This is a genomic window from Photobacterium sanctipauli (assembly GCF_003026495.1).
GTDB lineage: Bacteria > Pseudomonadota > Gammaproteobacteria > Enterobacterales > Vibrionaceae > Photobacterium > Photobacterium sanctipauli.
The window spans coordinates 288,358-346,028 of the sequence record NZ_PYMA01000002.1 but is presented as its reverse complement, the minus strand read 5'-3'; the positions used below and the strand labels follow the sequence as shown (position 1 = coordinate 346,028).

The following is a 57,671-nucleotide window of genomic DNA, read 5'->3' as shown; positions in this document are numbered from 1 at the left end:
TAGCCAGAACAACGTTACGGACTGAAGTTTCGCCGACAGACTTTGCACTGCCTATCATTTTAATTGGGTTAATCATGCTTATTCCTCTGCAAATCAAAGAAGTACCTTTTCTAGTAACTTAACCCTATCAAGTTAAATTAGATCATTCTTTCTAATTCACGGCAGGAATTGCAGCCCTTCTCACACTACGCATCATGCACCATATGGTGCCTGCTTTATTCTTATTACACATATCAATTGCTGATTGTGATAAATATCACCAATTCAATATAAATATAACATTTGTATAAAATCTAGAGTGAAGGCTCTAAGTTCTGGGTAAACAATGGGGGAATAACTATAAGAACTTACATGAATATAACCAGAACAAGGAATGCATAATGTCAGTATTAGAATTGGTTGAAGCCGACTTTCGTGCGCCTACACTGATCGCGTCTGTTGAAAACACTAAGCCACCAGCTACGGTAGTCGACTCTGCCGAACAACTCGTCGATCAGGTGATCAAAGCCGTTGGTAAGAATATTGTCCTAGGTGCCCCGCTAGCCATAGGCAAACCAATCAGCTTTGTGAATGCCATGTACCAGCGCGCCAAAGCCGATCCAACCATCAATCTTCGCATCGAAACCGGCATCACCCTAGAAAAGCCAGTTGGCAAGAGTAAAATCGAGCGCAACTTCCTAGAACCTTTTGTGGCAAGGGAGTTTGACGGCGTACCCGATATTGATTACATCCTCGATTTGCGTGCGGGTAAAGTACCTAGCAACATCACTATCAGTGAGTTCTTCTTTAAAGCAGGTAGCTTTATGAACTCACCGCAACAGCAAAACTACACCAGTACCAACTATACCCATGCGGTACGCGACTTACTTGATAAAGGCGTTAATGTTATTGCCCAACTTGTCGCTAAGCGTACTGTTAACGATGTCACGACATACAGCCTATGTAGTAATTCAGATCTCGCATTAGATTTAATCCCTGAAATGGATAAGTTGAAAGCCCAAGGCATGCCACTTGCTGTGGTTGGTGAGGTAAACACCAATATGCCATTTATGCGCAACCATGCCGAAGTGGCCAATACTGAATTCGACTTTATCCTTGATGGCAACAGTAAACCTGACCACAAAGACTACTCACTCTTTGCTGCCCCGCATGGCAGCATTTCAGCTGAGGATCACCTAATTGGTCTTTACGCTTGTAGCCTGCTAAAAGATGGCGGCACCCTCCAGGTGGGTATCGGTTCGCTAAGCAGCGCACTTACCTATAGCACCTTGGTACGCCACCAAAACAACCGCATGTACAACAGCATGCTTTCCGACCTCAACATCTATAACAAATTCCCTGTTTGCAAATCTGTTGGCGACAGTGGAAAGTTCGATGAAGGCCTGTACGGTTGCAGTGAGTTAATGGTTGATGGCTTCATGCACCTTTACAAGGCTGGGATCCTAAAGCGCGAAGTATTTGAAGACCTTACCATTCAAACCCTGATCAACAAGAAAGCCATCTCGACCGATGTTTCGTTGGCCACCATTCGTGCCCTGCTTGAACATGGCGCTATCAACGAAACCTTAACGACTGATGATGTTACCTACCTCAAGCGCTTTGGTATCTTCAAGCCTTACATCAAGCTGGTTGATGGCAACATCATTGCCCAACAAGAAACGGCCTCTGCAAACTTAAGCGCAACTGACACGCTAGAATGGCTTGAAAAGCATGCACTTGGCGAGAAGCTAATTGGCGGTGTCGTCATTCACGGTGCATTCTTTATTGGTCCGAAAGACTTTTACGACGATCTGAACAACCTCACCGACGATGATCATCGCAAGTTCTGCATGACCAGTGTTAACTACGTCAATGATCTTTATGATCACATGTTGGGTAACCAGCAAATCAAGCAAGCACAACGCAAGCATGCCCGTTTTGTTAACTCAGGCATGATGGTCACGCTTGATGGCTCTGTTATTTCAGATGCGTTGGAAAATGGTCAGGTCGTTAGTGGCGTGGGTGGTCAATACAACTTTGTTGCCCAATCACATCAGATGCGAGATTCACGTTCGATCATCAAGATCCGGGCAACGACTTTCCGTAATGGTAAGCTCAAGTCAAACATCTTGTTCAATTACGGCCACAACACTATCCCGCGCCAGCTGCGTGATATCGTGATCACCGAATACGGCATTGCAGATTTGCGCGGCAAGCCGGATCACGTGGTTTACACCGAGCTGATTAAGATTGCCGACTCACGCTTCCAGCAACAGCTACTGGCTGATGCCAAAGCCGCAGGCAAAGTCGCCAAGGATTACCAAATCCCGAAAGAGTACGCCAACAATACCCCTGAGGCTATCCAGCAGTTCTATAAGAAATACACCGACCAAGGCCTGTTCGGCCCATTCCCGTTCGGCTGTAGCTTCACTGACCAAGAGCTGAAGTTGGGTAAGGCCCTTAAAACCCTGAAAGCCAAAACGGCAACAACATCAGGAAAAATCAAAGCCATTGCCAATGCGTTGCAAGGTCCAAAACTTGACCACAATACTGAGATACTGCTCAAGCGCATTGGACTCAATAAGCCAGCAAGCTTTGAAGAAAAAATCACGCAAAAGCTACTGATTGCTGAACTAACTAAGTAATCACTGCGTTATAGGAAAAAGTACCCGCTAACTAGTGGGTACTTTTCTTTTTGTATAAGAAGCAAAAAAGAGGTGTTCAATGTCAAAAGCAGATAGGAAGCTCGCCCTATGCCCCTACGCAGCGGTTTGGGGATGCCACAAGTGCCCGGTAAAACGTGTATGCCCAGGAAAAACCACTATTGGCGACCAGCCAATAAAACCCAAAAAAGAAAACAAGGCGCCATAGCAACAATCACTCAACGACCTTCGTTTAAAATGAAAAAGGAGGCTCCCTACAAGCCTCCTTTCTCTGTCTCCTTACACCCAAACGGATTGGGCTTATGCTCAAGCTAACTCAAGCTGTATAACTACCCTTGCTTAGAACGGACCTAAATTAATGGCCTGGGCAACCAGCAAGAAAGCCACGGCAATAGCCAGCACGGCAGCAAGTAGCGGGAAGAAGAATTTCACCCACTTGACATAATCCACTTTCGCCATCACCAAAATTGCCATGAAGTAGCCCGAAGTCGGGAACAGAATATTCGTGACGCCATCGCCCCACTGCGTTGCAAGGATCACAATTTGCCTTGTTAAACCAATAAGATCTGCAAGTGGCAACAAGATTGGCAAGGTAAGTAATGTTTGACCGCTACCTGATGGAACTAGGAAGTTAAATACGGCCTGAGTGAGCAAAATACCAATCGACGTAATCGAATTCGGAAGAGAGCCCAGCATTTCAGATAGATTGTATACAATTGTATCTAGGATTTGACCATCGGTCAGTACCACAGATACCGCCCTGGCAACCCCTGTGATCAGCGCACCGACCAACATACCTTGAAAAGCGCTGTTAAAGTTATCGCAAATCTGATTACCGCGGTGACCAATAATGATCGAGGTAATAATCGCCATGGTCATAAACAGCCCTGACAACTCATAGAATCCGAGGCTGAACTTGAGCGTTGAAGCAATAATGCCAACAAACATCACCAAGGTTGCCAACCCCGCCACTTTCAAGCGTGTTGTCGGCTCTGGCTCATCGCTCGATGCATCATCACCTTGGCCTAGCAAAGTCAGCTTTAGCTTCACATCATTATCGTAGGTCACGCTTAACTGTGGATTCGCCTTCACTTTACGTGCATACATCACAACATAGCCAATCGATACCACCATCACCAATGACAGTACCATGACACGGAAACCAGCCCCCGAGAACATAGGGAGCTCTGCTAACATGTGGCCTAACCCCACGTTGGTTGGCGAAGTAATGCCAAATGCAAAGCCAAATGTGCAGCTAATCAATACTGTCGCCACCGCTGTCATTGAGTCATACCCCAGCCTCAACATAAGCGGCGTCACTATAGGCAAGTAGGCAATGCCCAATTCCGGCGTACCAATGAACGAGCAGATAGCAGCGAACACTATCATTAGAATAGGTACCATGAGGTATGTGGCTGAGCCCAACTGCTTGATCAGTACATTAACCCCATAATTGATGACACCGGTTCGCTGTAGGACACCAATCGAACCACCAACCAACAGCGTAAGGAATACCACGACAGAGGCTTCACTCAACCCTCTCGGTACTGCAGTCACGACATCCATAATCCCAACGGGTGTCGCCTCAACAAGTTGATAGGAACCCGCAACCACTGTTTCGCGGCCGTTCTCCAAGGTTACCCGATCAAACTTACCTGTCGGAATCGCATAGGTTAAGACAGAAACAATCAAGATCATCACTGTTAATATTATATATATATCAGGCATTTCCCATTTTTTGGGCTGCTCTGAAGAAGGAAGGGCTCCATTCCCTCCCCCCTTGATGACATCATCCTTGTTGCCATTCGATTGTGCTTCCATCTTAACCCTCACTTACTAAAGAACCAATGTAAACAAAACAACAATTAGTTGTTAATAGATTTAACATTTAGCTAAGATAGTATCCAATTGAAGGCATAAGAAGTATACAATTTAGTTAATGTGAGTAGCTTCACATGAAATTTTATGTACATTGAGAGTGCAATTATGCACCTAAATGGAATATATATTTAATATCAATGAGATAATAGAAGAATTGTCTATAAGCGTTAAACAAATGAGAATCGAGTAAGCCTGTGGCACACCGTGACTTTTCATGTCTATGCTTTAAATAAAACAGTGTGGTTGTCTGTATAAGCTGGGGAGGTAGGTATGGAAATGATGAAAGCGATCCTGTTCGGTCTCATTCTCTCTTTGTCTGTTGGTCCTATAGCCATTCTCGTTTTAAACAATGGCATGCATCATGGCTATATGGCGGCAGTACGCAGTGCTGTAGGCGCAGCCGCTGCCGACTACTTCTATGCCTTAATCAGCTTTATTGTTGGCACCCTAATCATTAACAATATGGCGAACTATCAGTACCAAATTATCTTGATGTCTTCTTGGGTACTGATCATCATGGGCTTTTACGTCATGTACAACGCGTTAAAGAACACCAAGTTACTCGCCAATGTGTACCGCAAGAAGAAAAAACTCGGCTTCCGCTCTACGTTCTATATCACGCTGGCCAATCCTATCGCTATCATTGCCCTATCTGCTTTTATCGGTCATTCAGCAGAACAACTCGATCTATTCTTTGCCCTTCAGTTAGCTGGCGCCATCTTCATCGGCAGTTTGATCATCCAATGTATCTTAGCTGTATCAGGCTGCGCGATGAAAAACGAATACGACGCCATTACTTTCCCATTCTACCTACAACTACTCGGCGGTTTGGCTATCTGCTTGTTTGGCACGTATAACTTTGTTGAGATAGCAAACTAGCCCAAGGCTCCGCCATAGCTTTCTCTAATGCTGTTTTCTCTATTATTGATTCCTCTATAATAGCTTTGCCCACAATGGGCGGGAAACCAGCAGAGAGACAAACATCAACGCAGGTACGTACTTCTGCTTTTTCCAGAGAAAACGGGTTTGCGCTTGCAAGAATTTCGCGCCGAGAAATGCGGATGCCAACTGCTCAGACTCTGCTGCATTGGTTTCACGTAAGTTTGCCAGTTCACTGCCAGCTAAAAATGTGCGCGTTTCTTCTTTTTCCACCCAGCTTCGTGCGATTCGCTGCGCTTCATCCATTAAGCTATCTGCCGGGGCGACAGCTTGGACAAGCCCGGCTTGCAGCGCCTCCTTGGCATCGGGTTTCCACCCTTCTTGCCCGAGCATACGGCGGGCATTTTCTTCACCGATAAGACGAGGAAAATGAATACTCGAACACCCTTCGGGCGTAATGCCCAATGCTGCAAACGGCGTAGAGAACGTGGCACTTTCAGAGGCGATAACATAGTTAGCAAGCGTCGCGGAGGTCACGCTCGCCCCTATCGCGGGTCCATTCACCGCGATCAACAACGGCTTGGAACAGTTTAGAAATGTATCGAATAGTGCTTGGTTGTTCTTGGTAATTAACGCCTTGAGCTTCTTTGGTGCCATTATTTTCAAGGTGCCACCCAGGTTTACACCGGCTGAATAGTACTTTCCCGTCCCGGTAAAGATGACCGCCTTTACATCATCACGCTCATTGGCCGCCGCGAAGGCTGCTTGAATGGCCAACATCATCTCCATCGTCCAGCCATTTAATTTTTCAGGCCGGTTCATGGTGACAGTCAACACCCCTGCCTCCAATTGGGTATTAAGATAAGAAGCTGAGGTTGCGCCAAGGTTCAACGTATTCATCAATGTTCCCTCCTTGAACAAGTTACCTATTCAACTGTACACCTAGGTCGCCTCAAGATACAGTTTTGCTACCTTTATATTAAGTCGACAAATAAAAGGTTAATGCGATGCAAGGTCATAAGGGGATCCATTGGCCAGATTATTATCACCCGAGGCATGCTCAGCTCCATGTCAGCAATGAACTACTCATCGAGGTTGATGCTCCGCCTGTCTGGTCATTACTGGTTCATGCGCCATACTGGCCAAGCTGGAGCAACAGCAAGACTTCGGTACAAATATTAAACGGCGATGGTGTCGAGCTCACCAAAGGCTCGCTCTTTCGCTGGAAAACAACCGGAATGAATTTTACTTGTACCGTTGTGGAGTATGTCCCCAACCATCGGATAGCATGGCGGGGAAAGTGTGGTGAGGTAGATATGTACCATGCTTGGCTCATCGAGCCTAACGACAAAGGCTGTCGGGTCATCACTGAATCTACTCAGCGTGGCGGCCTAACTTGGCTGACTCGCTACTTTAATACCAGCCGCATTGCTTCATATCACCATAAATGGCTGAAGCAGATCCAACAGCAAACCTGCGATACTTAGCTTATCTCCCCATTAAATGATGAAAAATGGCTGAGGAATGGAATAATAAATGCAAAAAAGCCCGATACTTGCGTATCGGGCTTTCTTATATGGAGGCGCGTCCCGGAGTCGAACCGAGGTCCACGGATTTGCAATCCGCTGCATAGCCACTCTGCCAACGCGCCAAATTTTGTTCTCATCAAACTGAGATGGTGCCCCGGGCCGGACTTGAACCGGCACAGCGCGAACGCCGAGGGATTTTAAATCCCTTGTGTCTACCAATTCCACCACCAGGGCACGCAAATACGTTGCGATGCCGTTCAACTGAAACAGTTAACACCATCTTGATACCGCTTATTAGCCATATCATTTTGTATGGAGGCGCGTCCCGGAGTCGAACCGAGGTCCACGGATTTGCAATCCGCTGCATAGCCACTCTGCCAACGCGCCTTAATTGTTGTTCCGCTTGGGCTGCCCCGCTGCGGTACGTGGTGTAATTTACTGATTTTTATAAGTGAGTCAATAAAAAATACCGGATATATTATTGAGTGGTGATTTAACATCACAATCACTCAAAATACACCCGGTATATGTTCATAACTCAAGCGAAGGTTAGTCTAAGAGAAATTCCATACCATCTTTAGCAACGACTACATCGCCTTGGTATTCTTTATTCACCATATCAATCCAAGTTTGATCCGTAATATCTGGATCATCAGCTGGGATAAGGTGAGTCAATACTAACTTTGTTGGTTGTGCCTTCTGCGCAATTTTGCCAACATCTCGCGCAGACGTGTGGTGAATAAGGATTGCCTTGGCAATATCTTCGCCACCAGAGCCGTTAATTCGGTTAACGAGATTCGCTACGCCCTGCGGATAAACAACTTCGTGTAGTAGGATATCTGCATTCTTAGCAAAATCCCCCAATGGTGGGTAATAAGACACATCACCAGATGAGACAATCATCTTTCCGCCCACTTCGAATTTCAATGCGAATGCTTCGCCCATTTCAAACGGGCTATGAGGAACCGCGATAGAGCTAACTTTTAGTGTACCGTTATCGAACACCTCCCCTTCTTTCATCTCATTGATCTCAATAAGCTTGTACAGATCAGGACGGTTTTCGAAATCAATACGTTGGTCTATATCGATTTGGTAGGTTTTCAACGCCGATTCATGCATTTGCTCGATGCCTTTAGGGCCATAGACTTTGATCGGTGTTTTTAATCCAGTAGACCAAGCATTTACCAGTAAGGCTGGGTAATCCAGCGTATGATCACTGTGTAGGTGAGTAAGGAAAATACCCTTTATCTTTTTCAGAGGGATACCAGCTTCAAGCAAGCGTAAACTGGCACCATAACCCGCATCGATGAGGTATGCATCATCGCCAACCATTAAAACATTAGAATGCGCTAAGCGCTTACTGGTTAGCAGTGAAGGCCCGCCTTTCGTGCCCAATGTAATTAATTTCAATTCAGGCGACTTTTCTGCTGGTGCAGCCTGAGTGGCGGCAGCCATCCCAAATGCAAGACACAATGAAACCAATACTTTCTTCACGTTACACCTCTCTTTTAGTTAATATATTAATTAATAATTATATAACCAAAATTTAACAACGGAAGAGGCAGCCCTTAAAACAACTTAATACATTAATCAAATTCCATTAAGTGCTATTTAAACTCAGGATACTGGCAATAAAAACAAAAAAGTGCTGACAACAGTCTCTGTCGCCAGCACTTTTACCACTCATCTAATGCTTACTTTACCGACCACTGCGACAGTGACCGCTTAAAATCTTCGTAGCCAAATTCGTTCAATTTTTGGATTTCACCGCTACTGCGTTCGCAATAGATTGATGGCATTTTCAGGCCGTTGAACCAGTTCAGCTTCACCATGGTATAACCGGCGCTATCCATAATATGCAGCTTCTGACCAATCTCTAGAGGCTGATCAAAGTTAGCGACACAGAACTGATCGCCTGCTAAGCACGAGCATGAACCGATGACATACTCGTGTACCCCATTCTCTTTCGCTTCAAAAACAGAGGCTGGCTCATCGTAAATCAGGGTATCTAACCGGTGCGCTTCCGTTGCCGAGTCAACAATCGCCGTTTTCATACCGTTCTCAACGATATCAACCACAGTTACCACCAAATCGGTGGTCTTGGTGATGATCGCTTCACCCGGCTCGAGGTATAACTGCACACCATGTTTTTCTGAGAAAGCTTTCAGCGCCTGTGCCAGCTTCTTAATATCGTAGCCAGGCCAAGTAAAGAACACGCCACCACCAAGGCTAACCCACTCAAGCTTATCGAGGTATGCGCCGAACTGCTCAGAAATCGAGTCAAGCAGACCGATAAAGGCATCCACATCTTTGTTCTCGCAGTTCATGTGGAACATGACGCCATCAAGATTTTCGAATACTTCTGGCTTAATGTGATCAGCCTGTACGCCCAGGCGAGAGAATTGACGGGCAGGGTTCGCCAAATCTTGGCCTGCGTAGCTCACACCTGGGTTCAGGCGCAGCCCCAGTGACACTTTGCCTTCCACGATGTGGCGGTGGGCAGCCAGCTGGCTCTGAGAGTTGAAGATCATTTTGTCGCAGATGTCAGCAACTTCACGTACGTCGTCTTCGCTGTAACCCACGCTATAAGCATGTGTTTCGCCACCGAAGGTTTCGTAGCCCAGCTTGACTTCAAACGGGCCGCTACTGGTTGTGCCATCAAGGTATGGTTGAATGATGTCAAACACGCCCCAGGTTGAAAAGCACTTCAATGCCAGCACCAGCTTAACACCAGACAGCTCTTTTAGTTGCTTGGCTTTTTCCAAGTTGGCAATCAGCTTATCTTCATTGATCATGAAGTAAGGTGTTTTCAATTCTTCTTTCTTAAATGTCATTGTTCTATTCCGCATTCAGGTTGGTCTGCCCGATAGTTGCTTGGGGTATTTCTCTGCTTGGTAACTCAATTCGCTCAAACAAGACAATGCAGAGAAATACCCCAAGCAACAACTGCTCCCTTCTGATATTACTATCCAAATAAGGCTCTGAGCGCCGGTGTTTCTCTTCAGGGTTAGGAGGAAGCACGGAGTTTATAGCCATAAATGAGCACTTCCGACACCGCCATGAAGAGAAACAACCAGCTCAGGGCCTTACTTCAGGATTTTGATGTCAGGCTGACCTACTTCTAGTTCCTGAACATGCCAATCAAGACCAATTGACGGCATCGTTTCTAGGAACGGATCTGGGTCTAGCTGTTCCATGTTGAACACACCTTTATCAGCCCACTCGCCACGGAAGAACTGAAGTGCTGCGGTGATCGCTGGCACACCAGTGGTGTAAGAGATCGCTTGGTGCTCTACGTCTTGGTAAGCCACTTCGTGGTCGGCATTGTTATAGATGAATACGCTGCGCTCTTTGCCGTCTTTCTTACCCTGCACCCAAGTACCGATACAAGTTTTACCTGTGTAGCCCGGTGCTAGAGACGTTGGGTCTGGCAGAAGTGCTTTTAGAACATGCAGAGGCTGAACCACGGTGCCGTCATGCAGTGTAAGCGGGTCTGGGCTTAATAGGCCGATATCACGCATGCAGTTAAAGTAGTTCAGGTATTTGTCACCGAAGCCCATCCAAAACTCGATACGCTTAGCCGGGATGAACTCTTTCATCGAACGAACTTCATCGTGCGCCATCGAGTAAACTTTATGCTTACCTACTAGTGGGAAGTCGAACTCAAGCATACGCGAGTGACACGGTACTTGTTTCCACTCTTCATTTTCCCAGTAGAAAGAATCACCTTGGATTTCCAGCATGTTGGTTTCTGGGTCGAAGTTGGTTGCGAACTTCTTGCCGTGGTCACCGGCGTTAACGTCCATCACGTCAATGGTGTCAATTTCATCGAACAAGTGCTTCACAGCGTATGCCGCAAACACAGAAACTACGCCTGGATCGAAACCAGCGCCAAGGATACCTGTGATACCCGCTTCTTCGAACTTCTCGCGGTAGCCCCACTGCCAGTCGTATGCTTGCGGTACTTGCTGACCTTCAGAACATAGATCAACTGCAACAGAGGTATCGAGGTAAGACACTTTCGCTTGGTAACACGCTTCCATGATGGTCATGTTTACCCACGGAGGACCGGCGTTGATCACAAGATCCGGTTGAACTTCTTTGATCAGTGCGACTAGTGCATCCACGTCATCAGCATTGACTGCGCGAGCTTCTAGCTTCTTTGTTGGATCTTTTAAATTGTTTTTGTTTTTGATCGACTCAATGATCTTCTCGCATTTAGCCACAGTGCGTGAAGCAATAGTGATATCACCGAGAACGTCGTTATTCTGAGCTGCCTTATGTGCAACTACCCAGCCAACACCACCAGCACCAATCTGTAGAATTGCCATTTCTTTCTTATTCCATAATTAAATGAGTGAGTGTTCCGGCACAGCCAACTTCGCTAACTGTGCCGTACCTGTTTATTAACCCAGCTTGCTTTCAGCTTGCGCTGCAACCAGGTTGATTTCTGTTAGTAATGATTCAAAGTCAGACATTGTCAGACACGGGTTCAAAATAGTGAACTTGAGGGCAACCTTGCCATCAACCACGGTTTCACCCAGTACTGCCTTGCCTTGAGTCAGTGCATCAATGCGTAATTGTTTGTTAATTCCATCTAGCTTCGACTCTTCATTGCTACCGACAAAACGGAACAGCACGGTTGATAGAGCCGGATCGGCCAGCAGTTCAAACTCTGCTGACTGGTTGATTAAATCCGCTACCTGCTGGGTTTGATTCAACAAATGGTCATACATTGCACCCAGCACCTGAGGGCCAACACACTGCATCGTCATCAACACCTTTAGGGCATCGAAACGCTTGGTGGTCGCTATCGACTTATCCACCAAGTTTGGTAGCAGGTCGTCTTCACGGTTTAGGTAATCAGCATGGTGAAGCAGGTACTTGAAGTTCTCTTTATCTTTGATCAGTACCGCACCACAGCTAATCGGCTGATAGAACAGCTTATGGAAGTCAACACTGACAGAATCTGCTCGCTCTATACCATGCAGGCGCGTTTTATGACGACTCAAGATCAGCGCGCCGCCGTATGCCCCATCGACGTGAAGCCACAAGTTATGCTGCTGGGCAACATCGGCCATACCGGTAAGATCATCAATCGCACCATGATCAGTGGTACCCGCCGTCCCGACCATCGCAAACGGCAACAGACCGTCGTTTTTCAATGATTCAATGGTATTGACGAGGGAGGCCAGCTTGATCGTGCCGTCTTGATTGGTATCAACAGTCACAACCGCGTTTTCACCAAGCCCCATCAATGATGCTGACTTTTGAACGGTAAAGTGCGATTTCTTCGAGCACAGAATACGAAGCTTGCCGGCATAATCTGGCAAGCCCTGTTTCTGGATGTTATGGCCAGAAATGGTATCAGCAGCCCAATCACGAGCGAGTAATAAACCCATCAAGTTCGACTGAGTTCCACCGCTGGTAAACACGCCGTCAGCCTGTTTGCCTAGTTGGTATAACTCACATAGCCAATCAACCACCTTTTGCTCGACAAACGTTGCCGCACTGGCTTGGTCCCAGGAATCCATTGATTGGTTTAGCGCAGCAATAAAGGCTTCTGCCGCAACAGCTGGCAGCAGCGGCGGAGTATGAAGATGCGCGATGCAATGTGGATGCTGAACCATGATTGAGTTCTTGGCGATTAACTCGCCGGTTTGCTCAATCACCAGATCCAGCGGCATCTGCTGGTTATCAAGATCAATATTGTTGATCATGGATTTCAGTAATTGAGGATCCATGCCTGAATATGGCGAATCGGTATTCTCAAAGACTTTCTTCAGCACCTGCGTTGTCTGATTCAGTGCAGATTCGAATTGTTCCGCACCACCCTTGCCTGTATGGATAAAGTGATTACGCCAATCTGCAGCTTCTGCAATAACAGGTTCTTTCACCTTGGCAGGACCCGCTGTTGCAATAATCGCCTTGCTCATCGCATCAAGGGCAAAATCAATTTGCTCATAGCTAATGATCAATGGCGGAAGGAAACGAAGTACCGAGCCTTGGCGACCACCTTTTTCAATGATCAAACCACGCTCGAGTGCCGCTCGCTGAATCGCAACCGTCAATTCAGGGTCGGCTTCAGGCTCGCCAAATTTGTTTTTAGCGCCATCAGGTCGACATATTTCAATCCCCAGCATCAACCCTTTACCGCGCACTTCCGCAATACAATCAGTGTATTGGGCAATACGCTCTAAGCCTTCGCGTAAGTATTGGCCTGCTTGTTGAGCATGTTCAACCAAGTTATCTCGTTGAATAATCTCAAGCGCTTTGGCACCCGTCGCCATGGCGAGTTGGTTGCCACGGAAAGTGCCGGTATGTTCGCCTGGCTTCCAGGTATCAATCGACTTGTCGAAGATCAGCACCGACATCGGCAAACCGCCACCAACGGCCTTAGACAGGCACAAGATATCAGGCGTAATACCCGACTCTTCAAAGGCAAAGTTAGATCCCGTCTTACCAATACCGCACTGGATCTCATCAAAGATCAGTAAAATGCCATGCTCTTGGGTAATGCGGCGTAATTCACGCAGCCAGAATGCAGGGGCTGGTATCACGCCACCTTCGCCTTGCACCGGCTCGACAATGATAGCAGCCGGTTTTTGCACACCGCTTTCATCATCGTTTAGCATGCGCTCGATATAGCGGATGCTTTGCTTCGCGCCCTCTTCACCATGAAGGCCAAACGGGCAACGCAGGCTATAAGGGAATGGGAGGAAATGAACATCAGCCATCAGACCTTGACGACGAGCCTTGGTACCAAGGTTGCCCATCATCGCCATCGTGCCATTGGTCATACCATGATATGCACCGTGGAAAGCCGCCATGGTATTTCGGCCAGTGGTCTGCTTGGCAAGCTTGATCGCCGCCTCTACCGCATCGGCACCCGATGGGCCACAGAACTGAATTCGGGCATTTTTAGCAAACTCACCCGGCAAGAAGTTCATGAGTTCTTTAATGAACTTATCTTTTACTGGCGTTGTAATATCCAAGGTTTGGTATGGCAGGCCTGATTGTAGCTGCTCCACAATTGCTTGGTTAATTTCAGGGTGGTTATAACCCATCGCCAACGTACCGGCGCCGGCTAAGCAGTCCAAAAATAATTGGCCTCGGGTATCTTCAACTAAAGCACCAGATGCTTTAGCTATGGCCAAAGGCAAACGACGAGGGTAAGAACGCACTTCTGATTCATAGTGCTCTTGGCTTAGCAGTAATTCGTCAGGTGTTAGATCATAGACTTCATGAACAACTGGGACATCAGACGCCAGTTTCAAGTCATCAAGCTCAAATACATTACTCATGATTTTTCCATCTATCACATTACATGCACTTGTCGCTCATGTTAGTACCGCCTTGCTTATGCCCAATAACTCGCTATCGAGACGCAAGAAACTACCACTGCTCACCATGGCACTAAAGCCAAACGTTTACGTCAGTGTATTGATAAGGTACTTAACGGTTGAGTGCATATAGCTGTAAGAAAAGCTAATTAGCTCGCAATAGCCGTATTGAGATATACGACATACAAATCAACAAACAATAGCCAAGTATCCATACCTGTGTGTTTCAGGCGCATTGATACTGTTTATGCTCAGTTCATTGGGTAACCGTCGGTGTGATCGGAAAGATCAAGGCTCAGTAATAATACTGCAATTGGGTAGGACGAAGCTGATTGTGGTGGAGTGTGTCATTAGTTTCACGTTGGGTTCCCTCAACATGCCCCTGCTAACTTCGCAGGACAGCGCATTAATTCCCTTCTACTAAAAGGTGTACAACTTATACTTTTTAGTACCTACGGTGTATTGTGCGGCAATCAGCCTGAATACTACACAATACCTGTGCCCCAGATCTTAGCGTCTGAGATTGGAAAGAAAACTAACACATTGAGAATGTGCATGCCAAGCACTATTTACAAAAGTTACAACTATATTTGTAACCAAACCATCACAGTTAATAAGTGTGATAATTGGACTTATCGACCAGCTAAAGTACAAATCTGAGGAATAATATGAAGGGGCTCAAGATTTAACCAAGTTTATTATGCTACTGTAACACTTGTTCATACATCGTGAGATTTAAGTTATGACTCTATTACACACCAATAAAGTGCAACACTGTTACAGCGCTGGCACTCAGCCCTGAGTTAAGACAATTGCTTGCAGTCTGTTAAGCAGTAAGCCAGCCTACTCCAGCCATAAACACACCCTTCTCTCCATTCCCGATCCCGGTCGTCACTCCTGATTACGATCTTTTTCACCTCTACATTTCAAGGGATTAATATGGAAATTATTCTAGGAATTGCCGCACTTCTGGGTGCGCTTTGTCTGTTCTCGTTATTTAGTTTTAAAGCCCCCAATGGTACGGCTGCCATGAGTGGCCTTGCCGATGCTGCCATTGCCACCTTCTTGGTTGAAGCTATTCATAAATACGTTATGGGTAACCTCCTCGGTATCTCTTACCTGGCCGAGTTCGGTAATATGGTGGGAGGCATGGGTGGGATAGCCGCCGCTACCTTAGTTATGCTTCGTATGGGCACCCAGCCTGTATTTGCCATTGTTACCGGTCTGGCCATGGCGAATCTGGGCATACTTGAAGGTTTCATCGTGGGCTATAGCTTCTCGTTTGCCGTGCCACTATTTAAGAAATACCTACCTGAAGGGGTCGATGTCATTGCCGGGGTACTCGTAATTGCACCCATTGCCCGCTTGGCTGGTATCTTTATCAGTCCGGGGCTTGAGTTGCTCATGGGGACGCTCGCGAACATGATCACCGAAGCTACCTTGCTGTCACCACTTGCAATGGGCTTCCTGCTCGGTGGCCTCATCAAAATGGTCTGTACTTCACCGCTTAGCTCTATGGCGCTTACCGCAATGCTTGGATTAACAGGGCTGCCAATGGGTATCGCTGCGGTGGCGTGCGTAGGTGGATCATTTACCAACGGCTACATCTTCCATGCGCTTAAACTTGGCAAATCAAGCAATACCGTGAGTGTCATGTTAGAGCCACTCACCCAAGCACATATTGTTACTCGTAATCCGGTGCCAATATTCATGTCGAACTTTATAGGCGGGGCCTTCGCTGGCACGATTGCCGCCTACTTCGGCATCATTAACGACGCACCAGGCAGTGCTGCGCCAATTCCAGGCTTGCTCGCTTCCATCGCCTTCAACGACCCGCAAACATTATTCATGGCAGTTTGTGCCGCTGCGATTGCTGGTTTACTTGGCGGGGTTATTGGTAACCGTATTTATAACAGCTTGCTGGCTGAAAAAGTGCCATTGCAACGATTTTCCAATGGTTAATCGCTAACGACTATCAGCAGCAACTTAACCCTCAAGCACTTTCATTTGCTTGAGGGTTATACTAGACACCAGTGTCAGAAAAATTTACACCCTTCACTGTTTCAGCAACAACGCCAACATTAAGCCTTTGTTCATTAATAATAAAAAATCATGGCATACGTCCTGCTTGGTGTTCATACACTCACAGCATTTACTGATGGAAAGCATGACGATGACAATTAAACACGCTTTTGCCTGTTTTATTTTTTCCAGTCTATTGAGTAGTCAGACGTTAGCAGGTCCAATTATCCAGGGTAGCGGCGATAACTATGTCGCTTGGGAAGCTGAAATAGGCACAATCACTGATCCCGATGGCGACCAACGTACCTTTGAGATCCAAAACGATGCTTCAGCAAGTGGCGGACAAGCCATTGTTGCCCCGAGAAGCGGTGACCAATCCATAGACGATGGCCATGCCACTTATTCGATCCTGTTCAATCAAGCTGGCACTTATGAGCTATTTGTACTGATGCGCGGTTCAGGCGGCTGCTGTAACTCACTCTACATCCCGCCCTCTGGTGATTTTGGTTTGGATCTCGTGACCAATAACCGTATATCGCCAAACACTTCTTCCGGCCCTTACGATTGGGTAGATACCCGAGGTGAGGGTAATTACACGGTAGATATCAGCGATGTCGGCACTGTGCTTGAGTTCACCGTTGGGGCGCGAGAGAGGCTAACATTTGTCGACAGGTTCGTGCTATGGAACAGGCAAGATGGTAATAATCCTTTTCCCAGTGATCTCAACGATTTGAATAGCCTAAGAAACTCAACGATTCCAGCACCAGGCAGCCTTGCCATTATGATCATTGCCCTAGCGGGACTGTATAGGGTAAGAACAAAGCGTGTAATATGATGAATTCAAAATAAAAAAAGCCCGATACTTTCGTATCGGGCTTTCTTATATGGAGGCGCGTCCCGGAGTCGAACCGAGGTCCACGGATTTGCAATCCGCTGCATAGCCACTCTGCCAACGCGCCTTAATTTGGAGCGACACACGAGGTTCGAACTCGTGACCTCAACCTTGGCAAGGTTGCGCTCTACCAGCTGAGCTAGTGTCGCTTAATTCTTTTCTCAATGTTTGAGATGGTGCCCCGGGCCGGACTTGAACCGGCACAGCGCGAACGCCGAGGGATTTTAAATCCCTTGTGTCTACCAATTCCACCACCAGGGCACGCAAATACGTTGCGATGCCGTTTAACTGAAACAGTTGACACCATCTTGATACCGCTAATTAGCCATATCTTTTTGTTTGGAGCGACACACGAGGTTCGAACTCGTGACCTCAACCTTGGCAAGGTTGCGCTCTACCAGCTGAGCTAGTGTCGCTTATTTGTATTCTCAAAAAGAGAATGGAGGCGCGTCCCGGAGTCGAACCGAGGTCCACGGATTTGCAATCCGCTGCATAGCCACTCTGCCAACGCGCCTTAACCTTTCCGGGGAGTTCCCCGTTTGGTATGGCAGCCATTTTACACATCCGTTTCAGGCTGTCACGCATAAAATGCAGAAAACCAAGCCGTTCGCTTCATTTTCAACCAACCGCGACAATTCTCGATCTAACCGCTCAAAAGCCCAACAAGGAAGCAGCCTCAAAACAATAAGACACTTCTCTAAATCCTGCACCTTGCAGTAACTTGGGTATAGGTATTACCTAAATACCAAAAAAGTGGCACTTGGCCACTTTTCGTTATCTTTAAACCTGAATGCTGTGATTACATATGTTCAGGATTTAGCAAATCATCTTTTGCTGCTCGTAGGTAAATGTACATCGACCAGTAAGTCAGCACAGTTGCAACATACAAAGAAGCGTAACCCAACCATGTCACCCAAGGAACCGGATGCCACAATAGCAAAATAAGTGCGACGACTTGAGAGGCAGTCTTAACCTTACCCACCCATGACACAGCCACATTCGAGCGTTTACCCAGCTCGGCCATCCACTCTCGCAAGGCAGAAATGATGATCTCACGGCCAATCATCGTAATAGCGGGAATCGTTACCCAAACAGAATGGTAATGCTCTACCACCAGCACCAAGGCCGTTGCCACCATGACTTTATCAGCAACAGGGTCGATGAAAGCACCAAAGCGGGTTGTTTGATTTAGCTTTCTTGCAAGGTAGCCATCAAACCAGTCTGTTATCCCTGCGATCAAGAAAATCAACGCTGTGGCAAATGCTGACCAGCTATATGGCAGATAAAACGTGACAACGAAAACAGGGATCAGCAACAGTCGGATGAAGCTCAAGATATTCGGAATTGTTAAACGCATAATTGTTAGTTCTTATCGTGAAATTAAGTTGCCGCACTGCTAGCCATGTTGCAATGCGTCATAAATTTTTTCTGCCAAGGCCTTGCTGATACCTGGAACCTTGGCGATTTCTTCTCTACTCGCTTTTTTAAGTTCTTGTAACCCACCCATATACTTGAGTAATGCCTGACGACGTTTAGGGCCGATCCCCTCTACATCCTCTAAAGCACTTCGCCTTCTCACCTTCGCACGCTGGGCGCGGTGACCACTAATCGCATGGTTGTGGCTTTCATCCCGGATATGCTGAATCAAATGCAGTGCCGGAGAATCTGAAGGCATCGAAAATTCTTCACCGGTGGTTAGAAGTAGGGTCTCCAACCCCGGTTTACGTGTTGTTCCTTTTGCAACACCCACTAACAGTGAGCGCTTTGGCCATTCTGACATCAATGGGTTAACTACATCATACGCTCTTGACAGCTGACCTCTACCCCCATCGATAAAAATAATGTCAGGAATTCTATCTGGATCAATTTGACCAGCGTATCTTTTCTCAAGCGCTTGCGCCATAGCTGCATAGTCATCGCCACCAGTGATGCCTGAAATGTTATACCGGCGATACTCCTGCTTAAGCGGCCCCTCTCGGTTGAAGACCACACAAGAAGCGACGGTTTTCTCACCCATGGTGTGGCTGATATCGAAACATTCCATTCTTTCAAGGGTATTGAGATTGAGGGCTTCACGCAACGAAAAGAAGCGTTGATGGATAGTCATACGGTGGTTAAGCTTACTGACCAGCGCGGTTGACGCATTGGTTTGCGCCAAGCGCTGAAACTTCTCTTTATCGCCGCGGCTGTGTACCTTCAGCGAGATCTTACGATCGGCAATTTCGGAAAGGGTATCTGAAATGACCTTTTTTTCTTCCCCCAAATCTAAACCAAGCAAAATTTCAGCAGGGATAACCCGCCCTTCTGCTTGATTCAAGTAGAACTGGGTAACAAAGCTGGACAAAACTTCGGTCACACTGGCGTCTGACGGCATGCGAGGGAAGTAGCTACGGCTGCCTAAAATCTTACCCTGGCGAATATAAAGGGCATGGATACATGCCATACCGTTATCGTGGGCTATACCGACGACATCAAGATCGTCATTGCTGTCATTACTGACAAACTGCTGCTCTTGGACTCGGCGCAATGCCTGAATCTGATCACGGTACTGAGCCGCCTTTTCAAACTCAAGCTGCTGGCTAGCCTGCTCCATTTTCTCTACCAGTGAACCAATGACCTGTTTGTCTTTGCCTTTAAGGAAAAGGCGAACAAAATTCACTTGCTCTTGGTAATCGTCATCACTCACCAAACCCTTAACGCATGGGCCGAGGCATCGACCAATCTGGTACATCAAGCACGGCCGGCTTCTATTGGCGTAAACGGAGTCTTCACACTGGCGGACTGGGAAGATTTTTTGCAGCAGGTGCAAGCTTTCACGGACAGCGCCACCATCAGGGTATGGACCAAAGTACTCACCTTTGCGCTTTTTGGCGCCTCGGTGAATGGTCAACCTCGGGTGAGCAGAGCCGCTCAAGAAAATATACGGGTAAGACTTATCGTCACGCAAAAGCACATTGTATTTTGGCAAATACAACTTGATGTAGTTGTGCTCAAGGATCAGGGCTTCTGTTTCAGTGTGAGTTACCGTGACGTCAACCTTGGCAATATTCTTAACCAAAGCACGTGTCTTCTCACCTGACACATTCGTTCGGAAGTAGCTGGATAGGCGCTTTTTTAGATCTTTCGCTTTACCAACATAAATGACCTCACCAGCGACGTCATACATTCGGTATACGCCAGGCTGGTGAGTAACGGTTTTCAAAAAGCTTTTTGCGTCAAACGTTTCCGACACTACAAGGTCTCTGTGTCTAGCATTCCATGACGAATAGCAAGGTGAGTCAGCTCGACATCACCATTAATATCCAGCTTACTGAAAAGACGGTAACGATAGCTGTTCACCGTTTTCGGACTCAGGTTTAACTGCTCGGAAATGTCAGTCACCTTCTGGCCCTTGGTGATCATCATCATGATTTGCAGCTCACGCTCAGAAAGTTCTTTAAATGGGTTTTCTGAGTCTGGGGCAAACTGGCTGAGCGCCATTTGCTGTGCAATTTCAGGCGAGATGTAGCGTTGACCACTATTTACCATTCTGATGGCATTCACCATTTCGTCAGGCCCGGCCCCTTTGGTCAGGTAGCCCGCAGCACCCGCTTGCATCACCTTGGTAGGGAATGGGTTCTCGGTGTGAATCGTCAGAACAATAATTTTTACATCAGGACTAAAGCGTAAAATTTTTCGAGTGGCTTCAAGGCCACCGATACCAGGCATATTCATGTCCATAAGAATGATGTCAGCATGTTCGCTACGACACCACTTTACGGCTTCTTCACCACTGTCGGCTTCCCCTACCACTTTAATACCACGGACATCTTCAAGAAGACGTCGGATCCCTGTGCGAACCAGTTCGTGATCATCTACAAGGAATACATTAATCAAGCTGTATCTCCAATATGATTTGGCTCTGCACCCAGCCGGAATGGCGGGATAGCTGTTACTGATAGTACCCAATTCTACCCTAAGTTGTAATAAGAACCCATGCAGTTTCTGTGTTTCAGCGCAAGTTTTCACTTCAAGTTAGAGCTTGACAAAAAGGGCACGATACATATTTTACAGGCTTCAAAATAAAACGAAGCGACCAGCAGTATTTACTATATAAACAAAAAAATAAAGAAGAAAATTCAACATATCCAGATGGTTATGATTCACACAGCAAAATCACCGTTACAGATTAAACAGGCATGACACATCAGCTATGTAAATCAAACATCAAGGCTAAAATTGAACAAATATTATACCAATGTTCAGTCTATGCTGGCATGGCCAACTTAGCATACAAAATTGCTCAATACTGTCTCACTATAAAGGCATAACCTTAATCGACGTCTTCCCTCCCTCTTAGTTTGACCTATAGAAGCAACAAATAATTCGACACTGAAAAGTAACAATTTTCATTATTTGAACGCTTGCTGTAAGATTGCCGCCGCTTTTAAAAGTATAAAGGTTATGTCATGAATCTCTCTGCCAAAACAGTGGTACTTATTGCTATCGGTGCTGCTTTGTATGGCATCGGTGGTTTACCCATGTTTGGTATCCCTGTTTTTGCTAATACTACCCTGAAACCAGCAATGGCTGTACTTGCCTTGTTTGGGGTACTTTTTGGCCCGTTTGTCGGCTTTATGGTTGGCTTTATTGGCCACTGGGTGACCGACTTATTTGCCGGGTGGGGTGTTTGGATCACCTGGGTACTTGGCTCCGGCATTGTTGGGCTGCTTATTGGACTTTACCCTAAAATCACCAAAGAACGTATTGAGAAAGGCCTGTTCTCTAAATGGGACTTTACCCTCTTTGTCCTCCTTGCCTTTATCGGCAATGTTGTCGGCTATGGTTGCTCAGCCTTTCTTGACGCTGTGCTTTATGCCGAACCGTTTACCAAAGTGCTTGCGCAGCTGACCATCATTGCTGCGGGTAACACCTTGCTTATCGCCATCGTCGGCCATTTCATCCTAACGTCTGTCGCCAAACGCAAACAACAAAGCTACAACCTAAAAGAGGCTGATTAACGCATGACAATTAAGTTTTCAGATTTCTCGTTCAAATACTGGGCGTTGGAAAAACCTACCCTTAAAAACATCAATTTAACGATCGAGAAAGGTGAAAAGGTTGTCATTATTGGACCAAGCGGCAGCGGTAAATCGACCCTTGGCCAATGCTTAAACGGACTTATCCCATTTTCTGTCAAGGGTGATATTAGCGGTACCCTGACGCTCAACGGGAATGACACCCAAAAAATGGATCTTCACCAATGTACCAACCAAGTAGGTACTGTGCTTCAAGACACCGACGGGCAGTTTGTCGGTCTGAGTATCGGTGAAGATATTGCATTTGCCCTGGAGAACCAAATGGTTGCCCCAGGCCCTATGCACGACGTCGTCAAACACACTGCGGCGATGCTAGCACTTGAAGATATGCTTCACTTGTCCCCTTTCGACCTCAGCGGCGGCCAAAAACAGCGCGTATCGCTTGCCGGTGTCATGGTCGACGATGTCGATATCCTCTTATTCGACGAGCCACTCGCTAGCCTTGATCCTAAAACGGGTAAATCCACCATTGAGATCATCGACAAGCTCCATAAAGAGACGGAAAAGACCGTCGTGATTATCGAGCACCGCCTTGAGGATGTCCTTCATCGCCCCGTCGATCGCATCATTCTTATGGAGCGTGGCGAAATTGTTGCCAATATGACACCGGATGAACTATTGGCCAGCCCGCTATTGGCCAAGCACGGTATCCGTGAACCACTTTACCTATCGGCATTGAAGGCTGCAGGCTGTGAGATCAACCAATCTGACAAGCCAGCGTATTTATCGCAATTCTGCCTAGATAAGTTCAAACCGCAACTTATGTCGTGGTTCCATCAAAGTGACATCACCCTACCTAGTTACGACTCGGCGCCGCTGCTCGAAGTAAAAAACCTAAGCTACTCCTATGATGGTCAGCGCAACACCCTCGAAGATGTCTCTTTTACTGTGCATAAAGGCGAGTTTGTCTCGATTCTTGGCAAGAATGGATCAGGAAAATCCACTATCACCCGCTTGATCATGGGCGTATTGGAGCCAGACCAAGGCCAAATCCTGTTTGACGGCAAAAACATGGCCGACACCACCATTTTCGAACGTAGCCAACAGATTGGTATCGTGCTGCAAAACCCGAATCACATGATTTCCCATCATATGATTTTTGATGAAGTTGCCTCAGGCTTACGTAACCGAGGTGTGCCAGAAGCAGAGGTAGAAGAGAAAGTGCATGCTACCCTCAAACTCTGTGGCTTAAGCCGTTACCGCCACTGGCCAATTGATGCCTTAAGCTACGGCCAGAAAAAGCGAGTAACCATCGCGACCATTTTGGTGCTTGAACCAGAGCTGCTGATCCTTGATGAACCGACGGCGGGCCAAGACTACCATCACTACACCGTCATGATGGATTTCATTCGCGAGCTTAACGAAAAGCTTGGCATTACCATAGTGATCATCTCACACGACATGCACCTTGTGCTGGAGTACACCTCGCGCGCGGTGGTCATAGCGGACAGCAAGTTGCTTGCCGACAGTAGCGTCAATAATATTTTCAGCCAACCGGCGCTGCTTGAAGAAGCCAATCTAACCGTCACCAGCCTATACACGCTTGCAGAAGCGTTGGGTATCGAGCGCATTGATAACTTTATCCGTTGCTTCATTCAACATGAGGCACAAGTAAAATAATGAAAACAAACAAGATTAAATTCGGTATTAGCTACATTAATACCGGCTCACCACTTCATGCTCTCAATGGCATCACCAAGTTTTTGCTTTTTTCTGCTTGGGTAACCATGGTCTTGGTCACTTTTGATATCCGGGTGATCAGCCTGTTGATCCTCGTTGGACTTGGCTTGCTCCGCTTGTCACGGGTACCTTTTGCAGCCTACAAGACCTTGATGATGGGAACCGCCACGGTACTGATGCTCAATGCGCTATTCATGTTCCTGATCGCCCCGCAGCAAGGTACAGAGTATATGGGCTCACAAACGGTCTTATTGTCACTGGGTGAGCGATACTCAATTACCAGCGAAACATTATTCTACTTAGTCACCGTAACACTGAAATATTTCAGTATGTTCCCGATAGCCTTGGTATTTGTGTTCACCACGCATCCCACGGAGTTCTCGGCAAGCCTGAACAAGCTAGGTATGCCCTACCGAATTGCCTATGCGGTTAGTTTGACCTTGCGCTACTTACCGGAGGTCACCAAGGACTTCATCAATATAATGCATGCACAGCAGGCGCGTGGCGTCGATATTTCAAAAAAGGCTCCCGTACTAACCCGGATAAAAAACGTAGCCAAAATTCTTGGGCCGCTGATTTTTTCAAGCCTAGATCGCGCCGATGTCATTTCTAATGCCATGACACTCCGCGGCTTTGGCCGCAATAACAAGCGCACCTGGTACAGCCTAAAACCGATGACAAAAACGGACTACGCGGTACTGGTTCTTGTCACCTTGGTACTTGTCGCCGGTCTTATCAATCGCTACCAGTCCGAACAGCTCTTCTGGTACCCGTTTTAATCGGTGAAACGCGCTTTTCACCATTTGCATCGCACACTAACCTTAAATTATGAACCATTTCTGGTGACTCCCCGTATGCTAGGAGGGTGATAAATAGCCCTCCCTGACTAATAAACGCGGTAAGTGATATGCAAAATAATTCAACGAAGGTACCGAAGGGGCGATTGTCAAGGATGAGTAGGCTTGGTCTGCTAGCTTCGCGTATTGCCGGGGGAATGGTCAGCGAAGGGGTAAAACAATTGGCACAAGGTAACCGCCCGAAAGCCAGTGAACTGCTATTGACCCCTTCGAATGCCAAACGGGTCGCCGACCAGCTGGCCCAGTTACGCGGCGCGGCAATGAAGGTTGGACAACTCTTGTCCATGGATGCGGGTGACCTACTCCCCCCCGAGTTAGCAGAGTTGCTTTCTCGGCTTCGTGCAGAAGCGAATGCCATGCCTATCAGCCAGTTGAACACGACATTGCAAAACGAATGGGAAATTGATTGGCAGGACCGTTTTCAAACCTTCTCCTTTTACCCCATCGCTGCGGCATCAATCGGGCAAGTCCACAAGGCGACAACCCTCGAAGGTCAACCTGTTGCGCTTAAGATTCAGTATCCAGGCATCAAAGACAGCATCGATAGCGATGTTGATAACGTTGCGACGCTGCTTAATCTATCTGGTTTGTTGCCAAAAGAGGTCGACTATTCAGAATTATTAAGCGAGGCCAAAACACAACTTCATTGTGAGGCTGACTATCTGCTAGAGGCCGAGCTGCTTGAACAGTACAAATCCTTACTAGCCGATGACAAGCGCTTTCTGATCCCATCGGTTCATGCATCACTGACTACAGCCAATATCCTTGCGATGGACTTTGTTGAAGGTGAACCCATTGAATCACTGCTTCATCAACCACAATCGGTGCGTGATAGTGTAATGGCATTAGCCTTCGAGCTACTGTTCAAGGAAATGTTCGAGTTCAGGCTGGTTCAGACTGACCCGAACTTTGCCAACTTTTTGTTCCAGCTAGATACTGGCCGCCTTGTGTTACTGGATTTTGGCGCTACTCGCCGCTATCCAGAGCATGTTTCGACCGGTTACCAGCAACTACTCAGCCATGCAATCAATACTGATACCGATGGTATGACACAGGCTTTAAAGCAAATCGGCTTTTTCGCTCAACCCATTACAGCCTCTCAACAAGCAGCCGTAGTTGAGCTCTGCCTTGAAGCCTGTGAACCCATCCGAATGAATAAGACTTTTGATTTTGGTGAAAGCGATCTCGCATTGAGGATCAGGGATGCAGGTACGCAATTAAGCATGAAAGAAAACTATTGGCATACACCACCGGCCGATGCCATTTTCTTTCACCGTAAACTCGGCGGATTATATTTACTTGCGGCACGATTAAAATCCAAAGTGAATGTGAACAAGCTATTTCATCACTATATTTTAAAAGAGATGCACGATTATTAATTATCTGTAACCCGATAAATTAACAAATACATGCATTCTATTTGGCTGGCTGGTATCGCATAAACAATCAAGCATAATCGAATATTATGCCAAGCATAAAATCACCTAATCCAAAAATTTAATCCAACGCTATTGAATTACCATTTGTTTATTCAGCCGAAAAAGTTAATTAAATAAATGTTAATTCCGCGTTGATAATTTAGGCTTGAAGCACCAAATTTTTGTGCACAAGTGCTGGTTTCTGACACAAATTTACCCCAGTTTACATTCCATTATGAACATGCGGACCTAACTCAACTTTTTTTTACTCCTAAAGGGGTAAATTACCCATCGTTGAGTGAGGAGTTTAGTATGGATATGAAAACCGCTCAGATCCCCTCTGAGTTAACAGAAGACCAACTATTGATTGCTTCATGGGAGCCAGCAGTGGATGCGATAGCCTCCCTGTTTGGTAGCAGCTGTGAGGTCGTGCTCCATTCATTCAACAACTTACAATCGTCTGTCACCAAGATTGCCAATGGTCACGTCACCGGAAGACAGGCTGGTGCCCCAGTTACAGACTTTGCACTGCAAAAGCTTACCGCCAAATGCGGCACTAAGTGGAGCACCTATTTCACCCGCACCAAAGACGGACAGATGATGAAGTCGGCATCGACCACCATTTGTAACCGTGCTGGCAACCCGATTGGCATGTTGTGCGTAAACTTCAGCTTGAACGCTCCTATCGCCAGCTTGCTGGAAGCCTTTACCTTGCCCGCCGCAACGCAAGAAAGTAAAGAGCCAATACATAGCGAAACATTTGCCACTTCGGTAGATGATCTCATTAGCCAGATCATCGCTCAAGTTAACAATGATCCAACATTGGCCAGCAACTTAAGAAACAAAGAAATTATTTGCCAACTGTATGACCGCGGGATCTTTGAGTTAAAAGAATCACCCGCACTTGTCGCAGATAAATTAGGTATATCCAAACACACGGTATATTTGCATATAAGAAATCATAAGCAAGAGATATAAACCAAGCACAATTTTATTAATAAATTCTAACTGTATTAATTATTGAAATTAGTACATGGCACAGTTGTGCCTGATAGGACGTCAGTAACAAATAATTGCAATAGCTCTATTGCAGAAAAATGAGTAGTTATGCCTTGGCATAACTTGAAGTTTTGTATGTTTCACTTTTAAAGGAATGAAAAAATGACCTTCAGCGTTATCGTCAACTTGGGGATTTTCCTCGCGTTAATTCTCTTTTTATATCGCTTACAAACTAAATATGTCACCTTTACCAAGCGTGTTTTTGCCGGTTTGGGGCTTGGTATCATTTTTGGTGGTGCCCTACAGATCTTTTACGGTGCAGGCTCAGATGTCATAAAAACCAGTATCGAATATTTTGACATTGTTGGTGTCGGCTACGTCAAGTTGCTCCAGATGATCATCATTCCTTTGGTAATGGTATCGATCATCTCAGCCATTTTGCGTCTAAACGGCGGTACCTCGCTGGGTAAGATCAGTGGCATGACAATTGGTGTATTGATTGTCACGACCATGATTTCAGCGGTAGTGGGTATTGCAATGGCAAACCTATTTGGGCTGACGGCAGAAGGTCTAACCTCTGGCGCGGCTGAGGTCGCTCGTGGCGAAATGCTTGAAAACCGTCTTGGCTCGGTTGAAGCCATGTCGTTTGCCAAGCTGATGATTGAGTTCCTGCCTGCCAACCCATTCCTAGATATGACAGGTGCCCGCCGCACATCAACCATTGCTGTGGTCATTTTCTCGGTATTCATTGGCATTGCCGCAACGGGTATTGCTCGCAAAAAGCCTGAAGCATTTGCCTCATTCGAAAACTTCATTGGCGTAGCACAAGCCATTGTCATGCGCATGGTGACGCTAGTACTTCGCCTAACTCCTTTCGGCGTACTAGCCCTGATGACCAAAGTGATTTCAGGCTCTAACTACGCAGATATCGTTAACCTAGCCAACTTTGTGATTGCTTCTTACGGCGCACTCTTCATCATGTTCGGTATCCACCTTGCAATCGTGGCAATGGTTGGCCTGAACCCTATGCGTCACTTGAAGAAAGTCATCCCTGTGCTGCTATTTGCCTTTACTTCACGTACCAGTGCGGGCTCAATCCCAATGAATGTGCAAACTCAGGAGAAACACCTGGGTATTCCGAGTGGTATCGCTAACTTTGCTGCGTCATTTGGTTCAACCATTGGCCAAAACGGCTGTGCGGGTATCTACCCTGCCATGCTAGCGGTCATGATTGCGCCAACCGTGGGTGTCAACCCAATGGACTTCGGTTTCCTTATCACCCTAGTGGCTATCATCACCGTTAGCTCATTCGGTGTTGCGGGTATCGGTGGCGGTGCTACCTTTGCTGCACTGATTGTCCTATCGGCCATGGACTTCCCGGTTGCACTGGCTGGCCTGCTAATTTCTATCGAGCCGCTAATCGACATGGGCCGTACCGCACTGAACGTATCAGGTTCTATTACGGCGGGTACAGTAACCAGTAAGCTAATGGGCCAAACCGATATGGAGGTCTTCAACAGCGATGAAGAAGTCAACCTTGACGGTGAAGATGCAACAGCATAAAACAACAAACCAGCTCACTGCGGTTTGAGTAGTACAAAGGGGAGCTTCGGCTTCCCTTTCCCCCAGCACAACGGCTTACCCGTTGTGCAATTGGGCTAAAACAATAGAGAAAGAACAATGAAAATAGTCATTATTGGTGGTGAAGCGGCAGGCATGAGTGCCGCAGCTAAAGCTCGACGTATTAACCGCGATGCCGAAATCACCGTATTTGAAGCCTCGGAAGTGATTTCCTTCGGTGCTTGCGGCCTGCCCTATTACGTGGGTGATGAATTCCAAGACCACAACTACATGGCTGAGTTTACCCCCGCGCAGTTTGCTGAGCGTGGTATCGAAGTAAAAACAGGCCACCGCGTAAATAAGGTTGATGCAAACAACAAACAGCTAGAAGTTCAGCATGGTGATGATACATTGATCGTGTCATACGATCGCTTAATGATCGCCACCGGTGCCAGTGAAGTTCTGCCTCCGGTTAAAGGCCTGGAAAAACAAGGCGTCCACAGCCTGCGCCGCATGGATGATGGTATCAACCTAAAAACGGCCATCAGCCAACCAAGCTGCCAGCATGTGACGGTAATTGGCTCTGGCTTTATCGGCCTCGAAGTGGTTGAAGCCATGGTTCATCAAGGCAAGCAAGTTCGCCTAATTGAACGTGCTGAGCGCTTGATCCCTGATGCTTTCGACAGTGAAATCAGTGAGCACTTTCTTTCTGAGCTGCAGGCAGCTGGTGTAGACGTGCATCTTGGTGAGTCGCTAGAAGAAGTCATCGGCGATGATGCCGTTACTGCGATCAAAACCGATAATGCCGTTTATCCAACGGATCTTGTTGTCGTGTGCACCGGTGTGAAACCAAACACCGCCTTCCTGCAAGAAACTGGGATCGAAACATTGGCAAATGGTGCCATTTGTGTCGATCAGCAAGGGCGTACCTCACTGCCTGATGTCTGGTCGGCAGGTGACTGCGCCTCTATTTGGCATAGCGTACTCAACAAAAATGTTTATATCCCACTCGCCACGGGCGCCAACAAACTTGGCCGTTTGGTCGGTGAAAATATTGCGGGTAAGTCACTGACCTTCCCTGGTTCATTGGGTACGAGTTGCGTCAAAGTGCTTTCTCTTGAAGCCGGTCGTACGGGCATTTCCGAGCCCGAAGCGATTGCTGCAGGTATCAACTACAAAGCCATTACCATCAAAGACAAGTGCCATACCAACTACTGTGAAGGGCAATCCGACATTCACATGAAGCTGGTCTACCATGCTGAAAGCAAGGTGATTCTAGGTGCGCAAATGATCGGTAAGAAAGGCGCAGTACACCGTATTGACGCCATGGCTGTCGCCATCACTGCCGGGCTGACAACCCAACAACTGGGCATGCTTGATTTTGCCTATGCGCCGCCATTCGCCCGTACTTGGGATGTCATGAATGTTGCGGGAAATGTGGCTAAATAATCCTTGTAGATTTCCTATTGCCCTGATTTAAGATAGGTTAAATCGCTTAAAAAAGACCAGCCTCGCTGGTCTTTTCCTATTTCACCCTATGCCTCTGAGGACTGGCTCATCAACCTCGGCTCAACTTTGGGTTTGCGAGTTACTAGGTAAACTGCCATCGCGGCTAGCATAAAACCAAGCTCCCCCAACTCATCAAAGGTTTCACCGAAAATCAGCCATGCTTGGAAGGCGGTCATTGGCGGTACTAGGTAGAAAGTCGATGCAACTTTAGACGACTCACCATGCTTCACCATATAAAGCAGCAACAATATTGCGACCACAGATAGCACCAGTACCAGCCAAACCAGGGCAAAAATAAACTCTCCAGACCAAGTGATCACCATGGTTTCGGTTGTCAATGCAACAGGTAAAAACAGCAGGGCCGCTGCACTGTACTGCCACACCGCACTACCCACCATGTCGATACCTTGGCAGAATCGTTTCTGGTATAGCGTACCCAGCGTGATCCCTAATAGTGCTGCAATGGTAAATATGTAGGCGGCCTGTTTGCTGCCATCTTGATGCCATTCCATATTCCCTTGCAACACCAGCATAATGCCGATTAACCCAATTCCAAGTCCAACCCATTGAGACACTCGCATCCTCTCCCCCATGGAGGCAAACATAATGACTGCGGTCAAAATTGGCTGCAGCCCGACCAGCAATGAACACAGCCCGGCGGGCATACCTAAGCCAATGGCAACATACGTGCCACCGAGGTAAAAACCATGGATCAATAGTCCTGCCACCATGCAATGAAATAAGGCTTTGCCTTTGGGTAGGGAGGCTTTAAGTATCATGACTAACAACAAGAAGACACCGATATTGGCAGCCATACGCACCAACAAGAACGTCGCCGGTTCAGCGTAAGGTAAGCCGAGGCGGGCTCCGATAAAACCAGAGCTCCAAAGCACAACAAAAAGAAATGGGATCAAACGGGTAAGCATGGCGGCTACCTCTTTTCATTTTAAGGGATAGCTATTACTTTATAGGGGTACAAAATAGTTTATAGGGACAGTTTTTCTTATTTGATAGGGTACAGATAGTGTCTAAACAACAACCAGCCAAATACTTGCAAGTTGCCGCTTTAATTGAAGAGCGCATAGAAAAGAGAAGCTACCAAGCAGGTGACAAGCTTCCCTCTATCCGTGAACTAAGTACAACGCTCTCGTTAAGCAAAAACACCATTATCCGTGCCTACCAACAACTTGAGGGCAGCGGCAAGATCACCGCTGCCTCTCGTTCAGGGTTTGTGGTTTCTACACCCCACGCCCCAGTCAAACCTAGGCTCAACACCCCAAAATATGTCGACTTAATGGGCTTGAGTAAGACAATCATGAACCTGCCAACCGACAAGAATGTGGTATCGTTTGGCTCCGCCCACCCGGACACTGAGTTTCCCGCCATCCGCTCACTGTATGCCGAAATTGGCCGTCATAGCCGTTACCAGCACCATATCCCCAGCCATTACCAACTACCGCCAGGTAATGAACACCTACTAAAGCAGCTGGTCGCAGTAAACCGAGAACTCGGCATCACAACGTCCGTGGATGAACTATTGATCACCAACGGCGCCCAGCAAGCGATTAGCCTAAGCCTGCAAGCAATCACCCGGCCGGGTGATATCGTGTTGGTGGAGTCCCCGAGTTACTTCGGCAACTTGCTACTGCTGGAATCGCTTGGCCTCAAGGTCGTTGAAGTGCCAGCCTCAAGTCATGATGGCATGGATTTACATGCACTCCAGCAAGTCCTTACCCGCTGGCAAGTGAAAGCAATTATCACCAATCCGAGCTTCAATAACCCGACGGGCTATCTGATGCCGACCCAAAAGCGGCTTGAATTTCTTGCCTTAACCACCGGGATCCCGATCATTGAAGACGATGTATTCGGCGGCCTCGCCTATCAGAGCCGCCCCCTCCCCTTAAGGGCGCTGGATAGCGAAAACCGGGTGATTTACTGTAACTCCCTATCTAAAACGTTGGATTCAAGGTTGCGCATTGGTTGGGTGATCGCAGGTAAATATCAAGATACCATCGAGAAGCGATTAATGACTGACAATATGGGCAGCCCCAACCTAATGCATTCCGCGGTTGGTGAATTTTTATCGACAGGGAAATACCGCCAACATCTGGGCAAGATCAGGCGCAGTTACGCAAAGAAACAGAAGCTGTTCCACCAACGGCTCAGCCATGAATTGGATCAATATTCTCACCTACAGGGACATTACCACCTCTCCCTACCGCAAGGTGGCTTTCTTTGCTGGCTAACCTTGCCTGAAGGGATAGATGGACTCACCTTGTTTCATCAAGCCCTAGAAAAGGGCATCAGTATCTTACCCGGCGAAATGTTCAGTACCCACCAGCATCATCGCCACTGTCTGCGGCTGAGCTTTGCAACCTATGAAGATACTCCAAAATGGCAAGCGGCTTTAGCCGGCTTGGCCAGCATCATCGCCGAACAATAAGCGTTGTTTTTCGATTTAGAGCAACGAGATCTTCAAAACAAACCTTGCCTATCCGCTTATAAATTCTCGCTGGAACTGCATCTTGAAGTCACTTGGGTATACACTAATACAATCGATTAGCGCTGATACCTGACAAGCTTTATCATGAGGAAAGGACTTCACAATGATACTTCGCCTATTTCGACCACTCGCCATATTGTTTCTCGCCACCCTGTTTCTCGCCACCTTGCCCCTGCAGGCGAATGCCAAAACGGTATATCAAGGAACAAGCCAGGGCATGGCATTCCAAGTTGAACAACTCAGCTCCCTAACAGGCACACCATGGGGAATGACGTTTATCGCCGACAGCACCCTATTTCTCACCTTCCGTGATGGCCGGGCTAGCACCTTAAATACTGAAAACAATCAAACCCAAACAATATCGGGCCTGCCCCCAGTCTTTGCCAACGGGCAAGGCGGCTTATTGGATGTGAACTATCATCCTTCTGGCTGGCTCTATTTCACCTATAGCAAGCCTGTCGGAAAGCAAGCTGCCACGACCTTGGCTAGAGCCAAACTGGAAGGAAACCAGCTGGTTAACTGGCAGGACCTTCTCGTAACCAAATCCACCAGTGATACGGCTCGCCATTTCGGTAGTCGCATTGCTTTTAAAGATAACTATGTCTTTTTCTCAATCGGTGACCGAGGCCATCGCCCGAATGGGCAAGATCTGACCACCCATGCAGGCAGCATTATTCGTCTCACATTGGATGGCCAAGTGCCAACGGATAACCCCTTTGTAAAACAACCCAATGCCCTACCTGAAATCTGGAGCTACGGACACCGTAATCCGCAGGGGATTATATACGACCGCCAAGCTGATAGGCTCTGGTCTAACGAACACGGCCCTCGCGGCGGTGATGAAATCAACCTGATCAAAAAAGGTAGCAATTACGGTTGGCCTGTGACCTCCCATGGTAAAGAATACTGGGGGCCAATTGCTGTCGGCGAGGCAGAAGAAAAAGACGGGATCACGTCTCCTAAAAAGGTCTATACACCCTCTATCGCACCGGGGAGTTTACTTCTCTACACTGGCAGTGCCCTCCCGGCATGGAAAGGCCACTTATTCAGCGGTGCACTGAAACTACGCCACCTGAACCGTGTCGCCGTCGCAGAGAACGGTCATCTTGTCGATGAAGAAAGGCTGCTTGAAGAGCTCGATGAACGTATTCGGGCCTTGGTTCAGGGGGGCGATGGCTTACTGTATTTCTCTACCGATAGCGGCCATATATACCGAATCCAACCTCGCTAACCCAATAGGCAATGCTTCGCCTAAGTGATCACCCCGAGCATACTCATTCGCTGCGAGCCAGCAATACATGCATATTATGCATAATATGAGTGAGTATTGCTCATTTGAGTCATAAGAAGCAATCCTCTATTATCCCCGCTCTTTTATCGTCAGGAGATGAGAAATGTTCTCACAATCTCTTACTGCCCAGCTCCTTCGAATGGGGGTATTGCTGGCGATTACGCTTGTTGCCGTGCACCACTGCCAGCCGTTGCTTGACGCATTGGCACAGCAAGCAATGAGTGGCGGCTGCCACCAACAAAACACCATAGAACCTAACTATTCTGGACTATAACCATGAGTATCTTTCGCTTCCCACTACTTGTTTGGATGGGGATTGGAACATTAATTATCAGCCTAGGGATCAGGCAGTCTTTCGGCATTTTCATGATGCCAATTTCTACTCACTTCGATACGGGTCGTGAGTTTTTCAGCCTTGCCATTGCCTTGCAGAACCTTCTTTTTGGCTTGTTCCAACCTTTCGTTGGCATGGCAGCGGATCGCTGGGGCGCGCGCAAAGTGATTTGGACGGGGGCGGTAGCGTACGGCCTGGGGCTATACCTCACCTCGATTGCACTTGAGCCTAGCTGGTTATATTTAACATTGGGTGGTTTGGTTGGGTTAGGGCTTAGCGCCACCAGTTACGTCATCGTATTGGGGGCCGTTGCACGTGTTGTTCCGGCCGAGCACACCGCTAAAGCCTTTGGCTTGACAACGGCAGCTGGCTCATTCGGTATGTTTGCCGTGATCCCCGGCGCCCAATACATGCTAAGTGACTTTGACTGGCAAACAGCGATGCAGGTGTTTGCTATGCTGTGCGGCCTGATCTTGGCCTTCTCATGCTTTATGAAAGTAAACCCGACCGGGAATAAAGCGGCTGACACGGACGACAACCAAACGCTACGCGAGGCGCTTAAAGAAGCATTCAACCACCGTGGCTACTGGTTAATTCACCTCGGCTTTTTCGTTTGTGGCTTCCATGTCATGTTTATTGCCACCCACCTGCCAAGCTACCTTGCTGACAAAGGGCTTCCGGCGGCAACGGCGGCAATGGCTTTGGCGTATGTCGGGATCTTCAATATCTTCGGCAGTTACTTTTGGGGAGTCATGGGTGATAAGTTCAACAAGCGCTACGTGATGTCGGCGCTCTACTTTACCCGTACCTTAGTGATTGCCGCTTTCGTTCTGTTCCCAATCACCACTGAAACAGCGGCATTGTTTGGTGGGGCAATCGGCTTCTGCTGGCTGGGGACAGTACCGCTGACCTCCGGCTTGGTTCGCCAAATCTTCGGTGCCCGTTATATGTCGACCCTTTACGGATTGGTTTTCCTTACTCACCAAGTTGGCAGCTTTATCGGTGCTTGGTTTGGCGGTCGTATCTATGACTACTACGGTAGCTATGATCCTATCTGGTGGGCCACGGTAGTGATGGCGTTCCTTGCAGCATTAATCCACATTCCTATTGATGACCGCCCAGTAGTTCGCCAGCTCGCGACTGCGTAAAACATGCCATTATAGAAAATAACCCCTACCACTTGCATGGTAGGGGTTAGGATCAAAACGCCTTAAGACACGAAATCACGTGTATTACGGCTGCAATGCCTTTAATGCTTCAACATCGGTGCCTTGCTGATAATCAACACCGTTAAGCGCGAAGCCGTTTAGCTCCAGGAACTCTTGCTTATAGCCTTGGTAATCACCGATTTCTGTGAAGTTCTCGGATGTTACCTGCTCCATCAACTTGGCAACCTCAGCTTGGATATCCGCGCGTAGTTCCCAATCATCAACGCGAATTAGGCGGTTAGAGTCAACAACCGTCTGCTCTGCGCCATACAAGTGCTCGGAAAACATGCGTTGCATCTGCTCTATGCATCCTTCATGCAAACCATGCTGTTTCATCACCTTGAACAGACAAAGAATATACGGCGAGAACGCCGGGATAAACACACTTGCTTTTGTGACTAGCGCTTTACAAACAGACACATGGGCCGTACCGCCAATGCTTGCTAGTTGCTCATTCAGTACATCACTGGTGGCATGCAAGTGCTTCTTGGCGATACCTAATGTACCGTGGTGGTAAATTGGGTATGTCACTTCTGGGCCAATGTAAGAATAAGCAACCGTTTTGGCCCCTTTGGCCATCACATCTTGATCTAGCAAGAATTGGATCCACTCCTGCCAGTCCTCCCCCCCCATAACCTTCTCTGTTGCTTCGATATCCGCTTGAGAAGCAGGCTCTAAAACTGACTCTTCCAGACAGTCTTTTTCAATATTCACTGTTTGGCCTGCAAAGGGTTCTCCCACTGTTTTTAAGCAAGAGCGCCACATTTCACCCGTTTCAGGGTTGGGGCGTACACCCGTTGCTAGGCTGTATACCACCAGATCAACCTGACCGCCGAATTCATCACGAATGTAATCCACAACCTGCTGACGCACAGCCGGGGAGAATGCATCGCCAACAAAGTTTTTAGCAATGCGGCCTTCTTTTTCTGCAGCTTCACGGAAATAGATGTTGTTGTACCAACCCGCAGTACCCACTCCCTTGTCACTTGGCCCACGCTCAAAAGACACACCAATGGTGTCGGCAGCTGAGCCGCCAAACGTCAAGGCAATACGTGAAGCAAGGCCAAAACCCGATGAAGCACCAAGAATAAGTACTTTCTTAGCACCGCCAACAATCGAGTTTTTTGATTTGGCAAAGTCGATCTGGTTTTGCACCGCTTTTTTACAGCCTTCTGGGTGAGCCGTGCGTGCAACTACACCCTTAATTACTGGTTCGATAAGCATTTTATTTTTCCGTAGGAGAGATGTAAAAACACCGAGCGACTGGGCGCTCGGTGTTTTTATTTATTCACAACAGTGAGTAATAACGCGACCTACTTACAGGTGCTCACCACGGCGTAATGAATCAATACGCTTGTCTAGTGGTGGGTGCGTCATGAACAACTCAGAAAGTGATTTCTTGCCGTTGATGCCAAACGCCATCATTGAACCTTCTAGCTGAGGCTCATGGCTCATTTTCAGGCGCTCAAGGGCCGCAATCATCTTCTCTTTACCCACTAGATGGGCAGAGCCCGCATCCGCTTTGAATTCACGGTGACGGCTGTACCACATGGTCAAGATGCTCGCCAAGAAGCCAAACAATACTTCCATGATCGACGAAACAATGAAGTAAGTCATGTAACTACCGCCTTCACCCTCTTCGTCATTGCTGTTGATACCACTGATAGCACCAGCAACCAAGCGAGAAACAAAGATAACGAAGGTGTTTACCACACCCTGCATCAATGTCATGGTGACCATGTCACCATTGGCGATGTGGCTCACCTCATGAGCTAGTACCGCTTCGGCTTCATCACGGGTCATGCTGTGCAGCAAACCCGTTGAAACCGCAACCAAAGAGTCATCACGCTTTGCACCAGTTGCAAATGCATTGATGTCTGCAGAATCATAAATGGCAACTGTTGGCATACCGATACCAGACTGCTGTGCCTGGCGAGATACCGTTTCCATTAGCCAGTGCTCTGTTTCATTGCGAGGGTGCTCAATGACCATGCCGCCAACAGAACGCAATGCCATCGATTTCGACATGAACAGCGAAATCAACGAACCACCGAAACCAAATAGCGCAGCCATTACCAGCAAGCCAGACAAGCTACCCGGTTGTAGGCCTGTAAACGCATAGATCACGTTCAAGACAACACTGAAAACTAACAGTACAGCTAAGTTAGTTGCCAAAAATAAGGCAATACGCTTCATATTTTTCCCATTCTCCAAATAAAGGCGCTTTCATAATAGATGATCGCTGCTAAACCTAGGCTTACAGCTATCTTTGTTATTTATAGTATGGTCGTTGAAACGAATTACAAGGGGAAGTACAAAATTGTTACGTTTGGTAATTTGCCGCACGGAAATAATTACTTATTAAATGTCATTAACTTAGCGCAACATCTGAAACGTCCCCGGATCCATACTCTTCACGCTATTTCACCCCGAACCAATGTGACTAGGTGCATATAAAAATAGATTTAGACTTTAGTCTTATTGAATCTGTGACTCAGTTCTACTATTGTCTCTACTATTCAAGGCATGATTGAAATTACATCGTCGAATTTTCAAGGAGGAATGATGGCTGACAATGAGAATTACCAGGTAGCGATCGACATTTTACGCTGTCATCTGGGTATGTCTGTAGAAGAAGCTCGAAAGGAGCTTGGCATAGAGAACGGCGCTAAACCACTGACCGAAACTCAGGAAGCGTTGATTGGCCTAACCAACGAAAGCTAATCGTAAAGTTCGTGACTGTTGACCTATTTTTGAAAACCTCCCTTTGCGGAGGTTTTTTATTGCCCGTCATTTGTGACAAACATCACACTTCAGGTTGCATTCAGGATAGAGCATTTACACTAAACAATACCATTAGCTCTATCAATAATTCACTGGCAATGTATCAGTGATGAAAACATTACAGGTATCAAAACATGCAGTCTGCGATCCCCCATGACGATAGCAAAACGCTATCCATTCATACTTTTCAACCATTATTCTCTAACATTTCACTGTTCTTCGTATTGGCATTACTGCTGACACTATCAGCATTTACGATTCATTTTGAAGCAAACTACCCAGGTTTCTTCTTTAATGCATCGTCTATTGAACTGCTTCAAGAAAGTTATTTACTTATCTCAGCGACTGTTTTCTATCTCATTGGCGCAAGAGATCAGTCTCAACGCCCCTTCGCTTTTTTAGTGGCAGCTTTCTTCTCTGTTATGCTCATTCGAGAATTGGACGAGGTCTTAGATTATATTGCACATGGATTCTGGAAATACCCTGCTTGGGCCGTTGCCGTTGTGGCTATTTGCTATGCCACTAGTAACCTCAACAAGACGCTAACATCATTGAATGCTTACTTTCAGCATCGTAGCTTCGGCATTATGTTAATGTCGGTGGCGTCATTGCTTGTATTCTCGCGCATTTTTGGAATGAACGTCTTATGGAGTAGTCTTATGCCAGGCGGCAACCATGGCATGGTAAAAACCTTTGTTGAAGAAGGAAGCGAATTGCTTAGCTATAGTTGCTTAGTATTTGCTTCCCTGTGGTACGCACTGCCACAGCTTAAGAAAAAGGCCTAATTTGAATAAAAAAAACCTGCCTCGCGGCAGGTTTTTCAATTCAAACAAGAATGCTTATAGGCCCAAAGGCGATAGGTCGATATATTTCGACAAATCACGCTTTTTAACCCCAGGCATGTACGGGATTTCACCCAATTTTTTACCTGGAAGGTTCTCTTCCATCATTCGGATGATTTCAGCGTAATTCTCTGTGCCCGGATTAATGCGGTTAGCTACCCAGCCCACCACTTCCAGACCGTCATTCTGAATCGCCTCTGCGGTTAGCAAAGCATGGCTCATACAGCCTAGCTTTACGCCAACAACCAAAATCACTGGCAACTTCTCACGCTTAACCCAAGTCGATAGAAAATCAGTGCGGGTTACTGGCACTCGCCAACCACCGGCACCTTCAACCAAAACAACATCAGACTTAGATTTCAAGTGGTCAAGGCCTTGTGAAATCACATCAAAATCGATCACTCGATTTTCCTGCGCAGCGGCAATATGCGGCGATACCGCGGCTTCAAAAGCGTATGGGTTCACTTCGTCGTAGGAAAGCTCTACAACAGAAGCGTCCTGAATGTATAGCGCATCAGAATTGCGCATCCCCTCTTTCGTCGGTGCACTTCCTGATGCAACCGGCTTATAACCCGCCATCTTAATATTCGCGCTGGCTGCTGCATGAAGAATGGCGCGAGAGGCTACAGTTTTACCCACTTCGGTATCTGTACCTGTTACAAAGAAAGCGTTAGTCATTAATAATTACTCCAAAACAGACTTGGTAAGTTGCTGGCAGTTGTTGGTTCTCATCTCGATACTCATCATAGGCGCTCTCTAATGCCAGAATCGTTTGACGACCGGCCAAGCCTGCTTTGCGCCCCTGCTGCAGATGTGTCGCCCCTATCCCTTTCAGATCCTTCATGAGTTCAACTGCCGAGCTGTAAAACATGGTGATCGGCAAGAAGTCTAGGTCAATGTTGGTACACCCCGCTTGCGCCAGCGCAAGTTTTATGGCCTTTTGCGAAAGAAACTCGTTCACATGTTGATATTGATCAACCTGGCGCCAAGCATTAACCAGCTCAATGAGCGAACCCTCTACTAAAGTGGTAAACAATATATAGCCACCCGGCTTAACAACCCGCTTAAGCTCTCTCAGTGGCACAGACAAGTCGTCACACCACTGCAATGCTAGGCTGCTGAAGGCAATATCAAAACTGTTGTCCTCGATCGGCAGCAGTTCGGCATCGGCTTCGAGGTAAGTGACAGCCTCACCGCACCGAGTAAATGCTTGCGCCAACATTTCAGCAGACAGATCAGCGGCTGTGACGTGATACCCACGCTGCAATAGTTGCTCACTGAAATAACCGGTGCCACAACCAAGGTCGAGACAGCTCGCCCCAGCAGGCATAACCGCAGGCAACTTCTCCAGTAACAGGTGCCCAGCCTGACGCTGAAAAGCCGCGGCCTTGTCGTAATGCTTTGCCGCTCGGCCAAACGCCTCAGCGATTGCCTGTTTGTCATTAAAACCAACATGGCCATGATTGGTTTCATGCTGTAACGCTGTATTCAGTTTACTCGCCATGGAATACCTCATTGATTGCCATAGACAACTGTTTTATATCATCCGGTTGATGGGCTGCTGTTAAAGTAATACGCAACCTCGCACTATTTACAGGAACAGTAGGCGGTCTAATCGCGCTCACCCATATTCCTCTTTGCCTTAATGCATGCGAAATCCGTAACGCCTCATCGCTTTTACCCACCATCAGTGGTTTTATCGGAGACGGGGTATCGTCAAACCCGATACCGTAATCCAACCCCTCTACTAATGTTTGGCTTAGCTCACCCAACCGCTCGCGGCGCCAGCCATCGCTCTGGATCATACGGCAGGCCGTACTCAGCGCATGGGCCTGAGCTGGCGGCATTGCCGTCGAGTAAACATAATGCCGGGCAAATTGCACTAGGTATTCAGCAGTATCTTGGCTGCACAACACTGCTGCCCCTTGCAAGCCAAACGCCTTGCCGAAAGTGACAACCAAAATATCTGGCTGGACACCCGCCAATTCGCAGCTTCCTTTGCCATCATGACCAAGTACGCCGCAACCATGGGCATCATCCACCAGCAAAACACTTTCGGCCTGGTGGCATGCAGCACTGATTTCAGCGAGCGGCGATAAATCGCCATCCATACTGAAGACCCCTTCAGTCGCAACAAAGTTTACCGAGCCGCTATCACTATTTTTATTGAGTAAGCGAGAAAGTGATGAGACATCGTTATGCGCAAAGCGGCGCATGTTCGCTTCAGACAGCATGCCCGCCTCAATGAGGGAGGCATGGTTTAGCTTGTCCTGAAACAAGCTATCGCCACACTGAAGCAATGCAAACAAAACAGCTTGATTGGCGCTAAAGCCACTACTGAACAATAGCGCTCTATCAAAACCCAACCATTCAGCGAGCTGCGCCTCTACATTTGCATGTGGCCTGTGGTAACCCGTCACTAATGGCGAAGCACCACTACCCGCCCCGTAAAGCGACAGTCCTTCTTGCCATGCCTGAATCAATTCAGGGGATTGTGCCAATCCGAGATAGTCATTACTCGAAAAATTCAAGTAGGCGCCATCTTCAGATCGCACCCTTTCACTTTCATGATCTGACTGGCGCTCAAGGCATGTACGCTGTCGGTAAAGCCCTTGCTGATCTCTTTCAGCAAGGGCGTTTGATATACGCTGGTTAAACCGATGCATCGTAAAACAGGTCATCCTTGCTCGGGCGAGCGGCGACACGCTGTGCTACTTGGCCCAATAACTCTTGCGCTTGTATCTCATCGGGTTTGGCACTTTGCTCTTGGCTGTTAATACCCAGTTTGGCAAACAACTGCATATCTTTATCTTCACCGGGATTTGGCGTAGTCAGAAGCTTGCAACCGTAGAACACGGAGTTTGCGCCAGCCATAAAGCATAGCGCCTGCATCTGCTCGTTCATGTCTTCACGGCCCGCAGAGAGTCGAACCGCCGACGCTGGCATAATAATGCGGGCAACAGCAATAATACGGATGAAGTCGAATGGGTCGACATCATCAACGGATTCTAACGGGGTGCCTTTCACCTTCACCAACATATTGATTGGCACACTTTCCGGGTGAGTCGGTAGGTTCGCCAGCTCCACCAGCAAACCGGCACGGTCTCGCGAACTTTCACCCATACCGATGATCCCACCTGAGCAAATTTTCATGCCAGCTTCGCGAACATGGCTTAAGGTATCCAAACGATCTTGGTATGTACGGGTGGTAATAATGTTGCCGTAGAACTCAGGCGAAGTATCCAGGTTGTGGTTGTAGTAATCCAACCCTGCTTCGGCCAATTCATTTGCCTGATCGCCGGTGATCATCCCTAGCGTCATACAGGTTTCTAACCCCATGCCTTTCACACCGCGAACCATATCGAGCAGGTATGGCATGTCACGTTCTTTCGGGTTTTTCCATGCGGCTCCCATACAAAAGCGGGTCGCACCCGAGCTTTTCGCTTTTTCTGCGGCATCCAGTACACGCTCAACTTCAAGTAAGCGCTCGCGATCAACATCCGTGCGGTAATGGGCACTCTGCGGGCAATACTTACAATCTTCCGGGCATGCACCGGTTTTAATCGATAACAGGGTACTCACCTGTACCTTGTTAGGTTCATGGTACTGGCGGTGCACTTGCTGTGCTTCAAACACCAAGTCCATAAACGGCTTGTCAAACAAGGCTTGAACTTCCTCGACTGTCCAGTCGTGACGTACTTCCACGTGTAATAACCTCTTATTTTTTTCAGCTCTAACGGCAAAATGTGCTTCTTGATACTTGGCTAGTCTACTGGGACTCAGTACACTGTCAACTATCAAAAAGGACTAAGGTTTACATCTGTGCAAAATTCAACCAATAAGATTGACTTGGTATTTGACCAACAACATGTTTGGCATCCTTATACTTCTACCCTTAACCCGCTACCGTGTTATCCCGTTGAAAGTGCTCAGGGTGTTTACCTAAAACTAGAGGACGGGCGCGAGATCATCGATGGTATGTCTTCTTGGTGGTCGACCATCCATGGCTATAACCATCCAGCACTGAATGAAGCGGCAAAATCCCAACTCGACAAGATGTCGCATGTGATGTTTGGAGGGATCACCCATGAGCCCGCCGTTGAACTGTGTCGCAAACTTGTCGACATTACCCCTGAGCCTTTGCAACATGTTTTCCTTGCTGACTCAGGCTCGGTTGCCGTTGAAGTCTCGTTGAAAATGGCGTTGCAATACTGGCATGCCAAAGGTGAGCGTCGGCCGAAGTTTCTAACAGTGAAGCATGGCTACCATGGTGATACCTTCGCGGCGATGTCAGTTACCGATCCGAATAACTCGATGCACAGCCTATATAAGGGCTTTTTGCCCGAGCACATCTTTGCCCAATCACCCAACTGCGGTTTTTTCGATGAGTGGGACGAATCGGACATTGAAGATTTCAAACACAAGTTGGCGTGCCACCACCAAGAGGTTGCCGCGGTTATCCTCGAACCTATAGTGCAAGGAGCGGGCGGGATGCGGATCTACCACCCAACGTTCCTTTCTCGGGTTCGCGAACTGTGTGACGAATACGGGATCTTGCTAATTGCCGATGAAATTGCGACCGGATTTGGCCGAACAGGAAAAATGTTTGCCTGTGAACATGCCGGCATCAACCCCGATATTATGTGCGTTGGTAAAGCGCTCACCGGGGGCTATATGACCCTCTCGGCCACGTTGACCACCAAACATGTCGCAAATACGGTATGCAGTGGGGAAGCCGGCTGCTTTATGCATGGCCCTACTTTTATGGGGAACCCTTTGGCCTGCGCCGTGGCCAATGCCAGCCTTGATATTTTAATGCAGGGACACTGGCTTGAGCAGGTTAAAAGCATTGAGAATCAACTATCTGAAACCTTACCTGAGATAGCAAAACTTGGGGGTGTGAAGGATGTTCGTTGGCTGGGTGCCATTGGTGTTGTTGAGCTTCATGAACCGGTTGATATGGCCTCGATCCAAAAAGCTTTTGTTGACAGTGGCGTCTGGATTCGCCCTTTTGGAACACTTGTCTACATAATGCCTCCATTTATCATTAAGCCACAAGAACTTAGCCAATTGACTTCGGCGATCAAACTAACACTTGAGTAGTATCGAAAAGCAGACAGCTTCTAATTATTGTCTGCTTATACTTTTCCTGAACGTTATAACAAACCCAACCTAAGGTTGGCACGTATATAGACATATCTAAATAACGTCAGAAAGGCTAATACTATGCAATTACCCCTATTTCCGTTACAGCTCTACTTACTACCCGGCGGGATAAGTAAGCTAAGAATATTCGAGCCCCGCTACACCCGGCTAGTCAAACTGGCCATGGCCTCAAGCGAGGGCTTCGGACTTTGTATGAAAGATGGTGAGTCGCTCTGCCATTTCGGTACACGGGCTATCATCACTGACTTCGAAAAACTCCCCGATGGTTTGTTGGGCATTACCGTAAAGGGTGTCGAAAAGTTTCTGATCAACAAGCATTGGAAAGAAGAGGATGGCTTGCGCTTCGGCGACATCACGCCGATGACCAATTGGTCGCCCACCGAAATAAAGTTCGTGGATCGGGATATATCCTCCAGCTTGAGGGCGCTGTTCGAAGAGTACCCCGAGCATGCGGCAAACTACCCGATGCCTGATTACAATGATATGACTTGGGTATGCCAAAGGTGGTTAGAACTGCTTCCATTGGAAACTAATCAAAAACAGTGGTTCATGAGTCGAAATGATCACCGAGCAGCACTGTCTTTTCTACACAACGTCATTGATGAACAATTAAAAAAAGACCAATAGCCACTTTAACCAACCATTCCGATCATGTCTGCGGATGTTGTTTTTAACAAAGACATGTTTCGTACCCTGAAGCTTAGGCCGTATTTCTTAGGAATAAGCCACCATTCTCACGTTGTATTCACTACATTTATCTTATTCAAAGACGCATTTTCGTAAGTAAATGCAACTGCTGCAAAACATAACGCGCTAAAAAACAAGAGCTGCAGCAAACACACTTTGTCTTTAGGAATTTCAAGTAGGGAAGTTTACGTATTGATTCGGGGCCGTAACAATGAAGAAGCTTATTTTGATTATAGGACTCAACTGCTTACCTCTCATTTTACTGACCGCAATGTTCCTCTATAACGGTGCCCTTATCGCAGGCGACCAGCACACCCTACTCCAACTGTTTTCCACTGAAAACCTCTGTCATACGCTATCAGGCAAACAGTAAATTGAAAAACAATCACCCTATCGTCTAATCTCAAAATAGTACCGCTTGTTAAGATAAGGACATCAAAGTGGAATTATTGCTTGGCCCTCTGGGCTATATTGCGTCATCGGTAGGTTTTATTGTTCTTTTCCTGCTCCTACTTACAACCTATAAAAAGAAAAGCTTACAAAAGCAATTACTACTCATCGTGTGTTTGGTTGGCGTTTCTTGGGCCATCACCACCACCATTCAATTAGTGAATCAAACATCCGTACTGCCATCGCTAATTACCGAAACTCTATTTTACCTAAGCCTTTCATTTTTATTAATTAGTACACTTTCAGCAACCCGATCTTTTTCATCGCTACTAACAGCAAAACCGCATAGCTACATCATTTATCTCACGGCAATCATTGCCGTTGGTGAAATCTCACGCCTTGCCATCCCTTTTTTGCATCAAAAGGTTTTCTTCTTTTTGCACCTCATTCAAGCCATTGCCTGCCTATGGCTGGTCGAGCAACTTTACCGTCGCAGTAACCGAGTCGAGCTAAAAGCCATCAAACCCCTATGTATCGGCGTTGGCCTTATTAGTGGCTATAACTTTGCTCTGTATGCCGATGCCCTGCTCACCAACGCCATCACCCCTGCTTTTTGGCAAGGTCGGGGTTGGGTGATTACCGCCGCAATCCCGCTCATCGTCATCACGACGAGAAGATTAAGGAACTGGGAGAGCCGAGTTTATGTTTCCCGCGACATCATCTACCACAGCACCTTGATTCTGGTTGCGGGAAGCTACCTCTTATTGATGTCATTGGCGGGTTACTACATCAAAGCCATTGGTAATGATTGGGCGGAAACGGCACAAACCCTGTTTTTTGCCCTTGGTGGGTTAGTGCTAGCCAGCTTATTCCTGTCCGATGTGTTTAGACAAAAGGTGAAAGTGTTCATTGCGAAGCACTTCTTTGCCAACAAATATGAGTACCGTGAAGAATGGATGCATTTTTGCTCAGAAATAGAAGATCAAACCCGAACCCCCTACGATAACGCGTTGTCAGCAATGATGAGACCGTTTGGCTGTGAATACGGTATTTTGGCAATTCAAAAGAACGGGCAATTATTACCGGAAACGAGCCTTCATTGCCCTATTGATCACCCCGAAGCCTCCCCGTTACTACAAGCATTAGGCAAAAATACAATCGAGCACCAATGGATTGTCGACCTACCCCAATTATGCCATGGCCATGAAAAGCCACCATTTAATGTCGACATTGCACCACTATGCACCCATCAGGCATTTACCCTCTTAGTACCGTTGATATCCTCTTCAGGCACCCAAGGGGTATTTCTACTGTCAAAGCCGACATCCACTGATTTACTCAACTGGGAAGACAGAGACTTAATGAATGCCATTAGCGTTCAGCTATCCGTTTACCTAACCATGTATGAGACCAACCAGAAGTTAGCCGAAAGCCAGCAATTTGATACCTTCAACCGAATGTCGGCATTTTTGGTTCATGATCTTAAAAATGTCGTCGCCCAGTTACAGTTACTCAGCCGTAATGCTGAGAAGCACCGAGACAACCCCGAATTCATCGATGATGCGTTCGACACCGTCGATTCTGCTGTGTCCCGGTTAAACAAAGTGTTGACCCAGCTGAGTAAAAAACGAATAGAAGCCGATACGCAAACCACCTTTGAGATTGCGCAGGTGATTGAGGAAATTTGCCAAAGCCGCTCGGTACAGGCACCAAAGCCGGAATTCCATAATTTTTCTCGCCACCCGCTTAACCTGGTGGCAGTCAAGGAGCGTTTTCAGAACAGCTTGAACCACCTGATTCAAAATGCGCAGGAAGCGACCAAAGATGAAGGTAGTGTCGTAGTCTCATTAGTCGACACCCCGAAAAGCATTCAAATTATGATTAAAGATACCGGGCAAGGCATGTCGGCATCCTTTATCAAACACCGTTTATTCAAGCCTTTCGATACCACCAAAGGCAATGCGGGTATGGGGGTTGGCGCCTATGATGCCAAAGTCATGGCTGAGCAGCTGGGTGGCTTCATCAACGTGGAGTCGACTCCTAACGAAGGTAGTTGTTTTACGGTACAAATTCCCAAACAAACCACATTAGCGCAAAAAAGTTTCACTATACTTAAGTAACTACTACAAAAAGGGAATAGCCTATGGAAACCTTGCTCGTCATTGAAGATGATCCCGGCATTCAAAAGCAACTTAAGTGGTGTCTTTCCGATTACGAGGTGGTACTGGCTAGTAATCGCAAAGAAGCCATTACGGCATTACGCCGATATGAGCCCAAGGTCATCACGTTAGATCTAGGGTTACCTCCTGATGAGGCAAATGCCACCGAAGGGCTCCAGACCCTACAAGAGATTATGGAGCTAAGCCCTTATTGCAAAGTCATTGTGATCACCGGTAATGACGACAAAGAAAATGCCTTAAAAGCCATTGAGTTGGGGGCACATGACTTTTACCAAAAGCCAATCGATGACGATATATTATCGGTTATTGTTGAGCGGGCTTTTATTATCGCCAACCTTGAATCTGAAAATATCCGGCTTCGCCAAGCCTCTCTTGATGATAATGGCTTTATTGGCAATAGCCCGCAAGTTCAGCATGTCTGCCGTATGGTCGAGCGCATTGCCAGCAGCGAAATATCAACCTTGATCTTAGGTGAAAGCGGCACAGGTAAAGAAGTGCTTGCCAGGGCAATCCACAATAAAAGCCCAAGAAAAGACCAACCTTTTGTGGCAATTAACTGTGCGTCCATTCCTGAACAACTGCTAGAGAGTGAACTATTCGGCTTTGAGAAAGGTGCTTTTACCGGTGCCCATAAAACCACTGTCGGCAAAATAGAACACGCTAACGGCGGTACCCTTTTCCTCGATGAAATTGGTGATATGCCCTACCCATTACAGGCTAAGATCCTACGCTTCTTGCAAGAAAAAGTGATTGAGCGTGTTGGCGGGCGGCAAGAAATCCCGGTCGATGTGAAAATAGTTTGCGCAACTCACCAAAACCTTGAAGCCATGATGTTGGAAAAAACCTTCCGTGAAGATCTCTATTACCGCATAAGTGAAATCACCATCGCTAACCCGCCCCTTCGCGAGCGTGGACAAGACATTGTTCTCCTGGCTAAGTATTTTTTGCATATTGCCAACCAGCAAACACAACGAAAAATCTCAGGTTTCAGTGAAGAAGCCATTTCGGCTATGTTACAACATCATTGGCCCGGCAACATTCGTGAACTACAAAACAAGATTAAATCTGCTGCCATCATGGCGGATGGAAAAACCATTACCGAGTTTGACCTCGCACTGACCAAGACGAGTGATAGCCAGGAACAAAAGGTTGCCATCAACCTGCGCCATGTCCGGGAAGAAGCGGAGAAGCAAGCCATTACTCAGGCGCTTTCCATCAGCAACAATAATATTTCCCAATCTGCGAATTTACTCGGGGTTACGCGGCCTACCCTCTACAGCCTCATCGAGAAATATGCACTGGCTGTTGAAGCCAAATAGCAGCCCCCCATTCCAGCATAAATATTATGCGCAAAACAAAAGAGAAGCCATCACGGTGGCTTCTCTTTTATCTTCTATGGCGAAGCTAGTCTGTCACGACTAACTCTCAGATTCTGTCGAACCTGCCGTCATCAACTGTTTCACCCAGTACTTACTCCCTAGAGAGCCAACATCTTCATCAAGGATTTTCTCTTGCTCATCATCGGGTAGTACATTCACTTGGCGTTTTTTCTTAATAATCAACTTATCCAAGTATCTAATGGTGGCCACCTTACGCTCAATGACCGAATCCAACACTTCAGTCACAGATTGCAAGGTTTTATGAAGTTTCTCAACTTCATGATCCGATAGTTGGGTCACCACCGTTTCAACTCTACTTGGTTCGTGGGCTTGTGCTGGCTGGGAATGAGAGGATTGAGAAAGCGAACCTGAAAATTCCGTCCCCATCTCTTCTAATACTTGCTCAATGTGCTCGGGTTTAAGTTCAGACAAATCTTCTAGATAAGCAAACAATAAGACACGATCCATCAAGATATTGATCTTTCGAGGGATCCCACAAGACTGAGAGGTGATCAACTCAAAGATATCACTGTCCAACTCCGGGCTGTTATCCCACCCAACCTGCTCAAGGCGATGCAATATATACTCTTTGGTTTGCGCACTGTCGAAAGCTTGCAGGTGACAAGAGGCAATGATTCTCTGACGAAACTGCTCCATATCCGGTAGTGCAATGATCCCTTTTAGCTCTTCTTGACCAAGCAAAAAACTTTGGATTAACGGGGTATCATCCAATTGGAAATTCGATAGCATTCGCAGTTCTTCAACCGTCTCAGCCGGTAAGTTCTGGGCCTCATCAACAATTAATAGTGCCCGCTTGCCCTGCTGATACAACGCTAACAAATATTGCTCCATACGCTTTAAAATATCGGCCTTATCCAAGCCCTCAACGGGGATGTCAAACTTAGCCGCAACCAAACGCACCAACTCTTCAGGTGACAGCCGCGTCGTCGCTATTTGAATTGCTACAAAAGAATCGTCCAGTGATGCCAATAAGCTTCTTGCCAGCGTCGTTTTACCGGTACCAATGGGGCCTGTCACAACAATAAAGCCCTCACCTTGCGACAAACCATACTGCAAATAAGAGAGCGCCTTCTCATGGTGCGGGCTAGAAAAGAAGAAACGCGGCTCAGGGCTGAGTTTGAATGGCTTATCGGTTAGTCCAAAATGTGATTCATACATAGGCTACAGTTGCATCCTTACATTGATAGACACTCGACTTTCATCATAACTGTCATTCGACTTCGACGATGATTTGTTGGTATGTGACAGGCTCAAGCTTGTCGAGATATCACGGTTAACCTGATACTCAGTGATAAAATCATATTCACGATAATGGTCACGCTGATCGCCTTCAGACAACCGCTCAAAATCGTAATAACGGTATTCAGCACTTAACCCCATGGTTAAGCGACGAGATAAGCGATGCTTTATATCACCCCTTATCCCATTTCCTTCCTCATCTTGAACATCAGTGTCTGGATTTAACGCTTCGCGCTGATCATGGAAAATCGACAGTTCGTAATTGGTTCGACGCAATGTTAGCAATGACGACCATTCAAGGCGGCGTTGGAGTGAGACCTCAGAAACATCAGAACCCGAGGTGAAAAACTCTCGGTCGAAGCTAACAGCTTCTTCGGTATAAGAAATTGTGTTAGTCAGCTTGCGAGAACGGTGCGACAACAGGAACTCATACGCATCACCGAAAAACCGCTTGTCATAGGAAAAAAACAAACGACTACGTTCCGTAGGCTCAACATTGATTGCCCCAGCCCAAAAATCAGAATTATTATCATCTTCTGAGAAGTTATAACTCAATTCACCATAAGAGCGTCTCGTCCAGTAATATCGAACACCCGGCCCCCAACTAAATGAGTCTGCGCTGTCGGAGTTAGTTTGTCCTTCGTAATCCTCATAATTTAACCTAAGCAGCGGTGACCAACCGCTTATGGTTTGAATTCCAAACTCCTCTTTAAATCGAGTAAATTGAGTATCAGAATCACCATTCTTACCATTTTTGTAATCATAAGACGCTTCGATTAACCAGAAGTAGTCTTTGATAGTTCGCCCATTGGCATAGGTCACCTCAGCGCCATAGCCATCGTAATTACCGATATCATCCTCATTATTGGTAACCTGAGCATAGGTTCTTGCCCTTAAGTCCACTTTACTCAGCGGGTTTGAGCGGTAGTTGATACCAACCTGGGCATTCTTGTTTTCTATCGTATTGCCAGTAAACACATCAGCAGTAGCATTTTCATCAATCGCTTCAGCCACGTTTTCAATCGATGCAGTTGCATCTACACTAAAACCTGAATCGGATAGTCCCTTTTCGGTATAAAAATCAAGATCCTGATAAGCTTCATTATCATTTGAGTCATGGCTATAGAACAGCTGACTCACTTGATAATCCAGCCTTAACAGCCCCTGATTACCCACCACAACGGAATTTATCCCAAAATCAAGCGAGGATATTAAGCTTGACTCTCGCCCTGTCTCCACTAAATCGACATTATCAGTAAAAGTAAAACCACCACCGACATAAGGAGTAAAAGTCACGTCAGCAGCGATACACCCTGTAGTAATAAGAGAAAGCGACCCTAATAAATACTTATACTTTGTTGGTTTTCGCGCCATAGCCATACCCATATCCATACTGACTATTCGTTCCAGATAACGCTTTATTTACGACAAAGCCGATTGCCATTTCCTTATTTAAATCGGCAACGGTTTGCTCAACCTCGGACATTTTGGTCATCGATTCCGACACAACAATCATGGCCTGCCCCATAAATCGAGACACCGTTAAGGTTTCAACAACACCTAGCATCGGCGGACAATCAAACACAACCAATCGATCAGAATAACGGGTTGCCAACTCAGTGGTTAGCGACTCCATTCTGTCACTGGCTAGTAACTCATTGCTTAAATGATGCGATGAGCCCGCCGGTAATACTCTGAGGTTAGGAATATTGGTGGAGTAAATGACATCGGATAATTGAGCAACATCACCCAGCAAGTAATCGATAAGCCCTGGTTTTTCATCAACGCCTAAGGTTGCGGAAATACTTGGCTTGAGGACATCAGCATCGACCAAAAGAATGGTTTTATCTTTCTCGGCTGCCACGCTCATGGCTAGATTGACCGCAGTAAATGTCTTACCTTCTGACGGTCTAGCACTCGTTATCATCACCATGTTGCTGTGGTTAAGCGTACCTGACGCAGGCCCAAAGGCGTTATAGAGCAACTTTTGTTTTATCGAGCGGTACTCCGTGTTTATCTGAACGTTGGTGCTGTCATCATCATGCGATACCATGCCAGCCGCTTTTAACTTCTGCGTATCAATCACCATCGCTGGAGTTGATACCGGCTGTTTCTTCGAAACGTAAGGCAATTCTTGCTCAGGATGAGTGGTGCTCGTTTTTTCTTTCCGTGGTTGAGGCGAAGTTGGTTCAACATGCAAAGATTTCTTTTGCGCCATTGCTTTGGTAATACTGGCCTTCGCCACCAATTCTTTTTCACCTGGTTGCTTTGCGCCCTGTTTTTTCAAGGCCTTCTCAATAATACTCATATCAACTTAACTCCTTGAGTAATGGCACTTTGTAGCGATGGCACAATATTTATCACCATAAACAGGGCGAAGAGTAGGAGTAACAAGGCACTGAGTAATGCAAAGATCCATTTTTGCTTGCGGCTCTGTGTGAGCAACCCCGAATTTTCAGTGGCGGAAACGACACCAAAAACAGGAATATTCGTTTGTTGTAGCAATTGATTGGCAGAAATAACCACCGGGCGTGCTTGGCTATTCAGAAAAGCCAGTCCCCCACCCGCACCAACGGATGCAACCAAAACCGCCGCTAAGAAAAGCGGCCTCATCGGGCCTGACGGTGCCTTCGGATATAATGGGGCATCTATCACCCGGAATGTAATCTCGTCAGATGTTTGGCCGATATTCTGAGAAATTAACGCTGATTCGCGGCGCGTCAATAACTGTTCATACTGTTTCCTGGTCACATCATAGTTACGCATCAAACTGGTGAACTCTGCTTCTATATCAGGTATTTGAGAGACAACCTCACTTAAAGAGGCAATCTTCTCCATCTGGTTTTCTTCCCGAACAGTGAGAGAAGCAATCGTATTTTCCAACTTACCAATATAGAGCTTTATTTCCTTAATGATTGGATTAGCAGTATCTGGGGAGGACTGCTCAATGTAAGACTCTTTAAGGTCTTTAAGCTCAGCAATTTGACGCCTTGTTTCTTTCACATCTGGGTGCTTGTCTGTAAACCGAAATAACAATTCATCTAAACGCGTTTCAAGCACTTCCAATCGAATATCATACTCAGTTTGATAACTAGATGATTGTTTCGATATAAGCACCATTTCTTGCTGCAGCTGGCTTTGTGCATTTGCCAATTGAATTTCAGCTTCTTTCTTGGATAAGCGTGTTGTTTCTAGCGCGGCATTCAAGTTTTCAACTTTCTTAATCAATTGCTGAAGCGTGTCTGGCATTGCACCAGCATTTTCTTGCTTAAACTGCGCTAAGTTATTTTCTGCCTCAACAAGACGCCCCTCGTATTCGGCAAGCTGTGCCTCAATAAACTGGTTTGCTTGAGAGGTATCTTCCCGCTTTCTACCAACAGCATTTTCAACAAACACATCCAGTGCAGCCTGAACAACATCTTGAACATACTGCGGATCTGCCCCAGAGTAACTGATGGTAAATAGGTTTTCTCTGCCTGCCGATTTAATCTGTATGTTTTCCTTAAGATCATCTAGCAGCTTGTCGTATTCTTCATTCGTGGTGACACTAACATCCGCATCGGTATAGCGCGCAATGGTTTCTAAGTTAGTTCGGCTAAGTAATGTTTTTACCATTAAGCTAAGTTCTTTACTTGGGTCGGTATCGACGGCCAATCCGCGCAGTAAAGGTTGCAATATAGAGCGAGTGTCAGCATACACCCTTGCTTCAGAGGTATACTGGCTAGGTAACATTGTAACGGCAATCCAGCCAATCGGGCATAGCAACCATACCGTCATTACGGCCCATCGACGATAAACCCAGGCGCCACGGAGGTATTGTAAAAGGAGATCTAATTGTTCCTTCATACCGATTCACTCCTTAAAACCATGCTTCAGGAATAATAATGATGTCTCCTGGAAGGATATCGACATTTGCTTGAATATCGCCATCTCGGACCAGATCACCCATTTTCAGCCCAAATTGCTTTTGCTGGCCGCCAACGACTCGTATCAACCGCGCATCGTTACCATCGGCAAATTCTGTTAACCCGCCCACTTCCACCATTACATCCAGCAAGGTCATATTCTGACGATAGTTAATAGCCCTTGGCTGTGATGCTTCGCCAATAACCCGTACTTGTTCACTATAAGGTCCAACGAAACCTGACACCATCACGGTCACGATAGGATCACGAACATACTCAGATAACCTAGCTTCTAGGCTTCGCGCTAAATCAGTCGGTGTCCGACCGGAGGCAGGCAGGTCATCCACCAGCGAAGTCGAAATCATGCCGTCTGGACGCACAATGAAATTGCCTGATATCTCTGGGTTCCCCCAAACAAAGATATTTAAGGTGTCCCCTGGCCCGATAAGGTATTTGTAATCATTGATATTTTTGGTAAGAGATGACTGCGGTGTGGCTGATGGCAATGTTGGTATATCTGTTGTAGAACAACCACCTACCCCTAATGTAGTAATCACTGCTGCAACTAATGAAAATCTAATACTTAACCCGTCTTTACTCATAACAGTATCCATTCTGCAAATTACCTTGGTGATACAAGGCTGATTTCTCATCGTCCGATATGACATGTGCATATAAACAAAAGCATTTGCACTAAATTAACTATATATGATTTTTTTATTTTGCAGATTTTTTCTTCTCTACAATAATCATTTAGGTAAGCGCTTATTAGGAATAGATTATTCATCGCTAAGGAATAGTATGGCTAATTCAAGATTTCATGATTTAAACCTTAGTAATGCCACGTTAATTATTACTGACATTATTATTTTGTTCAGTATTTTCTCATTTGGAACTAGTTACTTAGCAGAGATATATGCCGGAAACTCCCTAGTTTATGGCAATGCTTATTTTTTAATACACTTATTTTTCTTTACGTTACCCATACAGATAACACTACTTTCCGTAGGCTTATATAACGAAAAGCTTAGAGAAAACTTTCGCGGTATCATAGTGCGAATTGCGGTAGCGATTGTACTTGCCTACATTTTATCATTTTCATTGTCTTTCTTTGTACCGATTCCACCATTATTTGGGGCAAGTAAAGAGATCCTTTATGGCACCACCTTTATCGGGTTAGTCATTGCTCGCTACATCGCTATCAAGAGTAATTATGAGCATCTTGGGCGCCGGAAAGTTGTTGTGCTTGGCGCCGGCGATCGTGCACGTTTAATTGATAGCAGTATGCGAAGAAAATCTGACCGCGTACACTTCGAACTAACAGGCTTCATCAAAATTAATGGTGACAAGCAAGGCGCTCAATTATCAGCGCCAGAATTAGTGCTTGATGAACCAATCGAAAAATATGTGTTGGAAAACGGCATTGAAGAAATTATCATTGCCGCCGATGAACGAAGGGGAAATTTACCAACGGAGAGCCTGTTTAACTGCAAGGTCAATGGCGTTGTCATTACCGACATTATTGACTTTATAGAACGAGAAACGGGTCAAATCGCCGTTAATCATATTTATCCGTCTTCAGTTATTTATAATAACCAACCCAAACAGCATTGGTTCCTTTCATTTTTTCACTGGTTGTTCAATAGCTTAATTGCCATTCTTATTCTCTGCGTAACTTGGCCTCTAATTATTGCTGCCGCTATCGCAATTAAATTAGAAGATGGTATCTTGGCTCCCGTGCTCTACTCTCAAACCCGCGTAGGCCTATACGGTAAAGTCTTTTCAATCTATAAGTTTCGCAGCATGAAAACCGATGCCGAGAAAAATGGCGCTCAAATGGCTAGTAAAGAAGATAACCGCATTACTCGTACTGGAAACATACTCCGCAAATACCGGATTGATGAACTACCACAGTTGTTCAATGTGTTTATGGGGGACATGTGTTTCGTTGGCCCCCGCCCCGAGCGCCCGCAATTTTCGTCTCAATTTGAAAGCGATATCCCCTATTACTCACAACGCTTGAATGTAAAGCCAGGCTTAACCGGTTGGGCTCAATTAAAATACCCTTATGGTGATGGCATGGAAGATGCGATAGAGAAATTAAAATTTGACCTCTACTATATCAAGCACCGTAGTTTCCTTTTGGACATTCTTATTCTGATCAGAACATCAGAAATTGTCTTGTTCGGAAAAGGACGTTAACCATGGCCGGCAATAGCGCAAACATCACCAACAAGCCCTCTCAAATCACCAATGCGATGACCATCGACGTCGAGGATTACTATCACGTTGCAGCGTTATCGTCTGTTATAAAACGAGAGCAATGGGGCAAAACATACCCGATAAGGGTTGAACAGAGTACGCAGCGAATTTTGCAACTACTAGAGCAACACCAAACCAAGGCGACTTTTTTTATCCTTGGCTGGGTTGCACAAGCTTGCCCGTCGCTGGTCAGAGAGATTGCCGCCCAAGGCCATGAAGTTGCCAGTCACGGCTATGCGCACCAACAAGCAAATAAACAAACCAAAGATGTCTTCAGGGATGACGTAGCCAAAAGCAAAGCATTGATCGAGTCGCTAACAGGGAAGGAGGTCATTGGCTACCGAGCGCCTAGTTTTTCAATTGATACATCAAACCCGTGGGCATTTGAGGTTCTGCAGGAGCTTGGTTTTCTTTATACCAGCAGCACTTACCCGGTAAAACATGATCTTTATGGTGTGCCGAATTGGCCTCGGTTTATGCACTCTCGGCCAGAAGGTATCCTCGAAATCCCAATTCCCACTTTAACGAAGTTTGGTCGTAACATTCCGATTGGCGGTGGCGGTTATTTTCGCTTTTACCCTTACCAACTAAGCCGTTACCTCATCCAATCTTACATTAACGAAACGGGCCAACCTTACAGCTTTTATTTCCACCCTTGGGAGATCGACCCCAACCAGCCAAGGGTAAAAGGCATATCAAGAAAATCCCAGTTTAGGCACTACTTAAACCTACACAAGATGGAACAACGGTTAGTACAGCTATTGAAAGACTTCGAATGGAATTCAATGTGCAACGTTTATCAAATAAGCAGGCAGGAAGGCAATGGAACAGCTATTGATACGGAAGTTAACGCAGAACGAGCACTCTGTATGGGACAAGTACGTTGACGGCCATCCCGAAGGTAGCTTTTTTCACTTATCGGGCTGGTTAGAGGTTATCCACTCTGTTTTTGGTCACAAGCACCACTATCTACTTGCTGAAGAAAACCAGCAAGTTGTTGGTGTTTTGCCGCTTTTTGAACAAAAAAGCTTATTGTTCGGGCATGCGCTTATCTCCACCCCATTTTGTGTTTACGGCGGTGCTGTTGCTAACAACGATTCGGTTCGGGAGAAGCTGGAGTCGGCCGCATACGAACTGGGCTGCGATCTGAACGTCGATTATGTGGAATTAAGAGATAAGCAGCCGATTGAA

At 46.7% G+C, this 57,671-nt stretch carries 47 protein-coding genes and 8 tRNA genes (2 of these 55 only partly in view); 25 read left to right on the top strand and 30 right to left on the bottom strand.

Features of this window, described 5'->3' with window-relative positions; translation table 11 throughout:
* Positions 1-76 carry the beginning of a phasin-related domain-containing protein gene (locus C9I98_RS04735; protein WP_051901999.1) on the bottom strand. 275 nt of this gene lie to the left of the window's left edge, so the window shows 76 of its 351 coding nt (coding positions 1-76); it begins with the start codon at positions 74-76; the stop codon falls past the left edge of the window.
* Positions 77-380: 304 nt separating this feature from the next.
* Between C9I98_RS04735 and C9I98_RS04730 the strand changes: the two genes are divergently transcribed.
* Positions 381-2,624, top strand: coding sequence for an acetyl-CoA hydrolase/transferase C-terminal domain-containing protein (locus C9I98_RS04730; protein WP_036825849.1), 2,244 nt, complete (start codon positions 381-383; stop codon positions 2,622-2,624).
* A 357-nt stretch (positions 2,625-2,981) separates the two neighbouring features.
* On the opposite strand, the gene C9I98_RS04725 is transcribed toward C9I98_RS04730, so the two are convergent.
* Positions 2,982-4,463, bottom strand: a complete 1,482-nt coding sequence (locus C9I98_RS04725; RefSeq protein WP_107271639.1) for a YfcC family protein — start codon at positions 4,461-4,463, stop codon at positions 2,982-2,984.
* Positions 4,464-4,793: 330 nt separating this feature from the next.
* Between C9I98_RS04725 and C9I98_RS04720 the strand changes: the two genes are divergently transcribed.
* Complete coding sequence (locus tag C9I98_RS04720; RefSeq protein WP_107271638.1) at positions 4,794-5,402, top strand: LysE family translocator; 609 nt, start codon at positions 4,794-4,796, stop codon at positions 5,400-5,402.
* Positions 5,403-5,456: 54 nt separating this feature from the next.
* Here the strand turns inward: C9I98_RS04720 and C9I98_RS04715 are convergent, their stop codons facing one another.
* Entirely contained in the window at positions 5,457-6,302 is an 846-nt protein-coding gene (locus C9I98_RS04715; protein ID WP_036825539.1) for an enoyl-CoA hydratase/isomerase family protein, read from the bottom strand.
* A 107-nt stretch (positions 6,303-6,409) separates the two neighbouring features.
* Between C9I98_RS04715 and C9I98_RS04710 the strand changes: the two genes are divergently transcribed.
* Positions 6,410-6,889 (top strand): SRPBCC domain-containing protein, encoded by a 480-nt coding sequence (locus C9I98_RS04710; RefSeq protein WP_036825536.1) that lies wholly within the window; start codon positions 6,410-6,412, stop codon positions 6,887-6,889.
* A 90-nt stretch (positions 6,890-6,979) separates the two neighbouring features.
* On the opposite strand, the gene C9I98_RS04705 is transcribed toward C9I98_RS04710, so the two are convergent.
* The 7 genes from C9I98_RS04705 to C9I98_RS04675 all read right to left on the bottom strand — a co-directional run bounded on the left by C9I98_RS04705 (position 6,980) and on the right by C9I98_RS04675 (position 14,235).
* Positions 6,980-7,053, bottom strand: a tRNA-Cys gene (locus C9I98_RS04705).
* Positions 7,054-7,078: 25 nt separating this feature from the next.
* Positions 7,079-7,165: transfer RNA gene (locus C9I98_RS04700), tRNA-Leu, on the bottom strand.
* Positions 7,166-7,244: 79 nt separating this feature from the next.
* Positions 7,245-7,318: transfer RNA gene (locus C9I98_RS04695), tRNA-Cys, on the bottom strand.
* Between the two features lie 162 nt (positions 7,319-7,480).
* Complete coding sequence (locus C9I98_RS04690) at positions 7,481-8,425, bottom strand: MBL fold metallo-hydrolase (protein ID WP_211318302.1); 945 nt, start codon at positions 8,423-8,425, stop codon at positions 7,481-7,483.
* Positions 8,426-8,625: 200 nt separating this feature from the next.
* Positions 8,626-9,765 carry a carboxynorspermidine decarboxylase gene (gene nspC / locus C9I98_RS04685; protein ID WP_036827453.1) on the bottom strand — a complete coding sequence of 380 codons (1,140 nt, stop codon included), beginning with the start codon at positions 9,763-9,765 and terminating at the stop codon, positions 8,626-8,628.
* A 252-nt stretch (positions 9,766-10,017) separates the two neighbouring features.
* Complete coding sequence (locus tag C9I98_RS04680; RefSeq protein WP_107271637.1) at positions 10,018-11,262, bottom strand: carboxynorspermidine synthase; 1,245 nt, start codon at positions 11,260-11,262, stop codon at positions 10,018-10,020.
* A gap of 75 nt (positions 11,263-11,337) precedes the next feature.
* Positions 11,338-14,235 carry a pyridoxal phosphate-dependent class III aminotransferase gene (locus C9I98_RS04675; protein ID WP_107271636.1) on the bottom strand — a complete coding sequence of 966 codons (2,898 nt, stop codon included), beginning with the start codon at positions 14,233-14,235 and terminating at the stop codon, positions 11,338-11,340.
* Between the two features lie 978 nt (positions 14,236-15,213).
* Between C9I98_RS04675 and C9I98_RS04670 the strand changes: the two genes are divergently transcribed.
* A complete protein-coding gene (locus C9I98_RS04670; protein WP_036818925.1) occupies positions 15,214-16,236 on the top strand; it encodes a PTS sugar transporter subunit IIC in 1,023 nt (340 codons plus the stop codon).
* A 211-nt stretch (positions 16,237-16,447) separates the two neighbouring features.
* Positions 16,448-17,131, top strand: coding sequence for a hypothetical protein (locus C9I98_RS04660; RefSeq protein WP_036818923.1), 684 nt, complete (start codon positions 16,448-16,450; stop codon positions 17,129-17,131).
* Between the two features lie 50 nt (positions 17,132-17,181).
* On the opposite strand, the gene C9I98_RS04655 is transcribed toward C9I98_RS04660, so the two are convergent.
* From C9I98_RS04655 to uvrY, 8 genes are all read right to left on the bottom strand, one after another.
* Positions 17,182-17,255, bottom strand: a tRNA-Cys gene (locus C9I98_RS04655).
* 6 nt (positions 17,256-17,261) lie between these two features.
* Positions 17,262-17,337, bottom strand: a tRNA-Gly gene (locus C9I98_RS04650).
* A 25-nt stretch (positions 17,338-17,362) separates the two neighbouring features.
* A tRNA-Leu gene (locus C9I98_RS04645) sits at positions 17,363-17,449 on the bottom strand.
* A 79-nt stretch (positions 17,450-17,528) separates the two neighbouring features.
* Positions 17,529-17,604 (bottom strand) — tRNA-Gly (locus C9I98_RS04640).
* A 24-nt stretch (positions 17,605-17,628) separates the two neighbouring features.
* Positions 17,629-17,702: transfer RNA gene (locus C9I98_RS04635), tRNA-Cys, on the bottom strand.
* 285 nt (positions 17,703-17,987) lie between these two features.
* Complete coding sequence (gene pgsA / locus C9I98_RS04630) at positions 17,988-18,545, bottom strand: CDP-diacylglycerol--glycerol-3-phosphate 3-phosphatidyltransferase (protein WP_036821692.1); 558 nt, start codon at positions 18,543-18,545, stop codon at positions 17,988-17,990.
* A gap of 39 nt (positions 18,546-18,584) precedes the next feature.
* Complete coding sequence (gene uvrC, locus C9I98_RS04625) at positions 18,585-20,354, bottom strand: excinuclease ABC subunit UvrC (RefSeq protein ID WP_036821696.1); 1,770 nt, start codon at positions 20,352-20,354, stop codon at positions 18,585-18,587.
* 65 nt (positions 20,355-20,419) lie between these two features.
* Positions 20,420-21,064, bottom strand: coding sequence for a UvrY/SirA/GacA family response regulator transcription factor (gene uvrY, locus C9I98_RS04620; RefSeq protein ID WP_036821694.1), 645 nt, complete (start codon positions 21,062-21,064; stop codon positions 20,420-20,422).
* 572 nt (positions 21,065-21,636) lie between these two features.
* Between uvrY and C9I98_RS04615 the strand changes: the two genes are divergently transcribed.
* The 7 genes from C9I98_RS04615 (at position 21,637) to C9I98_RS04585 (ending at position 30,229) form a co-directional block, all read left to right on the top strand.
* Positions 21,637-22,188 carry an ECF-type riboflavin transporter substrate-binding protein gene (locus C9I98_RS04615; protein WP_036817491.1) on the top strand — a complete coding sequence of 184 codons (552 nt, stop codon included), beginning with the start codon at positions 21,637-21,639 and terminating at the stop codon, positions 22,186-22,188.
* Positions 22,189-22,191: 3 nt separating this feature from the next.
* Positions 22,192-23,886: an ABC transporter ATP-binding protein gene (locus C9I98_RS04610; protein WP_036817490.1), complete on the top strand. Its 1,695-nt coding sequence runs from the start codon at positions 22,192-22,194 to the stop codon at positions 23,884-23,886.
* Positions 23,886-24,725 (top strand): energy-coupling factor transporter transmembrane component T family protein, encoded by an 840-nt coding sequence (locus tag C9I98_RS04605; protein WP_036817488.1) that lies wholly within the window; start codon positions 23,886-23,888, stop codon positions 24,723-24,725. Before C9I98_RS04610 ends, C9I98_RS04605 begins: the two co-directional genes overlap by 1 nt.
* Positions 24,726-24,853: 128 nt before the next feature.
* Positions 24,854-26,182: an ABC1 kinase family protein gene (locus C9I98_RS04600; RefSeq protein ID WP_036817487.1), complete on the top strand. Its 1,329-nt coding sequence runs from the start codon at positions 24,854-24,856 to the stop codon at positions 26,180-26,182.
* A gap of 351 nt (positions 26,183-26,533) precedes the next feature.
* Positions 26,534-27,199, top strand: a complete 666-nt coding sequence (locus tag C9I98_RS04595; RefSeq protein ID WP_036817486.1) for a helix-turn-helix transcriptional regulator — start codon at positions 26,534-26,536, stop codon at positions 27,197-27,199.
* Positions 27,200-27,382: 183 nt separating this feature from the next.
* On the top strand, positions 27,383-28,783 hold the full coding sequence (locus C9I98_RS04590; protein WP_036823746.1) for an L-cystine transporter: 1,401 nt from the start codon (positions 27,383-27,385) through the stop codon (positions 28,781-28,783).
* 117 nt (positions 28,784-28,900) lie between these two features.
* Complete coding sequence (locus tag C9I98_RS04585; protein ID WP_036823748.1) at positions 28,901-30,229, top strand: CoA-disulfide reductase; 1,329 nt, start codon at positions 28,901-28,903, stop codon at positions 30,227-30,229.
* Positions 30,230-30,315: 86 nt separating this feature from the next.
* On the opposite strand, the gene C9I98_RS04580 is transcribed toward C9I98_RS04585, so the two are convergent.
* On the bottom strand, positions 30,316-31,215 hold the full coding sequence (locus tag C9I98_RS04580) for a DMT family transporter (RefSeq protein ID WP_036823749.1): 900 nt from the start codon (positions 31,213-31,215) through the stop codon (positions 30,316-30,318).
* Positions 31,216-31,313: 98 nt separating this feature from the next.
* On the opposite strand from C9I98_RS04580, the gene C9I98_RS04575 reads away from it, so the two are divergent.
* The 4 genes from C9I98_RS04575 (at position 31,314) to C9I98_RS04565 (ending at position 35,565) form a co-directional block, all read left to right on the top strand.
* Positions 31,314-32,732 (top strand): aminotransferase-like domain-containing protein, encoded by a 1,419-nt coding sequence (locus C9I98_RS04575; protein WP_081878960.1) that lies wholly within the window; start codon positions 31,314-31,316, stop codon positions 32,730-32,732.
* 277 nt (positions 32,733-33,009) lie between these two features.
* Positions 33,010-34,023, top strand: a complete 1,014-nt coding sequence (locus tag C9I98_RS04570) for a PQQ-dependent sugar dehydrogenase (protein ID WP_211318304.1) — start codon at positions 33,010-33,012, stop codon at positions 34,021-34,023.
* 163 nt (positions 34,024-34,186) lie between these two features.
* Entirely contained in the window at positions 34,187-34,357 is a 171-nt protein-coding gene (locus C9I98_RS26625) for a hypothetical protein (RefSeq protein WP_170111208.1), read from the top strand.
* A 2-nt stretch (positions 34,358-34,359) separates the two neighbouring features.
* Positions 34,360-35,565 (top strand): MFS transporter, encoded by a 1,206-nt coding sequence (locus C9I98_RS04565; protein WP_036816982.1) that lies wholly within the window; start codon positions 34,360-34,362, stop codon positions 35,563-35,565.
* A gap of 84 nt (positions 35,566-35,649) precedes the next feature.
* On the opposite strand, the gene fabV is transcribed toward C9I98_RS04565, so the two are convergent.
* Together fabV and htpX are read right to left on the bottom strand one after the other, a co-directional pair.
* Positions 35,650-36,849, bottom strand: a complete 1,200-nt coding sequence (gene fabV, locus C9I98_RS04560) for an enoyl-ACP reductase FabV (RefSeq protein WP_036816983.1) — start codon at positions 36,847-36,849, stop codon at positions 35,650-35,652.
* A gap of 93 nt (positions 36,850-36,942) precedes the next feature.
* Positions 36,943-37,821 (bottom strand): protease HtpX, encoded by an 879-nt coding sequence (gene htpX / locus C9I98_RS04555; protein ID WP_036816985.1) that lies wholly within the window; start codon positions 37,819-37,821, stop codon positions 36,943-36,945.
* Positions 37,822-38,190: 369 nt separating this feature from the next.
* Here htpX and C9I98_RS26620 point away from each other — a divergent pair, with 369 nt between their 5' ends.
* A complete protein-coding gene (locus C9I98_RS26620; RefSeq protein ID WP_036816987.1) occupies positions 38,191-38,349 on the top strand; it encodes a hypothetical protein in 159 nt (52 codons plus the stop codon).
* Between the two features lie 194 nt (positions 38,350-38,543).
* Positions 38,544-39,194, top strand: coding sequence for a hypothetical protein (locus C9I98_RS04550; RefSeq protein ID WP_051901851.1), 651 nt, complete (start codon positions 38,544-38,546; stop codon positions 39,192-39,194).
* Positions 39,195-39,248: 54 nt separating this feature from the next.
* On the opposite strand, the gene bioD is transcribed toward C9I98_RS04550, so the two are convergent.
* From bioD to bioB, 4 genes are read right to left on the bottom strand one after another with little or no spacing between them, the layout of a single operon-like run.
* Positions 39,249-39,929, bottom strand: a complete 681-nt coding sequence (bioD, locus tag C9I98_RS04545) for a dethiobiotin synthase (RefSeq protein ID WP_036816990.1) — start codon at positions 39,927-39,929, stop codon at positions 39,249-39,251.
* Positions 39,922-40,755, bottom strand: coding sequence for a malonyl-ACP O-methyltransferase BioC (bioC, locus tag C9I98_RS04540; protein WP_036816993.1), 834 nt, complete (start codon positions 40,753-40,755; stop codon positions 39,922-39,924). The genes bioD and bioC overlap by 8 nt, the downstream gene beginning before the upstream one ends.
* A complete protein-coding gene (gene bioF / locus C9I98_RS04535) occupies positions 40,745-41,917 on the bottom strand; it encodes an 8-amino-7-oxononanoate synthase (RefSeq protein WP_107271634.1) in 1,173 nt (390 codons plus the stop codon). Before bioF ends, bioC begins: the two co-directional genes overlap by 11 nt.
* Positions 41,904-42,956, bottom strand: coding sequence for a biotin synthase BioB (gene bioB, locus C9I98_RS04530; protein WP_036819983.1), 1,053 nt, complete (start codon positions 42,954-42,956; stop codon positions 41,904-41,906). The genes bioF and bioB overlap by 14 nt, the downstream gene beginning before the upstream one ends.
* 138 nt (positions 42,957-43,094) lie before the next feature.
* Between bioB and bioA the strand changes: the two genes are divergently transcribed.
* From bioA to prsR, 4 genes are all read left to right on the top strand, one after another.
* On the top strand, positions 43,095-44,354 hold the full coding sequence (gene bioA, locus C9I98_RS04525) for an adenosylmethionine--8-amino-7-oxononanoate transaminase (RefSeq protein WP_036819986.1): 1,260 nt from the start codon (positions 43,095-43,097) through the stop codon (positions 44,352-44,354).
* 123 nt (positions 44,355-44,477) lie between these two features.
* Positions 44,478-45,044: an LON peptidase substrate-binding domain-containing protein gene (locus C9I98_RS04520; RefSeq protein WP_036819980.1), complete on the top strand. Its 567-nt coding sequence runs from the start codon at positions 44,478-44,480 to the stop codon at positions 45,042-45,044.
* A gap of 500 nt (positions 45,045-45,544) precedes the next feature.
* Complete coding sequence (prsK, locus tag C9I98_RS04515) at positions 45,545-47,614, top strand: XrtA/PEP-CTERM system histidine kinase PrsK (protein WP_158262659.1); 2,070 nt, start codon at positions 45,545-45,547, stop codon at positions 47,612-47,614.
* 23 nt (positions 47,615-47,637) lie between these two features.
* The gene (gene prsR / locus C9I98_RS04510; protein ID WP_036819519.1) at positions 47,638-48,993 is read left to right on the top strand and encodes a PEP-CTERM-box response regulator transcription factor; all 1,356 of its coding nucleotides are present in this window, start codon (positions 47,638-47,640) and stop codon (positions 48,991-48,993) included.
* Between the two features lie 99 nt (positions 48,994-49,092).
* Here prsR and C9I98_RS04505 read toward each other — a convergent pair whose 3' ends face one another.
* The 5 genes from C9I98_RS04505 to C9I98_RS04485 are packed head-to-tail and all read right to left on the bottom strand — an operon-like array spanning position 49,093 to position 54,832.
* Entirely contained in the window at positions 49,093-50,232 is a 1,140-nt protein-coding gene (locus C9I98_RS04505) for an XrtA/PEP-CTERM system-associated ATPase (RefSeq protein WP_081878885.1), read from the bottom strand.
* Positions 50,233-50,235: 3 nt separating this feature from the next.
* Positions 50,236-51,693 carry a TIGR03016 family PEP-CTERM system-associated outer membrane protein gene (locus C9I98_RS04500; protein WP_158262658.1) on the bottom strand — a complete coding sequence of 486 codons (1,458 nt, stop codon included), beginning with the start codon at positions 51,691-51,693 and terminating at the stop codon, positions 50,236-50,238.
* The gene (locus C9I98_RS04495; RefSeq protein WP_107271632.1) at positions 51,662-52,621 is read right to left on the bottom strand and encodes an XrtA-associated tyrosine autokinase; all 960 of its coding nucleotides are present in this window, start codon (positions 52,619-52,621) and stop codon (positions 51,662-51,664) included. Before C9I98_RS04495 ends, C9I98_RS04500 begins: the two co-directional genes overlap by 32 nt.
* Entirely contained in the window at positions 52,618-54,159 is a 1,542-nt protein-coding gene (locus tag C9I98_RS04490; protein WP_107271631.1) for an XrtA system polysaccharide chain length determinant, read from the bottom strand. Before C9I98_RS04490 ends, C9I98_RS04495 begins: the two co-directional genes overlap by 4 nt.
* A 13-nt stretch (positions 54,160-54,172) precedes the next feature.
* Complete coding sequence (locus C9I98_RS04485) at positions 54,173-54,832, bottom strand: XrtA/PEP-CTERM system exopolysaccharide export protein (RefSeq protein WP_211318301.1); 660 nt, start codon at positions 54,830-54,832, stop codon at positions 54,173-54,175.
* Between the two features lie 187 nt (positions 54,833-55,019).
* Between C9I98_RS04485 and C9I98_RS04480 the strand changes: the two genes are divergently transcribed.
* The 3 genes in view from C9I98_RS04480 to C9I98_RS04470 are tightly spaced (at most 2 nt apart) and all read left to right on the top strand, a layout consistent with a single transcriptional unit that may run on beyond the window.
* Complete coding sequence (locus C9I98_RS04480; protein WP_107271630.1) at positions 55,020-56,420, top strand: TIGR03013 family XrtA/PEP-CTERM system glycosyltransferase; 1,401 nt, start codon at positions 55,020-55,022, stop codon at positions 56,418-56,420.
* Positions 56,421-56,422: 2 nt separating this feature from the next.
* Positions 56,423-57,367 carry an XrtA system polysaccharide deacetylase gene (locus C9I98_RS04475; protein WP_081879065.1) on the top strand — a complete coding sequence of 315 codons (945 nt, stop codon included), beginning with the start codon at positions 56,423-56,425 and terminating at the stop codon, positions 57,365-57,367.
* On the top strand, positions 57,303-57,671 hold the beginning of the coding sequence (locus C9I98_RS04470) for a FemAB family XrtA/PEP-CTERM system-associated protein (RefSeq protein WP_036828215.1). The gene runs 672 nt beyond the window's last position; 369 of the gene's 1,041 nt are visible here — the first part of the coding sequence; the start codon lies at positions 57,303-57,305; its stop codon lies off the right edge, out of view. The genes C9I98_RS04475 and C9I98_RS04470 overlap by 65 nt, the downstream gene beginning before the upstream one ends.

What these genes read in the sequence shown, in the direction of transcription:
- C9I98_RS04730 (WP_036825849.1), top strand. Translation starts at nt 381, where the DNA reads ATGTCAGTATTAGAATTGGTTGAAGCCGACTTTCGTGCGCCTACACTG.
- C9I98_RS04725 (WP_107271639.1), bottom strand. Translation starts at nt 4,463, where the DNA reads ATGGAAGCACAATCGAATGGCAACAAGGATGATGTCATCAAGGGGGGA.
- C9I98_RS04720 (WP_107271638.1), top strand. Translation starts at nt 4,794, where the DNA reads ATGGAAATGATGAAAGCGATCCTGTTCGGTCTCATTCTCTCTTTGTCT.
- C9I98_RS04715 (WP_036825539.1), bottom strand. Translation starts at nt 6,302, where the DNA reads ATGAATACGTTGAACCTTGGCGCAACCTCAGCTTCTTATCTTAATACC.
- C9I98_RS04710 (WP_036825536.1), top strand. Translation starts at nt 6,410, where the DNA reads ATGCAAGGTCATAAGGGGATCCATTGGCCAGATTATTATCACCCGAGG.
- nspC (WP_036827453.1), bottom strand. Translation starts at nt 9,765, where the DNA reads ATGACATTTAAGAAAGAAGAATTGAAAACACCTTACTTCATGATCAAT.
- C9I98_RS04680 (WP_107271637.1), bottom strand. Translation starts at nt 11,262, where the DNA reads ATGGCAATTCTACAGATTGGTGCTGGTGGTGTTGGCTGGGTAGTTGCA.
- C9I98_RS04675 (WP_107271636.1), bottom strand. Translation starts at nt 14,235, where the DNA reads ATGAGTAATGTATTTGAGCTTGATGACTTGAAACTGGCGTCTGATGTC.
- C9I98_RS04670 (WP_036818925.1), top strand. Translation starts at nt 15,214, where the DNA reads ATGGAAATTATTCTAGGAATTGCCGCACTTCTGGGTGCGCTTTGTCTG.
- C9I98_RS04660 (WP_036818923.1), top strand. Translation starts at nt 16,448, where the DNA reads ATGACAATTAAACACGCTTTTGCCTGTTTTATTTTTTCCAGTCTATTG.
- pgsA (WP_036821692.1), bottom strand. Translation starts at nt 18,545, where the DNA reads ATGCGTTTAACAATTCCGAATATCTTGAGCTTCATCCGACTGTTGCTG.
- uvrC (WP_036821696.1), bottom strand. Translation starts at nt 20,354, where the DNA reads ATGTATGACGTCGCTGGTGAGGTCATTTATGTTGGTAAAGCGAAAGAT.
- C9I98_RS04615 (WP_036817491.1), top strand. Translation starts at nt 21,637, where the DNA reads ATGAATCTCTCTGCCAAAACAGTGGTACTTATTGCTATCGGTGCTGCT.
- C9I98_RS04610 (WP_036817490.1), top strand. Translation starts at nt 22,192, where the DNA reads ATGACAATTAAGTTTTCAGATTTCTCGTTCAAATACTGGGCGTTGGAA.
- C9I98_RS04605 (WP_036817488.1), top strand. Translation starts at nt 23,886, where the DNA reads ATGAAAACAAACAAGATTAAATTCGGTATTAGCTACATTAATACCGGC.
- C9I98_RS04600 (WP_036817487.1), top strand. Translation starts at nt 24,854, where the DNA reads ATGCAAAATAATTCAACGAAGGTACCGAAGGGGCGATTGTCAAGGATG.
- C9I98_RS04595 (WP_036817486.1), top strand. Translation starts at nt 26,534, where the DNA reads ATGGATATGAAAACCGCTCAGATCCCCTCTGAGTTAACAGAAGACCAA.
- C9I98_RS04590 (WP_036823746.1), top strand. Translation starts at nt 27,383, where the DNA reads ATGACCTTCAGCGTTATCGTCAACTTGGGGATTTTCCTCGCGTTAATT.
- C9I98_RS04585 (WP_036823748.1), top strand. Translation starts at nt 28,901, where the DNA reads ATGAAAATAGTCATTATTGGTGGTGAAGCGGCAGGCATGAGTGCCGCA.
- C9I98_RS04580 (WP_036823749.1), bottom strand. Translation starts at nt 31,215, where the DNA reads ATGCTTACCCGTTTGATCCCATTTCTTTTTGTTGTGCTTTGGAGCTCT.
- C9I98_RS04570 (WP_211318304.1), top strand. Translation starts at nt 33,010, where the DNA reads ATGGCATTCCAAGTTGAACAACTCAGCTCCCTAACAGGCACACCATGG.
- C9I98_RS26625 (WP_170111208.1), top strand. Translation starts at nt 34,187, where the DNA reads ATGTTCTCACAATCTCTTACTGCCCAGCTCCTTCGAATGGGGGTATTG.
- C9I98_RS04565 (WP_036816982.1), top strand. Translation starts at nt 34,360, where the DNA reads ATGAGTATCTTTCGCTTCCCACTACTTGTTTGGATGGGGATTGGAACA.
- fabV (WP_036816983.1), bottom strand. Translation starts at nt 36,849, where the DNA reads ATGCTTATCGAACCAGTAATTAAGGGTGTAGTTGCACGCACGGCTCAC.
- htpX (WP_036816985.1), bottom strand. Translation starts at nt 37,821, where the DNA reads ATGAAGCGTATTGCCTTATTTTTGGCAACTAACTTAGCTGTACTGTTA.
- C9I98_RS26620 (WP_036816987.1), top strand. Translation starts at nt 38,191, where the DNA reads ATGGCTGACAATGAGAATTACCAGGTAGCGATCGACATTTTACGCTGT.
- C9I98_RS04550 (WP_051901851.1), top strand. Translation starts at nt 38,544, where the DNA reads ATGCAGTCTGCGATCCCCCATGACGATAGCAAAACGCTATCCATTCAT.
- bioD (WP_036816990.1), bottom strand. Translation starts at nt 39,929, where the DNA reads ATGACTAACGCTTTCTTTGTAACAGGTACAGATACCGAAGTGGGTAAA.
- bioC (WP_036816993.1), bottom strand. Translation starts at nt 40,755, where the DNA reads ATGGCGAGTAAACTGAATACAGCGTTACAGCATGAAACCAATCATGGC.
- bioF (WP_107271634.1), bottom strand. Translation starts at nt 41,917, where the DNA reads ATGCATCGGTTTAACCAGCGTATATCAAACGCCCTTGCTGAAAGAGAT.
- C9I98_RS04520 (WP_036819980.1), top strand. Translation starts at nt 44,478, where the DNA reads ATGCAATTACCCCTATTTCCGTTACAGCTCTACTTACTACCCGGCGGG.
- prsR (WP_036819519.1), top strand. Translation starts at nt 47,638, where the DNA reads ATGGAAACCTTGCTCGTCATTGAAGATGATCCCGGCATTCAAAAGCAA.
- C9I98_RS04505 (WP_081878885.1), bottom strand. Translation starts at nt 50,232, where the DNA reads ATGTATGAATCACATTTTGGACTAACCGATAAGCCATTCAAACTCAGC.
- C9I98_RS04500 (WP_158262658.1), bottom strand. Translation starts at nt 51,693, where the DNA reads ATGGCTATGGCGCGAAAACCAACAAAGTATAAGTATTTATTAGGGTCG.
- C9I98_RS04495 (WP_107271632.1), bottom strand. Translation starts at nt 52,621, where the DNA reads ATGAGTATTATTGAGAAGGCCTTGAAAAAACAGGGCGCAAAGCAACCA.
- C9I98_RS04490 (WP_107271631.1), bottom strand. Translation starts at nt 54,159, where the DNA reads ATGAAGGAACAATTAGATCTCCTTTTACAATACCTCCGTGGCGCCTGG.
- C9I98_RS04485 (WP_211318301.1), bottom strand. Translation starts at nt 54,832, where the DNA reads ATGGATACTGTTATGAGTAAAGACGGGTTAAGTATTAGATTTTCATTA.
- C9I98_RS04480 (WP_107271630.1), top strand. Translation starts at nt 55,020, where the DNA reads ATGGCTAATTCAAGATTTCATGATTTAAACCTTAGTAATGCCACGTTA.
- C9I98_RS04475 (WP_081879065.1), top strand. Translation starts at nt 56,423, where the DNA reads ATGGCCGGCAATAGCGCAAACATCACCAACAAGCCCTCTCAAATCACC.